This is a genomic window from Pseudomonas sp. B21-051, assembly GCF_024748795.1.
Taxonomy (GTDB): domain Bacteria; phylum Pseudomonadota; class Gammaproteobacteria; order Pseudomonadales; family Pseudomonadaceae; genus Aquipseudomonas; species Aquipseudomonas putida_A.
Map to the genome: position 1 here is coordinate 4,728,256 of NZ_CP087166.1, position 57,671 is coordinate 4,785,926.

Annotated in this window: 45 protein-coding genes and 1 pseudogene (2 of these 46 only partly in view); 25 read left to right on the top strand and 21 right to left on the bottom strand. The window is 60.4% G+C overall.

Annotated features, from left to right (window positions below; translation table 11 throughout):
* Positions 1–198, bottom strand: the 5' portion of a protein-coding gene (locus LOY52_RS21210; RefSeq protein WP_258675871.1) for a hypothetical protein. 93 nt of this gene lie to the left of the window's left edge; only the first 198 of its 291 coding nucleotides appear in the window; its start codon is at positions 196–198; the stop codon falls past the left edge of the window.
* 403 nt (positions 199–601) lie between these two features.
* Here LOY52_RS21210 and argF point away from each other — a divergent pair, with 403 nt between their 5' ends.
* On the top strand, positions 602–1,522 hold the full coding sequence (gene argF, locus LOY52_RS21215; protein WP_095136949.1) for an ornithine carbamoyltransferase: 921 nt from the start codon (positions 602–604) through the stop codon (positions 1,520–1,522).
* A complete protein-coding gene (locus LOY52_RS21220; protein WP_258675872.1) occupies positions 1,519–2,628 on the top strand; it encodes an ABC transporter ATP-binding protein in 1,110 nt (369 codons plus the stop codon). The genes argF and LOY52_RS21220 overlap by 4 nt, the downstream gene beginning before the upstream one ends.
* A gap of 76 nt (positions 2,629–2,704) precedes the next feature.
* Here LOY52_RS21220 and LOY52_RS21225 read toward each other — a convergent pair whose 3' ends face one another.
* Positions 2,705–3,487: a PhzF family phenazine biosynthesis protein gene (locus LOY52_RS21225; RefSeq protein WP_258675873.1), complete on the bottom strand. Its 783-nt coding sequence runs from the start codon at positions 3,485–3,487 to the stop codon at positions 2,705–2,707.
* A gap of 95 nt (positions 3,488–3,582) precedes the next feature.
* Positions 3,583–4,053 (bottom strand): Cys-tRNA(Pro) deacylase, encoded by a 471-nt coding sequence (ybaK, locus tag LOY52_RS21230; RefSeq protein ID WP_258675875.1) that lies wholly within the window; start codon positions 4,051–4,053, stop codon positions 3,583–3,585.
* Positions 4,054–4,415: 362 nt separating this feature from the next.
* Between ybaK and LOY52_RS21235 the strand changes: the two genes are divergently transcribed.
* The 11 genes from LOY52_RS21235 (at position 4,416) to LOY52_RS21285 (ending at position 17,118) form a co-directional block, all read left to right on the top strand.
* A complete protein-coding gene (locus LOY52_RS21235) occupies positions 4,416–5,267 on the top strand; it encodes an MIP/aquaporin family protein (protein WP_027612073.1) in 852 nt (283 codons plus the stop codon).
* A 78-nt stretch (positions 5,268–5,345) separates the two neighbouring features.
* Positions 5,346–6,848, top strand: a complete 1,503-nt coding sequence (gene glpK / locus LOY52_RS21240) for a glycerol kinase GlpK (RefSeq protein WP_202368930.1) — start codon at positions 5,346–5,348, stop codon at positions 6,846–6,848.
* 238 nt (positions 6,849–7,086) lie between these two features.
* Positions 7,087–7,842 (top strand): DeoR/GlpR family transcriptional regulator, encoded by a 756-nt coding sequence (locus LOY52_RS21245; protein WP_007916700.1) that lies wholly within the window; start codon positions 7,087–7,089, stop codon positions 7,840–7,842.
* A 328-nt stretch (positions 7,843–8,170) separates the two neighbouring features.
* Entirely contained in the window at positions 8,171–9,706 is a 1,536-nt protein-coding gene (glpD, locus tag LOY52_RS21250; protein WP_258675876.1) for a glycerol-3-phosphate dehydrogenase, read from the top strand.
* Positions 9,707–10,141: 435 nt separating this feature from the next.
* On the top strand, positions 10,142–11,068 hold the full coding sequence (locus LOY52_RS21255; RefSeq protein ID WP_258675878.1) for a glutamate/aspartate ABC transporter substrate-binding protein: 927 nt from the start codon (positions 10,142–10,144) through the stop codon (positions 11,066–11,068).
* 190 nt (positions 11,069–11,258) lie between these two features.
* A complete protein-coding gene (locus LOY52_RS21260) occupies positions 11,259–12,005 on the top strand; it encodes an amino acid ABC transporter permease (protein WP_027612077.1) in 747 nt (248 codons plus the stop codon).
* A complete protein-coding gene (locus LOY52_RS21265; RefSeq protein ID WP_007963949.1) occupies positions 12,005–12,676 on the top strand; it encodes an amino acid ABC transporter permease in 672 nt (223 codons plus the stop codon). The genes LOY52_RS21260 and LOY52_RS21265 overlap by 1 nt, the downstream gene beginning before the upstream one ends.
* Positions 12,673–13,407, top strand: coding sequence for an amino acid ABC transporter ATP-binding protein (locus tag LOY52_RS21270; protein WP_007963947.1), 735 nt, complete (start codon positions 12,673–12,675; stop codon positions 13,405–13,407). The genes LOY52_RS21265 and LOY52_RS21270 overlap by 4 nt, the downstream gene beginning before the upstream one ends.
* Before the next feature lie 146 nt (positions 13,408–13,553).
* Entirely contained in the window at positions 13,554–15,455 is a 1,902-nt protein-coding gene (locus LOY52_RS21275) for a sensor histidine kinase (RefSeq protein ID WP_258675879.1), read from the top strand.
* Positions 15,456–15,499: 44 nt separating this feature from the next.
* Positions 15,500–16,780 carry a sigma-54-dependent transcriptional regulator gene (locus LOY52_RS21280; RefSeq protein WP_408980446.1) on the top strand — a complete coding sequence of 427 codons (1,281 nt, stop codon included), beginning with the start codon at positions 15,500–15,502 and terminating at the stop codon, positions 16,778–16,780.
* Between the two features lie 8 nt (positions 16,781–16,788).
* Entirely contained in the window at positions 16,789–17,118 is a 330-nt protein-coding gene (locus tag LOY52_RS21285) for a GlpM family protein (protein ID WP_258679962.1), read from the top strand.
* Positions 17,119–17,245: 127 nt separating this feature from the next.
* On the opposite strand, the gene LOY52_RS21290 is transcribed toward LOY52_RS21285, so the two are convergent.
* Both LOY52_RS21290 and LOY52_RS21295 read right to left on the bottom strand, forming a co-directional pair.
* Entirely contained in the window at positions 17,246–17,914 is a 669-nt protein-coding gene (locus LOY52_RS21290) for a DsbA family oxidoreductase (protein ID WP_258675882.1), read from the bottom strand.
* A gap of 190 nt (positions 17,915–18,104) precedes the next feature.
* The gene (locus LOY52_RS21295) at positions 18,105–19,124 is read right to left on the bottom strand and encodes an alpha/beta fold hydrolase (protein WP_258675883.1); all 1,020 of its coding nucleotides are present in this window, start codon (positions 19,122–19,124) and stop codon (positions 18,105–18,107) included.
* A 221-nt stretch (positions 19,125–19,345) separates the two neighbouring features.
* On the opposite strand from LOY52_RS21295, the gene LOY52_RS21300 reads away from it, so the two are divergent.
* From LOY52_RS21300 to metR, 4 genes are all read left to right on the top strand, one after another.
* Positions 19,346–19,537 (top strand): hypothetical protein, encoded by a 192-nt coding sequence (locus LOY52_RS21300; protein WP_258675884.1) that lies wholly within the window; start codon positions 19,346–19,348, stop codon positions 19,535–19,537.
* Between the two features lie 170 nt (positions 19,538–19,707).
* Positions 19,708–20,250: a hypothetical protein gene (locus LOY52_RS21305; protein WP_258675886.1), complete on the top strand. Its 543-nt coding sequence runs from the start codon at positions 19,708–19,710 to the stop codon at positions 20,248–20,250.
* A gap of 165 nt (positions 20,251–20,415) precedes the next feature.
* Positions 20,416–25,512 (top strand): dermonecrotic toxin domain-containing protein, encoded by a 5,097-nt coding sequence (locus LOY52_RS21310; protein ID WP_258675887.1) that lies wholly within the window; start codon positions 20,416–20,418, stop codon positions 25,510–25,512.
* Between the two features lie 120 nt (positions 25,513–25,632).
* Positions 25,633–26,550: a transcriptional regulator MetR gene (metR, locus tag LOY52_RS21315; RefSeq protein WP_007968856.1), complete on the top strand. Its 918-nt coding sequence runs from the start codon at positions 25,633–25,635 to the stop codon at positions 26,548–26,550.
* Here the strand turns inward: metR and LOY52_RS21320 are convergent.
* The 5 genes and pseudogenes from LOY52_RS21320 to LOY52_RS21340 form a co-directional block, all read right to left on the bottom strand.
* Positions 26,534–27,064, bottom strand: coding sequence for a GNAT family N-acetyltransferase (locus LOY52_RS21320; protein WP_258675888.1), 531 nt, complete (start codon positions 27,062–27,064; stop codon positions 26,534–26,536). The genes metR and LOY52_RS21320 overlap by 17 nt on opposite strands.
* A 2-nt stretch (positions 27,065–27,066) precedes the next feature.
* Complete coding sequence (locus LOY52_RS21325) at positions 27,067–27,705, bottom strand: LysE family translocator (protein WP_258675889.1); 639 nt, start codon at positions 27,703–27,705, stop codon at positions 27,067–27,069.
* A 23-nt stretch (positions 27,706–27,728) separates the two neighbouring features.
* Positions 27,729–28,163, bottom strand: coding sequence for an NUDIX domain-containing protein (locus LOY52_RS21330; protein WP_258675890.1), 435 nt, complete (start codon positions 28,161–28,163; stop codon positions 27,729–27,731).
* Positions 28,164–28,236: 73 nt separating this feature from the next.
* A pseudogene (locus tag LOY52_RS21335) lies at positions 28,237–29,561 on the bottom strand (APC family permease).
* 167 nt (positions 29,562–29,728) lie between these two features.
* Positions 29,729–30,550 carry a carbon-nitrogen hydrolase family protein gene (locus LOY52_RS21340; protein ID WP_258675891.1) on the bottom strand — a complete coding sequence of 274 codons (822 nt, stop codon included), beginning with the start codon at positions 30,548–30,550 and terminating at the stop codon, positions 29,729–29,731.
* 124 nt (positions 30,551–30,674) lie between these two features.
* Here LOY52_RS21340 and LOY52_RS21345 point away from each other — a divergent pair, with 124 nt between their 5' ends.
* Positions 30,675–31,475, top strand: a complete 801-nt coding sequence (locus LOY52_RS21345) for a LuxR C-terminal-related transcriptional regulator (protein WP_258675892.1) — start codon at positions 30,675–30,677, stop codon at positions 31,473–31,475.
* A gap of 247 nt (positions 31,476–31,722) precedes the next feature.
* Entirely contained in the window at positions 31,723–33,342 is a 1,620-nt protein-coding gene (locus tag LOY52_RS21350; RefSeq protein WP_258675893.1) for an FMN-binding glutamate synthase family protein, read from the top strand.
* Here the strand turns inward: LOY52_RS21350 and LOY52_RS21355 are convergent.
* The 4 genes from LOY52_RS21355 to LOY52_RS21370 all read right to left on the bottom strand — a co-directional run bounded on the left by LOY52_RS21355 (position 33,276) and on the right by LOY52_RS21370 (position 38,498).
* Positions 33,276–34,919 (bottom strand): glycosyltransferase family 39 protein, encoded by a 1,644-nt coding sequence (locus tag LOY52_RS21355; protein WP_258675894.1) that lies wholly within the window; start codon positions 34,917–34,919, stop codon positions 33,276–33,278. The genes LOY52_RS21350 and LOY52_RS21355 overlap by 67 nt on opposite strands.
* Positions 34,916–35,278, bottom strand: coding sequence for a GtrA family protein (locus LOY52_RS21360; protein ID WP_258675896.1), 363 nt, complete (start codon positions 35,276–35,278; stop codon positions 34,916–34,918). The genes LOY52_RS21355 and LOY52_RS21360 overlap by 4 nt, the downstream gene beginning before the upstream one ends.
* Positions 35,279–35,392: 114 nt before the next feature.
* On the bottom strand, positions 35,393–36,880 hold the full coding sequence (locus tag LOY52_RS21365; RefSeq protein ID WP_258675897.1) for a glucosyltransferase domain-containing protein: 1,488 nt from the start codon (positions 36,878–36,880) through the stop codon (positions 35,393–35,395).
* A 199-nt stretch (positions 36,881–37,079) separates the two neighbouring features.
* Positions 37,080–38,498, bottom strand: coding sequence for an amino acid permease (locus LOY52_RS21370; protein ID WP_258675898.1), 1,419 nt, complete (start codon positions 38,496–38,498; stop codon positions 37,080–37,082).
* Between the two features lie 624 nt (positions 38,499–39,122).
* Between LOY52_RS21370 and LOY52_RS21375 the strand changes: the two genes are divergently transcribed.
* The 3 genes from LOY52_RS21375 (at position 39,123) to LOY52_RS21385 (ending at position 47,809) form a co-directional block, all read left to right on the top strand.
* The gene (locus tag LOY52_RS21375) at positions 39,123–39,581 is read left to right on the top strand and encodes an REP-associated tyrosine transposase (protein WP_258675899.1); all 459 of its coding nucleotides are present in this window, start codon (positions 39,123–39,125) and stop codon (positions 39,579–39,581) included.
* Between the two features lie 266 nt (positions 39,582–39,847).
* Complete coding sequence (locus LOY52_RS21380; RefSeq protein ID WP_258675900.1) at positions 39,848–42,961, top strand: transglycosylase domain-containing protein; 3,114 nt, start codon at positions 39,848–39,850, stop codon at positions 42,959–42,961.
* 165 nt (positions 42,962–43,126) lie between these two features.
* On the top strand, positions 43,127–47,809 hold the full coding sequence (locus tag LOY52_RS21385) for a dermonecrotic toxin domain-containing protein (protein WP_258675901.1): 4,683 nt from the start codon (positions 43,127–43,129) through the stop codon (positions 47,807–47,809).
* A gap of 48 nt (positions 47,810–47,857) precedes the next feature.
* Here the strand turns inward: LOY52_RS21385 and LOY52_RS21390 are convergent, their stop codons facing one another.
* From LOY52_RS21390 to LOY52_RS21410, 5 genes are all read right to left on the bottom strand, one after another.
* Positions 47,858–48,349 carry a fimbrial protein gene (locus LOY52_RS21390; protein ID WP_258675902.1) on the bottom strand — a complete coding sequence of 164 codons (492 nt, stop codon included), beginning with the start codon at positions 48,347–48,349 and terminating at the stop codon, positions 47,858–47,860.
* Complete coding sequence (locus LOY52_RS21395; RefSeq protein WP_258675903.1) at positions 48,346–49,110, bottom strand: molecular chaperone; 765 nt, start codon at positions 49,108–49,110, stop codon at positions 48,346–48,348. Before LOY52_RS21395 ends, LOY52_RS21390 begins: the two co-directional genes overlap by 4 nt.
* 59 nt (positions 49,111–49,169) lie before the next feature.
* The gene (locus tag LOY52_RS21400; protein WP_258675904.1) at positions 49,170–50,426 is read right to left on the bottom strand and encodes a hypothetical protein; all 1,257 of its coding nucleotides are present in this window, start codon (positions 50,424–50,426) and stop codon (positions 49,170–49,172) included.
* Between the two features lie 29 nt (positions 50,427–50,455).
* On the bottom strand, positions 50,456–52,978 hold the full coding sequence (locus tag LOY52_RS21405) for a CS1-pili formation C-terminal domain-containing protein (RefSeq protein WP_258675905.1): 2,523 nt from the start codon (positions 52,976–52,978) through the stop codon (positions 50,456–50,458).
* Positions 52,979–53,083: 105 nt separating this feature from the next.
* A complete protein-coding gene (locus LOY52_RS21410; RefSeq protein ID WP_258675906.1) occupies positions 53,084–53,560 on the bottom strand; it encodes a fimbrial protein in 477 nt (158 codons plus the stop codon).
* A gap of 515 nt (positions 53,561–54,075) precedes the next feature.
* On the opposite strand from LOY52_RS21410, the gene LOY52_RS21415 reads away from it, so the two are divergent.
* Together LOY52_RS21415 and LOY52_RS21420 are read left to right on the top strand one after the other, a co-directional pair.
* Positions 54,076–54,657, top strand: coding sequence for a PadR family transcriptional regulator (locus LOY52_RS21415; RefSeq protein ID WP_027612106.1), 582 nt, complete (start codon positions 54,076–54,078; stop codon positions 54,655–54,657).
* The gene (locus LOY52_RS21420) at positions 54,654–55,439 is read left to right on the top strand and encodes a siderophore-interacting protein (RefSeq protein WP_258675908.1); all 786 of its coding nucleotides are present in this window, start codon (positions 54,654–54,656) and stop codon (positions 55,437–55,439) included. The genes LOY52_RS21415 and LOY52_RS21420 overlap by 4 nt, the downstream gene beginning before the upstream one ends.
* A 99-nt stretch (positions 55,440–55,538) precedes the next feature.
* Here the strand turns inward: LOY52_RS21420 and LOY52_RS21425 are convergent, their stop codons facing one another.
* Positions 55,539–56,177 (bottom strand): Pr6Pr family membrane protein, encoded by a 639-nt coding sequence (locus LOY52_RS21425; protein ID WP_258675909.1) that lies wholly within the window; start codon positions 56,175–56,177, stop codon positions 55,539–55,541.
* A 1-nt stretch (position 56,178) separates the two neighbouring features.
* The gene (locus tag LOY52_RS21430; protein WP_027612109.1) at positions 56,179–56,409 is read right to left on the bottom strand and encodes a VF530 family DNA-binding protein; all 231 of its coding nucleotides are present in this window, start codon (positions 56,407–56,409) and stop codon (positions 56,179–56,181) included.
* A 332-nt stretch (positions 56,410–56,741) separates the two neighbouring features.
* On the opposite strand from LOY52_RS21430, the gene LOY52_RS21435 reads away from it, so the two are divergent.
* Positions 56,742–57,671 carry the 5' portion of a carbohydrate porin gene (locus LOY52_RS21435; protein WP_258675910.1) on the top strand. The gene runs 432 nt beyond the window's last position, so only the first 930 of its 1,362 coding nucleotides appear in the window; it begins with the start codon at positions 56,742–56,744; the stop codon falls past the right edge of the window.

Consider the following 57,671-nt stretch of genomic DNA (forward strand, 5'->3'; position numbering starts at 1 on the left):
GATCAGTCGCCAGTGCTCGTCGAGCCCGGCACTGATGGTCGCCATGCGGTCGATCATCTGCCGACTGGCGGCCTTGACCACGTCATCTTCACTGCGCAGCAGTTCAAAGGACATGGAGGTCATCGAGGCGGTGAGGTGGGTCAATGAGCGTGCCGTGTGGCCCAGCAGTTCCATTAACAGTTTTTCTTTCGATTCCATGCGGAGGCTTCCTGCGTCGCTCGAAACTTATTTATAACCCAGCACTTTGCTTTAGCAAATGTTTCAGTCTGAGCATCCGACCAAGTGATGGCATGGCGCCACGGTCGTAAACCGACCTGGTCGACGTGATCCCCGCCACGCCGCATTGCCAAGCCCCGCGAGGCCAGTGTACAAAGAGAAGCGCTGCTGTCCTGAACCCGGCTTCAAATGCGTACTGCAACATCCCGTGCGCTCCCCGAATCCCGCAATAACCGTAGCCTATTGGAAAAACGCGACATTTAGTGTCAATATCGCGCCTCCCCCTATTTCGTCGCCCCGTGCGGCTTACGCCGCAGGTCTCGCCCGTTGTTCCGTTAAACAAGGCTTTGAGCATCTGCGGTCTGTAGCAAAAAGGTAGTCAATGATGAGCGCAAGGCACTTTCTCTCCCTGATGGATTGCACGCCCGAAGAGCTGGTCAGCGTGATCCGTCGAGGCGTTGAGCTCAAGGACCTGCGTAACCGCGGCGTACTGTTCGAGCCTCTGAAAAACCGCGTCCTGGGGATGATCTTCGAGAAATCATCGACCCGTACCCGGATCTCCTTCGAGGCCGGCATGATCCAGCTCGGTGGCCAGGCGATCTTCCTCTCGCCACGTGACACCCAGCTGGGCCGTGGCGAGCCGATCGGCGACTGCGCCATCGTCATGTCGAGCATGCTCGACGCGGTGATGATCCGTACCTTTGCCCACAGCACCCTGACCGAATTCGCCGCCAACTCGCGCGTGCCGGTGATCAACGGCCTGTCCGATGACCTGCACCCGTGCCAGTTGCTGGCCGACATGCAGACCTTCCTTGAACACCGTGGCTCGATCCAGGGCAAGACCGTGGCGTGGATCGGCGACGGCAACAACATGTGCAACAGCTATATAGAAGCGGCGATCCAGTTCGACTTCCAGTTGCGCGTTGCCTGCCCGCAGGGCTACGAGCCTAATCCTGAATTTGTCGCCCGCGCCGGCGATCGCGTGACCATCGTCCGCGATCCGCAGGATGCCGTGCGCGGTGCGCATCTGGTGAGCACCGATGTCTGGACTTCGATGGGTCAGGAAGAGGAAACTGCCAAGCGCCTGAAACTGTTCGCTCCGTTTCAGGTGAACCGCGCCCTGCTCGATCTGGCGGCCGAAGATGTGCTGTTCATGCACTGCCTGCCGGCGCACCGCGGTGAAGAAATCAGCCTCGACCTGCTTGATGACCCGCGCTCCGTCGCCTGGGATCAGGCAGAAAACCGTCTCCACGCACAGAAGGCCCTGCTCGAGTTCCTCGTCGAACCGGCATATCACCACGCATGAGCCATGAATTACTGCTGAACCTGCGCAACCTCGCTTGCGGCTATCAAGATCAACGCGTGGTGCAGAACCTCAATCTGCACCTCAACGCCGGTGACATCGGCTGCCTGCTGGGCTCGTCCGGCTGCGGCAAGACCACCACCCTGCGCGCGATTGCCGGTTTCGAACCGGTACACGAAGGGGAAATCCAGCTTGGCGGCGAGACCATCTCCAGCGCCGGTTTCACCCTGGCCCCGGAAAAGCGCCGGATCGGCATGGTGTTCCAGGACTACGCGCTGTTCCCGCACCTGAGCGTCGCGGACAACATCGCCTTCGGCATCCGCAAGCACCCGAACAAGGAGCGCGTCACCGAAGAGCTGCTGGAACTGGTCAACCTGAAGAATCTCGGCAAGCGTTTCCCGCACGAACTCTCCGGCGGCCAGCAACAGCGTGTCGCCCTCGCCCGCGCCCTGGCGCCGGAGCCGCAACTGCTGCTGCTCGACGAACCGTTCTCCAACCTCGACGGCGAACTGCGGCGCAAGCTTAGTCACGAAGTACGCGACATCCTCAAGGCCCGTGGCACCAGCGCGATTCTGGTGACCCACGATCAGGAAGAAGCCTTCGCCGTCAGCGATCACGTTGGTGTATTCAAGGAAGGTCGACTGGAGCAGTGGGACACGCCCTACAACCTCTACCACGAGCCGGCCACGCCGTTTGTCGCCAGCTTCATCGGTCAGGGTTATTTCATCCGCGGTCAGCTCGGCAGCCCGGAATCGGTGCAGACCGAGCTCGGTGAACTGCGCGGTAACCGGGCCTACACCTGGCCGGTGGGTGGTGCGGTGGATGTACTGCTGCGTCCGGATGACATCGTTTATGCGCCGGACAGCGGGTTGAAAGCGCGGATCGTCGGCAAGACTTTCCTTGGTGCCTCGACGCTGTATCGCCTGCAACTGCCGACCGGTGCGCAGCTGGAATCGATCTTCCCGAGCCATGCCGACCATCAGGTGGGTGCGGAGGTGGGGATTCGCGTCGCCGCCGAACACCTGGTCCTGTTCCAGGCCAGCGGCAGTACCGCGGCACAAATCCCGGCGGCGGAAAACGGCGTCCGCCGCTACAGCACCGCCCTCTAAGATCAAAAAATCGCAGCCTGCGGCAGCTCCTACATTGATCCCTGTAGGAGCTGCCGCAGGCTGCGATCTTTTGACTCTAAGCTAACAGCAACGTGCCGCTGGCCACCAGCGTCGCATTCCCGCCGATCTTCACCCGCTCCCCCTCCAGCCGACAGAACAACTCCCCACCCCGTGCCGAGCGCTGACACGCGGTCAGACTGGATTTGCCCAGACGTTTCGACCAATACGGAATCAAGCTGCAATGCGTCGAACCGGTGACCGGATCTTCATTGATGCCGATCGCCGGGGCGAAATAACGCGAGACGAAATCGTGCTGATTGCCGCGCGCCGTCACGATGGCGCCGAGCCACGGCAGTTTTGCCAGTGCAATCATGTCCGGCTTGCAGTCGAGCACCGCCTGCTCCGACTCCAGCACCACGAACAACTCGTTGGAACCGAGCACATCCACCGCCTCGACGCCTAGCGCGCGCTCGACATCCAGCGTCACGCCAATTTCTGACGGCACAATCGACGGGAAGTCCAGCCACAGGCGATCGCCCTCGCGGCTGACGCTCAACGGTCCGGACTTGCAGGTGAAGTCCAGCCGCTCGGCGTTTTCCTTGTAGATCTCGAATAACACATAGGCGCTGGCCAGCGTCGCATGCCCGCACAGCGGCACCTCGGTGGTCGGGGTGAACCAGCGGATGTGCCACGCCGCGCCTTCGCGCACTACAAACGCGGTTTCTGCCAGATTGTGTTCGGCAGCGATCTTCTGCATCAAATCGTCCGCGAGCCATGCATCGAGCCGATACACCATCGCCGGGTTGCCACTGAACGGCCGATCACTGAACGCATCAACCTGATGAAATTCGAGCTGCATAACCTTCTCCCTAAGTCTGTGGGCAGAGCATGCAGCGCCGGCCGGATCTGTACCAGTGACAGAACCAGCCAATTTTCTGCATACAGAAATCAGCGTTACGCGCGACCGATCTCGGCGAATTTGGCCTGGGTGTGTTCAGCCAGAACCGCCGGCGCCAATTCGACTTCCAGACCGCGTCGGCCAGCACTGACATAAATAGTCGCAAAGCCCTGGGCCGAGTTATCGATGAAGGTGCGCAGACGCTTCTTCTGCCCCAGCGGACTGATGCCGCCCAACAGGTAACCGGTGGAACGCTGTGCCGCAGCCGGGTCAGCCATTTCGACTTTCTTGACACCCGCCGCGTGTGCCAGGCCCTTGAGGTCAAGGCTTCCGACGACCGGCACCACCGCCACCAGCAATTCACCTTTTTCGCTGACAGCGAGCAGCGTCTTGAACACCTGCGCCGGCTCCAGCGCCAGTTTCTCTGCGGCCTCCAGCCCATAGGACGCGGCCTTGGGGTCATGTTCGTAACTGTGCACGCGATGTTCGGCACGAACTTTTTTCAACAAGTCCAACGCAGGGGTCATGGCAGCTCCAGATTCGGCATCAACAGAAAAATCCTGCGCCGGATTCTAGGCCATCACATCGCAAAAGGCTCTAGCGCAGGCCCCGTTTTCCGGGCATTGCAGGTGAATCGCCGGGCTATCGCCGCCGTCCTCCGCAGGATCATTCAGCAGGCTGATAGTTTAATTGTGACCGACGGTTCACTTTCGACCTTTGACAGGTTTGTTTCTTGTCTATATTTTTTCGAATCTGAATAATGTAAGAATTATCATCATTGCAGCACCCAGCAGTAAACCGGGAACAGGATGGGGATCCTGCCCCGGGGAAAATCGCGCCTTGCCCTGACGGCAAACGCGCCAGACAACAACAAAAATCGAGGTTTTCAATGACAACTGCTTTACAGCAACCATCGCTTTCCGGCCAATGCCTGGCTGAGTTTCTGGGGACTGCACTTCTGATCTTTTTCGGCACTGGCTGTGTCGCCGCGCTCAAAGTCGCGGGCGCCAGCTTCGGCCTGTGGGAAATCAGCATCATCTGGGGCGTTGGCGTGAGCATGGCGATCTACTTGACCGCCGGGGTTTCCGGCGCGCATCTGAACCCCGCCGTCAGCATTGCCCTGAGCATTTTCGCCGACTTCGAAAAGCGCAAACTACCGTTCTATATCCTGTCGCAGATCGCCGGCGCGTTTTGTGGTGCGCTGTTGGTGTACACGCTGTACAGCAATCTATTCTTCGATTACGAACAAACTCATCACATGGTGCGTGGCACCGCCGCCAGCCTTGAATTGGCCTCGGTATTCTCGACCTTCCCCAATCCGGTGCTGTCCACCGCCCAGGCATTTCTGGTCGAGATGATCATCACCGCGATCCTGATGGGCGTGATCATGGCCCTGACCGATGACAACAACGGTCTGCCGAAAGGCCCGATGGCTCCGCTGCTGATCGGTTTGCTGATTGCCGTGATCGGCAGCTCGATGGGCCCGCTGACCGGTTTTGCGATGAACCCGGCGCGTGACTTCGGCCCGAAACTGATGACTTTCTTCGCCGGCTGGGGTGAAATTTCCTTCACTGGCGGCCGCGATATTCCGTACTTCCTGATTCCGATTTTTGCACCGATTGTCGGTGCCTGCCTCGGCGCTGCCGGGTATCGCGGGCTCATCGCCCGTCACCTGACCGGCGCCACACCTGCTACAAAGGATGCAGAACCGGCCATTGACGGCAAACCAAGAACTTCTTGAAACAGTCGGCGCGGGCTCCTGCCCTTTTAGAGCCCGCGCCACGGCCCACTCTCCCTTATTTCGTCCAAGGCAATCGACATGACCGACATTCAGAATAAGAACTACATCATTGCCCTCGATCAGGGTACGACCAGCTCCCGCGCGATCATTTTCGACCGCGACGCGAACGTGGTCTGCACCGCCCAGCGCGAATTCGCCCAGCACTACCCGCAAGCCGGTTGGGTCGAACACGATCCAATGGAAATCTTTGCGACCCAGAGCGCGGTGATGGTCGAAGCACTGGCCCAGGCCGGTCTGCATCACGATCAGGTTGCCGCCATTGGTATCACCAACCAGCGTGAAACCACCGTGGTCTGGGACAAGACCACCGGTCGTCCGGTGTACAACGCCATCGTCTGGCAGTGCCGCCGCAGCACCGAGATCTGCCAGCAGCTCAAGCGCGATGGCCACGAAGAGTACATCCGCGACAACACCGGTCTGGTTACCGACCCGTACTTCTCCGGCACCAAGCTGAAGTGGATCCTCGACAACGTCGAAGGCAGCCGCGAGCGTGCGCGCAACGGCGAACTGCTGTTCGGCACCATCGATAGCTGGCTGATCTGGAAATTCACCGGCGGCAAGGTACACGTCACCGACTACACCAACGCCTCGCGCACCATGCTCTTCAACATCCATTCGCTGGAGTGGGATTCGAAGATGCTGGAGATCCTCGATATCCCGCGCGAAATGCTCCCGGAAGTCAAAGCCTCTTCGGAAATCTACGGTCGCACCAAGAGCGGCATCGCCATCGGCGGTATCGCCGGTGACCAGCAAGCGGCACTGTTCGGCCAGATGTGCGTCGAGCCGGGCCAGGCGAAAAACACCTACGGCACCGGCTGCTTCCTGCTGATGAACACCGGCGACAAAGCGGTGAAATCGCAGCACGGCATGCTCACCACCATCGCTTGCGGCCCGCGTGGCGAAGTGGCTTACGCCCTTGAAGGCGCGGTGTTCAACGGTGGCTCGACCGTGCAGTGGCTGCGTGATGAACTGAAGATCGTCAACGACGCTCACGACACCGAATACTTCGCCAATAAAGTGAAGGACAGCAACGGCGTGTACCTGGTACCGGCCTTTACCGGCCTGGGCGCTCCGTACTGGGACCCGTATGCCCGGGGCGCACTGTTCGGCCTGACGCGCGGCGTGCGCGTGGACCACATCATCCGCGCCGCGCTGGAATCGATCGCCTACCAGACCCGCGACGTACTCGACGCCATGCAACAGGACTCCGGCGAACGCCTCAAGGCCCTGCGCGTGGACGGCGGCGCGGTCGCGAACAACTTCCTCATGCAGTTCCAGGCCGACATCCTCGGCACCCAGGTCGAGCGTCCGCAAATGCGTGAAACCACTGCACTCGGCGCGGCGTACCTGGCCGGTCTGGCGTGCGGTTTCTGGGGCAGCCTGGACGAACTGCGCGGCAAGGCCGTGATCGAGCGCGAGTTCGAACCGAGCCTGGAAGAAGTCGAGAAAGAGAAACTGTACAAAGGCTGGAAAAAAGCCGTCAGCCGCACCCGTGACTGGGCGCGTGAAGACGCTGAATAAGCCAACCTGAGGACTGACTAAAGCTGTCCAAACAGCGTGAAAGCGTAGCGAGCGAAGGCAAGACAAGGCAAAAACAGGCGAGGACGCGGAGTTTACGGGTTTGTAAATGAGCAGTCCGAGCCTGTTTTTAACGCAGGATTGCCGAGCGCAGTAGCTTTCACGTTGTTTGGAAACTGGTAGGGAGTGGATTCCTGCGTCATCATGGGCAAATTTTGCACGGCAGCCCAAAGGAAGCCCCATGAATCTGCCTCCCCGTCAGCAGCAAATCCTCGAGCTGGTCCGCGAACGCGGCTATGTGAGCATCGAGGAAATGGCCACGCTGTTCGTTGTTACCCCGCAAACCATCCGCCGCGACATCAATCAGCTCGCGGAAGCCAATCTGTTGCGTCGCTACCATGGCGGCGCGGCTTATGATTCCAGCGTCGAAAACACCGCTTATGCGATGCGCGCCGACCAGATGCGCGACGAAAAACAACGCATCGGCGAAGCCATCGCCGCGCAGATCCCCGATCACGCCTCGCTGTTCATCAACATCGGCACCACCACCGAATCGATTGCCCGCGCCCTGCTCAACCACAACCATCTGAAGATCATCACCAATAACCTGCACGTCGCCTCGATGCTCAGTGCCAAGGATGATTTCGATGTGCTGCTGACTGGCGGCAACGTGCGCCGTGACGGTGGCGTGGTCGGTCAGGCGAGCGTGGACTTCATCAACCAGTTCAAGGTCGATTTCGCGCTGGTGGGTATCAGCGGCATCGACGAAGACGGTAGCCTGCTCGACTTCGATTATCAGGAAGTGCGCGTGTCGCAGGCGATCATCGCCAATGCGCGGCAGGTGATTCTGGCGGCGGACTCGAGCAAATTCGGGCGTAACGCGATGATCCGCCTCGGTCCGATCAGCCTGATCGATTGCCTGGTGACCGATCAGCAGCCGGTGCCGGCACTGGCGCAACTGCTGAGCCAGCACAAGATTCGTCTGGAAGTCGTTTAATCCCCACTTGGCGCAGCTCCCCTGTGGCGAGGGAGCTTGCTCCCGCTGGGCTGCGAAGCGGCCCCAAAACCATATAATCCAGCGCCTCCAGCCACGCCTTGCGCATCGGATGTACGACGGCTCTGCCGCCGAGCGGGAGCAAGCTCCCTCGCCACAAAGATCATCTGCGCCTCAATAATGTTCGAATATTTTCTTTTTCCCGTCCTTCGATGAGTTTTTTCAATCGAACGCGACTGGCTGCGCGCGTCTTTATGGGCTACCATTTTCGCAAATGAACATTTATGTTCGATTTCCAAGACAGAAAATCAAAAGAGCCCGAGGCCAGCCGATGTCCACATCTACCTTGCGTACGCCCCCTATCTCCGAGATCTACGACGTTGCCGTGATTGGCGGCGGGATCAATGGCGTGGGGATCGCAGCGGATGCCGCCGGTCGCGGTCTCTCGGTGTTCCTTTGCGAAAAGGACGACCTGGCCAGCCACACCTCATCAGCCAGCAGCAAGCTGATCCACGGTGGCCTGCGCTACCTGGAACATTACGAATTCCGTCTGGTGCGCGAAGCGCTGGCCGAGCGCGAAGTGTTGCTGGCCAAGGCGCCGCACATCGTCAAGCCAATGCGCTTCGTATTGCCGCACCGCCCGCACCTGCGTCCGGCCTGGATGATCCGCGCCGGTCTGTTCCTCTATGACAACCTCGGCAAGCGTGAAAAGCTGCCAGGTTCGAAAAGCCTGAAGTTCGGTGCCGACAGCGCACTGAAAAGCGAAATCACCAAGGGTTTCGAATATTCCGATTGCTGGGTCGATGACGCCCGTCTCGTCGTCCTGAATGCCATGGCCGCCCGGGAAAAAGGCGCTCACGTGCACACGCAGACCCGTTGCGTCAGCGCCCGCCGCGCCAAGGGCCTGTGGCACCTGAATCTGGAACGCGCTGACGGCAGCCTGTTTTCGATCACCGCCAAAGCACTGGTGAACGCCGCAGGCCCGTGGGTCGCCAAGTTCATCCGTGACGACCTGAAAATGGAGTCGCCATACGGCATCCGCCTGATTCAGGGCAGCCACATCATCGTGCCGAAGCTGTACGAAGGTGATCACGCGCACATCCTGCAAAACGAAGATCAGCGCATCGTCTTCACCATTCCATACCTGAACCACTTCACCCTGATCGGCACCACCGACCGCGAATACACCGGCGATCCGGCGAAAGTGGCAATCACCGACGGCGAAACCGATTACCTGCTGAAAGTGGTCAACGCTCACTTCAAGCAGCAGATCAGCCGCGACGACATCCAGCACAGCTACTCGGGCGTCCGTCCGCTGTGCAACGACGAATCCGACAACCCGTCCGCCGTGACCCGCGATTACACCCTGGCATTGTCTGGCGAGGGCGAAGAAGCACCGCTGCTGTCGGTGTTTGGCGGCAAGCTGACCACTTACCGCAAACTCGCCGAGTCGGCGATGGCCCAACTGATGCCGTACTTCACTCAGATGCGCCCGAGCTGGACCGCCACCGCGACACTGCCCGGCGGTGAAGATATGACTACGCCGCAAGCCTTGAGCGCGCAGATCCGCGACAAGTTCGACTTCGTCCCGACCGAGATCGCCCGCCGCTGGGCCACCACCTACGGCAGCCGCACCTGGCGCATGCTCGAAGGCGTAGAGTCGCTGAACGACATGGGCGAACATCTTGGCGGCGGGCTCTACACCCGTGAAGTCGATTACCTGTGCAGCGAAGAATGGGCGACCACCGCCCACGACATCCTGTGGCGCCGCAGCAAACTGGGCCTGTTCACCACCCCGGCCGAGCAAGAGAAACTGGCGGCGTACCTGGGCAAAGTCGAGCAGAACCGCAAGATTGAAGCGGCGTGATTTGAACATCGCTTAAAACGGAAGCCCCTGAATTGAAAGATTCAGGGGCTTTTTTGTTTATCCGCACCGGACACTGAACCTGTGGCGAGGGAGCTTGCTCCCGCTGGGTCGCGTAGCGGCCCTTTCATATAAGCGGGCCTGCTGTGCAGTCCAGCAGGAGCAACCTCCCTCGCCACAACAGCGTTCGGTTTTCCGAACGCGACCTTCCGGTCAATTCGGATAACCGGATCAGTTCCAGCCAAAAACACCGACACAAAACTTTAATCACCTTATTAATCAAGCCATTAGCCACTATCGACTGCTCTGGCACGACTCATGCTCTACACTCTCTCGACGAATGCCTGGCGTGCCAACACTTCAGGAGCCGTCAGGCATTCGAAGCACAAAAGGGCCGACGAACTGGCTCCATAAAAAAAACAATTCGAGGAAAATTTGATGCGCATCGTTCCCCATATCCTGGGCGCAGCCATTGCTGCCGCTCTGATCAGCACACCAGTTTTCGCCGCCGAACTCACCGGCACCCTGAAGAAAATCAACGATTCCGGCACCATCACCCTCGCTCACCGCGACAGCTCTATCCCGTTTTCCTACATCGCGGATGCTTCCGGCAAGCCAGTGGGCTACTCCCACGACATTCAAGTGGCCATCGTTGAAGCCCTGAAAAAAGACCTGAACAAGCCAGATCTGCAGGTCAAGTACAACCTGGTGACCTCGCAAACCCGTATCCCGCTGATCCAGAACGGCACCGCGGATATCGAGTGCGGTTCGACCACCAACAACGCCGAGCGCGCCCAGCAAGTCGACTTCACCGTCAACATCTTCGAAATCGGCACCCGTCTGCTGGTCAAGAAAGACAAGGATGGCAAGCCGTCCTACGCTGACTTTGCCGACCTCAAAGGCAAAAACGTCGTGACCACCGCCGGTACCACGTCCGAGCGCATCATCAAAGCGATGAACGCCGACAAGCAGATGGGCATGAACATCATCTCCGCCAAAGACCACGGCGAATCCTTCAACATGCTGGAAAGCGGCCGCGCCGTTGCCTTCATGATGGACGACGCCCTGCTGGCCGGCGAAGAAGCCAAGGCCAAGAAGCCGGACGACTGGGTCATCACCGGTACTCCGCAATCCTTCGAAGCCTACGCGTGCATGGTTCGCAAAGACGACCCGGCCTTCAAGAAGGCTGTGGATGACGCCATTGTCGGCCTGTACAAATCCGGCAAGATCAACGAGATCTACAAGAAGTGGTTCGAAACCGCGATTCCGCCAAAGGGCCTGAACCTCAACTTCCCGATGAGCGACAAGGTCAAGGAACTGATCGCCAACCCGAGCGACAAGCCGGCGCCTGACGTAAAAATCTGATTCCTGACTAACCTTATCCCCTGAGGGAGCCACCCTCCCTCAGGCGTCTGTTACCTGCTGGTTTTACAGTGGAACACTCGACCTGGCGGTTTTCGAGCCGATCGTGTGTGCCCGGCGTTCAACGTCGGACGGGAAAGGATCTTCCCCAAGCGGGTGCTTGTACATCGATCGATTTCGAGGGGAGACCCTAATGAATTACAACTGGGACTGGGGCGTGTTCTTCAAGTCCACCGGCGTGGGCAGCGAGACTTATCTCGACTGGTACATCGCCGGCCTGGGCTGGACCATTGCCATCGCCATCGTGGCATGGATCATCGCCTTGCTGCTGGGCTCCATTCTGGGGGTCATGCGCACGGTGCCGAACCGCCTCGTATCGGGCATCGCCACCTGCTACGTCGAACTGTTTCGCAACGTGCCGCTGCTGGTGCAGTTGTTCATCTGGTACTTCCTGGTGCCCGATCTGCTGCCGCAAAACCTGCAGGACTGGTACAAGCAGGATCTGAACCCGACCACCTCGGCCTACCTGAGCGTGGTCGTGTGCCTGGGTCTGTTCACCGCCGCCCGGGTCTGCGAGCAAGTGCGCACCGGCATCCAGGCGCTGCCACGCGGCCAGGAATCCGCCGCCCGCGCCATGGGTTTCAAGCTGCCGCAGATCTACTGGAACGTGCTGCTGCCCCAGGCCTACCGCATCATCATTCCACCGCTGACCTCGGAATTCCTCAACGTGTTCAAGAACTCCTCCGTGGCGTCCTTGATCGGCCTGATGGAACTGCTGGCGCAAACCAAACAGACCGCCGAGTTCTCGGCCAACCTGTTTGAAGCCTTCACCCTGGCCACGCTGATCTACTTCACCCTGAACATGAGCCTGATGTTGCTGATGCGCATGGTCGAGAAGAAAGTCGCAGTGCCCGGCCTGATCTCCGTGGGGGGTAAATAATGGACTTCGATTTCAGCGGCATCATCCCCGCGATCCCTGGCCTGTGGAACGGCATGGTCATGACCTTGCAGCTGATGGTCATGGGCGTAATCGGCGGCATCGTGCTGGGGACCATCCTCGCGTTGATGCGCCTGTCGTCGAGCAAACTGCTGTCGCGCGTCGCCGGCGCCTACGTGAACTACTTCCGCTCGATCCCGCTGCTGCTGGTGATCACCTGGTTTTACCTGGCGGTGCCGTTCGTGCTGCGCTGGATCACCGGCGAAGACACCCCGATCGGCGCGTTCACCTCCTGCGTCGTGGCTTTCATGATGTTCGAAGCCGCGTACTTCTGTGAGATCGTCCGGGCCGGCGTGCAGTCGATCCCCAAAGGCCAGATGGCCGCGGCCCAGGCGATGGGCATGACCTATGGCCAGACCATGCGTCTGATCATCCTGCCCCAGGCGTTCCGCAAGATGACCCCGTTGCTGCTGCAACAGTCGATCATCCTGTTCCAGGACACCTCGCTGGTCTACACCGTGGGCCTGGTGGACTTCCTCAATTCCGCCCGTTCCAGCGGCGACATCATCGGTCGCTCCAACGAGTTCCTGATCTTTGCCGGTGTCGTCTACTTCATCATCAGCTTTTCCGCCTCGCTGCTGGTCAAGCGTCTGCAAAAAAGGTTTGCCGTATGATCTCCATCAAGAACATCAACAAGTGGTATGGCGACTTCCAGGTGCTGACTGATTGCAGCACCGAGGTCAAAAAAGGCGAAGTGATCGTGGTCTGTGGCCCGTCGGGTTCGGGCAAGTCGACCCTGATCAAGTGCGTCAACGCGCTGGAGCCGTTCCAGAAAGGCGACATCGTCGTCGACGGCACCTCGATTGCCGACTCCAAGACCAACCTGCCGAAACTGCGCTCGCGCGTCGGCATGGTGTTCCAGCATTTCGAACTGTTCCCGCACCTGACCATCACTGAAAACCTGACCATCGCGCAGATCAAGGTGCTGGGCCGCAGCAAGGAAGAGGCGACCAAGAAAGGCCTGCAACTGCTGGAACGCGTCGGTCTGTCGGCACACGCCCACAAGCACCCGGGGCAATTGTCCGGCGGTCAGCAGCAGCGTGTGGCGATTGCCCGTGCGCTGGCCATGGACCCGATCGTCATGCTGTTCGACGAACCGACCTCGGCGCTCGACCCGGAAATGGTCAACGAAGTGCTCGACGTGATGGTGCAACTGGCCCACGAAGGCATGACCATGATGTGCGTGACCCACGAAATGGGCTTCGCGCGCAAAGTGGCTGATCGCGTGATCTTCATGGACGCCGGCAAGATCATCGAAGACTGCCCGAAAGAGGAATTCTTCGGCGACATCAGCGCCCGCTCCGAACGCGCGCAGCACTTCCTCGAGAAAATCCTGCAGCACTAAAAGCAACACCGCCGCTCTCTCTGTAGGAGCTGCCGCAGGCTGCGATCTTTTGCCTTTACAAAGCAACAGCAAAAGATCGCAGCCTGCGGCAGCTCCTACAGGAGATTGGTGAGGTTTGTGGTGGTGGTTGACCCAAGGCAACTGTGATGAAATGCGACCCCAATCTCTATCGCGCAGCGCCGCCATCACTTGCCGTGAAGCCCCGTCTGATTCGCCATCTGTTCCTGCCGCCGCTGATCATCATCCTGATGATCGGACTGGGTTACATGGGCTTCTGGACCAGTGAACATTTCGGCATCCGCAGCCTCAGCGAAAACGGCCAGCGTCAGCTCGAACTGCACGCGCGCACGGTCGAAAGCGAGATCAGCAAATACACCTACCTGCCCAGCCTGCTGGAACTGGAAACCAGTGTCCCGCAACTGCTGGCCGACCCGACCCCGGAACACCGGCAAACGGTCAATGCCTACCTTGAAGGTCTGAACCGGCGCAGCCGCAGTCGGGCCATCTACGTCATGGACACCACCGGCCGCGTCATGGCTACCAGCAACTGGCGCGACGTCGACAGTTATCTGGGTGAAGACCTGTCCTTTCGCGCCTATTTCCAGAACGCCGTGCGCGGCGAGCCCGGACGTTTCTACGGGATCGGCAGCACCAGCGGCGAACCCGGTTACTACCTGGCCCATGGCCTGGAAGAACACGGCAAGATCATCGGCGTCGCCGTGGTCAAGGTGCGCCTCGAAGCGCTGGAAGAGCGCTGGCAACGCGCCCGCCTGGAAGCCTTCGTCAGCGACGAGAACGGCATCATCATTCTTTCCAGCGATCCGGCGCGGCGCCTGAAATCGGTGGTGCCGTTGAGCGATGAAACCAAAGAGAAGCTCGCGCGCAGCCTGCAGTATTACTGGTTCCCGCTCAACGAACTGCAACCGCTGGCCCGAGAAACCCTGGCCGACGGTGTGGAGAAACTGACCTTCCCGGCCAACAGCGAACTGAGCGCCGATGACGACAGCATCAGCTATCTGGCGCAGACCCGGCCGCTGAGCGACACGCCATGGAACTTCACCCTGCTCACGCCGTTGCAGGACTTGCGTCGTGAAGCGATCAATCAGGGCATCCTGGTGGCCGTGGCCTTCGCCCTGGTGGCGTTCCTGCTGATCGCCTGGAACGAACGGCGCAAGGTCATCGCCACCCGCCTCGCCGCCCGCGAAGCCTTGCAGGAAGCCAACAATCAGCTGGAGCGTCGGATTACCGAACGCACCGGCGACCTGCGCGCCAGCAACGAACGTCTGAAGAGCCAAATCCGCGAGCGCCGCCAGGCCGAAGAAACCCTGCGCCGCGCCCAGGACGAACTGGTACAGGCCGGCAAACTCGCGGCCATCGGCCAGATGTCGACCAGCATCGCCCACGAACTGAACCAGCCGCTGGCGGCGATGCGCACCCTGTCCGGCAACACCATTCGTTTTCTGGAACGCGGCCAGCTCGACGTCGCCAGCACCAACCTCAAGACCATCAACGACCTGATCGACCGCATGGGCCGGATCACCGCCAGCCTGCGTTCGTTCGCCCGGCGCGGGGATGACAAGGGCCAGGCCAGTCTCGGCAAAGCGGTGGACGCGGCCCTGCAACTGCTCGGCGCGCGGGTCGAGGGCATGGCGCTGCAACTGCACCGGCAGTTCAGCGACGTACAGGTGCAGATCGACCAGACCCGCCTCGAACAGATTCTGGTCAACCTGATCGGCAACGCCCTCGATGCAATGCAGGCGCAACCGTCACCGCAGCTGTGGCTGGAAGGCGAAGAGTTCAACGGCAAATATCGCCTGCGGGTGCGCGACAACGGCCACGGTGTCGACGCCGAAGCACGCAAGCATCTGTTCGAGCCGTTCTTCACCACCAAACCCGGCGAACAGGGTCTGGGCCTCGGCCTGACCCTCTCCGCCAGCCTCGCCGCCGCCACCGGCGGGCACCTGGGTGTCGAACACCCGGCCAGCGGTGGCACCACCTTCGTCCTCAGTTTACCGTTGGTAAGCCCTACTCCTGCCGAGCCAATATGAACCACGACCTTAGTGTGCTGATCGTCGAAGACGACCCCCATGTGCTGCTCGGCTGCCAGCAGGCGCTGACCCTGGAAGACATTCCCTGCATCGGCGTCGGCAGTGCCGAAGAAGCGCTGGAGCGGGTCGGCGACAACTTTGCCGGGATCGTCATCAGCGACATTCGCCTGCCCGGCATCGATGGCCTGGAACTGCTGACCCGCCTCAAGCAACGCGACCGCAGTCTGCCGGTGGTGCTGATCACCGGTCATGGCGATATCTCCATGGCGGTCGGCGCGATGCAGAAAGGCGCCTACGATTTCATGGAGAAACCGTTCTCGCCGGAGCGTCTGGTGGATGTCGCCCGTCGCGCACTGGAGCAACGCAGCCTGGCCCGGGAAGTGTCTTCGCTGCGTCGGCAACTGGCCGAACGCGATTCCCTCGAAGGCCGGATCATCGGGCGCTCGCCAGCCATGCAGAACCTGCGCGAGCTGATCGCCAACGTCGCCGACACCTCGGCCAACGTGCTGATCGAGGGCGAGACCGGCACCGGTAAGGAACTGGTCGCCCGCTGCCTGCACGACTTCAGTCGCCGGCATGCCAAGCAGTTCGTTGCGCTGAACTGCGGCGGCCTGCCGGAAAACCTCTTCGAAAGCGAGATCTTCGGTCACGAGGCCAACGCCTTCACCGGTGCCGGCAAACGGCGCATCGGCAAGATCGAACACGCCGACGGCGGCACGCTGTTCCTCGATGAAGTGGAAAGCATGCCCCTGCCGTTGCAGATCAAACTGCTGCGGGTGTTGCAGGAACGCACCCTCGAACGCCTCGGCTCGAACCAGAGCGTGGCGGTGGATTGCCGAGTGATTGCCGCAACCAAATCCGACCTCGACGAAGCGAGCAAGGCCGGCGAGTTTCGCAGCGACTTGTACTACCGCCTCAACGTGGTGACGCTGGAACTGCCGCCGCTGCGCGAGCGCCGTGAAGATATCCTGCAACTGTTCGAACACTTCACTCAGCAGTCGGCGCTGCGTTTCGACCGGGTGTTGCCGGAGCTGGACAACCAGACCCTGTCGAACCTGATGAGCCACGACTGGCCGGGCAACGTGCGTGAGCTGCGTAACGTTGCCGAGCGCTTTGCCCTCGGCCTGCCGGCGTTCAAGAAGTCCGGCGCCAGCGGCGGCGGTCAGGGGCTGGCATTTGCCGAAGCGGTGGAAGCGTTCGAACGCAACCTGCTCAATGACGCCTTGCAACGCAGTGGCGGCAACCTGACCCAGGCCAGCCTGGAATTGGGCATGGCCAAGACCACGCTGTTCGACAAAGTGAAAAAGTACGGGTTGAGCCACTGATGGATCTGATTCTCAAAGCCGCCCTTGGCGCCGCAGTGGTGGTGATTCTCGCGGCGCTGTCGAAGACCAAAAACTATTACATCGCCGGGCTGGTGCCACTGTTTCCGACCTTCGCGCTGATCGCCCATTACATCGTCGGCAACAGCCGTTCGATCGATGATCTGAAGGCGACCATCGTCTTTGGCATGTGGTCGATCATTCCGTACTTCATCTACCTGGCGACGCTGTACGTGATGGTTGACCGGATGCGCCTGGAGGCATCACTCGCCGTGGCCGTTGTCGCGTGGTTGATCGCCGCCAGCGTACTGGTTTCGGTGTGGGTGCGCCTGCACACTTGATCGTTGTAGGAGCTGCCGCAGGCTGCGATCTTTTGCCTTTAAAGAGCAGGATCAAAAGATCGCAGCCTGCGGCAGCTCCTACAGGGTTGGCATTCAGTTGTTGACGGCGCCGCCCCGGGGTTGGCATTCAGTTGTTGACGGTGCCGCCGCGAGCTTCACTGATGATCTGCCGGATCGCTCCGACAAAGGTGTCCACCGGTTGCCCGCCCGTCACCGCGTACTGACCGTTGAACACCACGGTCGGTACGGAACTCACGCCGCGTTGCAGCCACTGCTGCTCTTGTGCACGCACTTCATCGGCAAACTTGTCAGAGGCCAGAATCGCTTCGGCACGTTGCCGATCCAGACCCACGCTTTGGGCAATCTGCGCCAATTGCGCATGATCGGACGGATTGCCGCCATCGGTGAAATAGGCCTTGAACAGCGCTTGCTTCAACGGCAACTGCAACCCCTCAATGCCGGCCCAATGCAACAGACGATGGGCATCGAAGGTGTTGTAGATACGGCTGTTGCCATCGGTGCGAAAGGCAAATCCGACCTCGGCGCCACGGGCACGAATCGCCTCGCGGTTTTTCTGTGACTGCTCCGGGGTCGAGCCGTATTTTTCACTGATGTGTTCGGTGATGTTCTGCCCGTCCGGGCCCATCTTCGGGTTCAGTTCGAACGGCTGGAAATGAATCTCGGCCTGAACTTCATCGCGCAGAATCTCCAGCGCCTGCAGCAGGCCATTCAGGCCGACGACGCACCAGGGGCAGGAAACGTCGCTGACAAAATCGATTTTCAAAGCGGAATTCATCACACACCTCGCGGACAGATCGCACATCGCAAAGTCCGAAAGATACACCTGTAGGAGCTGCCGAAGGCTGCGATCTTTTGATCTTCAAAAGCAAAAGATCGAAGCCTTCGGCAGCTCCTACAGAGAATGCCTGCCAATGTGGGAGAGGGCTTGCTCGCGAAGGCCCGAATCACCACCGTCAAAACCTCGCCTACAGCAGGTTACCGCTCGCCGCCGGCTCGATCTGCGCCCAGTGCGAGGTGTCTTCACGGTGCTCTTGCAAATACGGCAACACCGCCGCCAGCAACGGCGCCTTGAACGCCTCTTGAAAACGGTGGGCCAGCCCCGGAATCAGCTTCAGCTGACTGCCACGGATGTGCGCCGCCAGGTGCACGCCATGCATCACTGGCAACAGCGGATCGGCCGTGCCGTGTACCACCAGGGTCGGCACACGCAGTTGATTGAGCAAGGTGACCCGGCTAGGCTCGGCGAGGATCGCCATGATCTGGCGCTTCACGCCTTCAGGGTTGAACGCCCGGTCGTAGGCCACCGCTGCCTGATGCAGCAACGCCTGCCGATCATCAGCTACTGCCGGGCTACCGAGCGCCGCCAACAGATCAGCCTGCTGCTCCAGTGCCACCTCGCGATTCGGTGCGCCGCGCCGTGCCAGCAATTGCACCAGCGCCGCACTCGGCGCCGGCAAACCTTCGGCGCCGGAACTGGTCATGATCAGCGTCAGACTCTCCACCCGTTGCGGAGCCATCGCCGCCAGATGCTGGGCGATCATTCCGCCCATGCTCGCGCCCAGTACGTGAAACTGGTCGACGTGCAGCGCGTCCATCAAACCCAGCGCATCGTCGGCCATGTCGGTCAGCGAGTACGGCGCCGACACCGGCAAGCCGAGCTTGTAGCGCAGCACTTCAAACGTCAGGTTGGCGTCGGCCGGGGCCTGCCGCCAGGTCGACAAGCCGACATCGCGGTTGTCATAGCGGATCACTCGAAAACCCTGCTGACACAGCGCAACCACCACCTCGTCCGGCCAGTGGATCAACTGGCCACCCAGGCCCATGACCAGCAACAGCGCCGGATCCGAAGCACGGCCGATGCTCTGGTACGCCAGGCTCACCTGTGCCAGATCGACCCGTTCGGTCGGTACATTGACGTCGCAACGCGAAGCCGCCATCGACGGCAGGCCGAACAACAGCGCGGCCAACAGAAAAAATAAACGCATGAAAAAACACCGAAACGCAGAACCCCAGTAGAGCGCGAGTCTGATGAAGTTTGTTCAAGCGCGCTGCCACAGTTGCATGACAGTTTGATGAAGTTTGCCGAGCGGTCATTTGTTGGCAGCCGCAACCGTTCGTTGCAACTGTCATTTCTGTCAGTAGTGCGCACGCGTGCTTTTCGTTGCACTGCGACCGGGACAACACAATCTGTCCTGGAGGAAAGTTGATGAGAATCCGGTTCGTTGCACTCGCACTGTTGCTCTCTGCTTGCAGCACGCCACCGATGGAGGTCACCCAGGTACTGCAGACGCCTTCAGGGAGCGGCATCGAGGTCGCTGCCGAACTGCAAAAACGCTATGACGAAACCATCAGAATGTGTAACGGCGCGCCCAGCCAGCCTTTCTCTGCTCCGGCCTGATGTTGCGCGCCACCGACACCCCGAACGGTTTCCATGTCTGGGATCCGAGTCCCGATGCCACTAAGCTGGGCGGAATGTCGTTCTCGTTTTTCCGCAAAGACGCCAGTTTCAGGCACCTGCCCTGAGACCGGAACAATGGCTACATCATTTACCCGGTATTGAAACGCCCGGTGGGCACTTTGCAGACCATGGTGCTGTGCGTGTTTCCCATCGACGGCGCAACAATGGAAAGGGATAAACCAGGCTGTGGTGCATCCAACTCTTACCCTGTCGTCAGTAAACGCTGCCAGTCCCAGGACATCACCACGGCCGAACAGTGGGTCGCCCACACCTTAACCCACAACGTCGATTATTTCCGCTATCAGTGCAGCTTCGATGTGCGCGACCAAATGAATGAGCTTGCCGCCGACTCGTTTTATCAAGCCATCCGCGCGATCGCGCGCAAGCCCGTCGGGCGTCCGGGGTTCAATGAATTCAGCGAACTCATCATCGCGACCTGGAAGAGAGGCATCCCGGAGCAACTGCCCATCGAAGCGTTTTTCTACGTGGATAGCGGACTGGCCGTGGCGAGGCATAACCAATGCGACTTCTACAAAGAATCAAAGGGCAAAATCGTCCCGATCATCAAACTGACGATGCCGACCTCTGCTAAAAATGCGCGGTTTGCATTCCGCGAGACAGATCAGAACGTTGGTGAGTCCTGCCGGCTTTGATCATTTGAGGTATTGGTTGATCGCCCATGACCTGAGGTGGACACCCACTGAAACGAATGCGCGAGCAAGCGATAACTATGTACCGCAGGGCCCTGTGACGGCTCGCCTCTAATGGCATGTATGCCCGGAAATTCCCGGCCTGCATGCCTTTTGGAGCCTTGTCGCATGTCCCACGCACTGCCCCCTGCAACGGCCGATTTCGGCCTTGATCATCGGCTACAGCCATACGTCGATCAAACGCTTTACCTGTCGGCGACGGCTCGTTTGAACGACTGTCACCAGCAATGGCTGGATCTCATGGCCCACCATCCCCAACAGCCCGAAAGCGCCTGGTGGGGAGCCCGCGCGCCCGGCACTGCGGTGTCGCGGCGCGAGCATGCCCTGAGTCTCTATCACCTGCATTTCGAGGCCGCGCTTCAATGGGCGGAGGTCGAAGGCAAGCTCGACGCCTCACAACGACACAGGCTGGCGCAGCTCCTCACTCCTTCGAGGAAGGTCGGGGCGGACCTGCGGGTCGCGCAACCGGTACTCAACCGCGTCGATAACAGCCGTCTGCGCGTGTACGGCACGTTGCTGATCCAACTTGAGAAAACCCTGCTGCTTTATCTGCCCACTTTCCCGCAACCGTTGATGCGTTTCGAACAGCAGACCGCTCTTGAACGCTGGCTGATTGACCAGCTCCCGGGTCCGCTACGCACCACCTCGCTGGACTTCATCGAGTTCGGTAACGATCCGCTCAAACGCGGAATTGAACCACTGATGTCCACCTCGACAAGCACTGGTGCCAATTGGGCCGTGCTCGACAAATTTTTCCCGGTAGCATCCGCTCCGCCGCAGGATGCCGGGCCAACCGTCGATGAGGTCGCACCCTTCGGCTTGCTGGTTGCCGACATTCCCCTGGATCTGCGCCGACAGACGCTGGCGCTTGAACAACGTGCGCTTGAACGCTTGTTTGGCGACGCCGATCCGGACAGTCCGCAACGCCAACAACTGGCGCAACGATTCGATGCTTTGAGCGACGCGCAGCAAGCCAGTCATGACGCGGCATCCGCCCTGCTCGACAGCCAGCATCCACTGACGATGCTCGAACTGCGCCAGGCCAGCAACGTGCACTACCATGCCCTGCTGCAGGCGCGTATCGCGGGACTGCGCGCCGAGGTCGAACTGCAACGGGCGCTGGACCATCTGACCGTCGAAGAGCATCGACGCGTCATCGCGTTACTCGACGCACCGGGGCACAACCTGCCGACAGCGGACGGGGTTATCGCCCGCGTATCGTTGGCGGCGGCAGATCAGGACATTACTGCCGTCGAGGATCTTCGAGGCGTACTGATCATCGCGACGACGGCGGCGCTGGCGTCCGACTCAAGCGACAGCCTGCTGCTTTACTGGCCCGGCCAGTTCGGCGGGCTGACCCTGTATCTCACACCTCTCACTAATGACCCGCTCGCCTGGTCCCTCGATCAACAGCTTTATCAATGCGAACAGCAGGCCGCGCAGATCCTGCGCGACAACCCGCTGCCCGACCGTGCCGACGAACGCCGGGCCGAGATGGAAATGCTGCGCGAACAACACCTGCCACGCCTGACCGTACCGGTCGCACAGGCCCGTGAACGGGCATTTACCGAACGTCAGGCGCAAGACCGCAGCGCGGCGCTGGCCGGCAACCTGCCTGCATGGTTTGAAAAGCTGGACCACGCGCCACGTGCACGGATCAAAACGCTGATCAGCCAGTACCTGGGCGCCATGCAACGCGCCCACACCTTGCTAGAACGGGAATTACCGCCGCGTCAGGCCTTCGCCGAACAGCGCATCGACGCCCGCTTGCGTACAGACTTCGCACTCAGACAAAGCGTGAGCGTGAGCCTCGATCTGCCCGATTCGACCTCCTGGCAAAAAACCGTGATGGAAGGCGCCGCGCCTGGCACACCGCAACGCAATGTCCTGACCGCGAGCGACAAGCGCGGCGACCTCAGCCTTGAACAACTGGCACAGGAAAATATCGATCAGGACATGTGGCTGCGCCTCTCGTTCATGCGCGCCAGAATCAGCGCCGAGAATCCCACTGATCGACAGAGCCTCGAAGCCGGGATCACTCCGGCCTATTTAAGCAAACTGGTGACAGAGCTGGATCTGCCCGGACGTTACGAAGAACTGATTCGCCAGGCGTTTTTCGGCGCGCCGGCAGAACCGGCGTTTCAGCAGGCCTGGCGCCGTGAATGCCTGAGCGAACCGTGGCGGCTGATGCTCCGGTTGCAAGGTGAATTCGCCCTGCTGCAACGGCACATCGACAGTGCCGGCCATGCCGTGCTGAAGGTCGCCATTGAGGCGACTACACCTCAGGCGTATGCCGTTAATGGACAACGTATCGCGCTGCTGCCGGTGCACCTGACCGTCGGTGGTGAAGACACCGCGCATCAGGGACCGAGCACGCTCGCGGGTGTCACGTTCATTGTCGAGCAAACCAGTGGCCTGACCCTGCTGTACCTGCCCGACAGCACCGACGCGATCTTCCTGCGTCAATACGAAACACTGGAACAGGCGCGAGTGGATCTGTTCAGGCGTTGTGTGGACAGCAACGTGGTCAGCTACCTGGCCGGACGCGCCGTGAGCGGCGATTTTGCCAGCCATGTCAGCCGGATCAACCAGGCACAACTGCGCAATTTCGATGCGTTGATCGGCATCGGGATGGCCTGGCCGGCGACCACCTCGCTGGCCTTTCATCTATTGAACGTGCACATGGGCCGGTTGCTGGAGGCCCATCGCAGCAGTTCGCGGTCCAACGATGCGTTGTATCTGGAACGCTGTGCACTGAAGTCCGGGGCGTTGTTCAACTATCTGAAAATGGCCATCGGCATGTTGCCGTTCGTGGGCACGGCGGTGGCCCTGTATGACGCCTGGAACAGTACCAATCTGGCGGTCGCGGCGTTCTTGCGCGGCGAGCTCGGACATGGTCTGGCGGAGGTGGAAGCGGTGCTGCTGTCGCTGATCGACGCGGCAATGGATGTGCTTCCCGGAACAGTCTCGGCACCCGCAGCCGCACGTCTGGCCAGCCGCCAGCGGCAACGCGCGGTACTGGGCAGATCCGCCGCGATGTCGACGTCCTGGCAATGGGCACGGCAGTCGCTCGAGCGCTTCAAGGGTTACGAGTACGAATTCGAAATCTCCCTCGCCGGCCTGCACCCGGCCACCCACGGTGTCTATCGCAACGTCTACCGCCACGCCGATGGCGACTTCATCCTTCGTCAGGGCCGCATCTATCGGGTTCAGCTCAGCGATGCGCCGCGTGGCTGGAGGCTTTATGGCTCACGGATGCGCAGCTACAAACAACCAATCGCCCTCGACGAAAACGGCCAGTGGAACACCCATTACGCGGTGTACGGCACCGTTATGGACGGTGGCGGTGCCGGCGGCGGCGCGGTGCTCGGACATCTGGCCGACGGCATGGACCCTCTTTGGCCCGCGCCAATTCGCCAGTGGTTGCCGCGCTGGTGGACCGATCGGCAGTTGCGCAGGCAATTGACCCTGACCAACACCGCCGACGCCTATACCCGGCGCCTCGACACCCAGACACGCGCTTCCAACCAGTTACTGGAGAACTACCAGAAACTCGACGTTGCCCTGCGCAAGCCACTACAGGCAGCGGTCGACACAGCGTGCCTCAACGACATCGACATCGCGATCGCCCAATATGACAACCTTGCCGAACTGTTGCCCCTGAGCCACGGCCGCAAGCGTCTGCAAATCGAAGACATCCAGAGCCGCTGTGCCTGGATCGTGGTCGACCGCGCCGTACAGCGCGTCACCGTCGCCCGCGATCGCCTGCTGGAACACCTGAACCGGATCGACGCACTGGTTGCCGAGTCCGATGCCACCCCTTTCGGCAATACAGCGGCCCATATAAAACTCATGGCCCGGCGCAAGCTGGTACGCAAGGATTTCCTCAAGGAGTTCGATCAACTGCACGCAATCACCGGGCAGGCCAACCTGTGGAACAACCGCATCAGCAATCGCGCGCAGAAAGCCCGAATGGCGACAGACATGAGCAATCTCAACCGCAACCTTGGCGACAACACGCACCACTACCTGAGAACTGCACATCTGCTGGAAATCATTACTCGCTACGATGCGGTCAGCGACCTGTCCTGGGTGTATTTTCATACCCAGCTCAAAGACGCCCGGGTCAAGGTCGGGCGCGCGCTGCTGACTCAGCATCACCTGCCAGAGGTCAGCGCCAGCGTGGCCCAGCGCAATCGGGTGATCGAGGATTGTCTGCAGATTTATGCCGGTTTCCGCCGTCAGCTCAACGCCTGGGCGCTGGGTTATGCGCAGCATCTGGATCTGGAACAGGTCGGGCCGTTTCTCGACGGTCTGAGCAAGGTTGAAGAACACGCGCGGCATGCGATCAAACAGCGTCCGCCAATCAAGCCGAAAGAGCCCGGCGGCAGGCAACTGTTCGAAACCGAGGACAACCAGTTGTTGATCGGCACGGAAACTATCGACGCCGGCACCCGGGAAAAACGCTTCACTGTCGAAGGCATCGACGGGTTCCGCGAAACCTGGCTGCCGCGCTCCACTGGCAAGTACCACTTGCAAGCCCAACCCGCGCCAGCCGCTGCACCACTGCCGACCGATGTTCAGCCGTTGCTGGCCGAGGCGCGAAAACGTCTCGCGGCGGTTCCGGCCTACAGCAACCGGGTTCAGGCCTACGCTCCCCAGGACATGCTGCCGGTGGATCTGGAACACATGCTCGTCAGCGAAGCAACAGAGCTGAGCACCCGCGCGCAGACTATCGAGCGATTGTCACCGACTGAACCTGTGGTGCGACAACTGCACGACACGGCCGCAGAACTTCAGCGTACCGGCCGCACGCTGCGCATCGATCAATCACTGCGCAGCAAGACGCCTACCGAAGGCTATCTGGATTATTTGCTGCAACAGCAGGTGGTAGAGATTCGCAAGGAAGGATCGCTGCGGGCACTGGGCAAACGCGCTGACGGGCGCAAGGACTTTCTTCAGGAATACGAGGTGCGCGACCTCACCAGCACGCCGCCGCGCACGCTGTGGTATGCGCACTTTCACTACACCTCGGACAAGGTGCCGTTCGCCGACTTCGTCAAAGCCCATCTGAAATTGCCGGAACAACGCAATCTTGGCCTGCAATGGCAGCAGGCCCAAGCCGCCGGCGGTGCGCAGGTCGAGGCGATCTGGCGTGGCGATATCGGCAAACCGCTGGGAATCCGGCATTTCGCTGATCTCTAGCGCAAAACCAGCGGGGCACTGACTGTGCCCCGCTGCTGCTTGAGCGGTCGACAGCGCCGTCAACATGAGACAAACTCACCGTTTTCGTCATGATCACAAATTTTCTTCATGGGGCCAGCAGTGCTTGAAATCCGTCATCTGAAAACCCTGCACGCCCTGCGCGAGGCCGACAGCCTGGTCGATGCCGCCGACCGTCTGCACCTGACCCAATCGGCGCTGTCGCACCAGTTCAAGGAACTGGAGGAACGCCTGGGCATGCCGTTGTTCGTGCGCAAGACCAAACCGGTGCGTTTCACCAGCGCCGGCCTGCGCCTGCTGCAACTGGCTGACGCGACCCTGCCGCTGCTACGCGCCGCCGAACGCGACATCAGTCGTCTGGCCGGTGGCACCGCCGGGCGCCTGCACATGGCGATCGAATGCCACAGCTGTTTCCAGTGGCTGATGCCGACCATCGATCAGTTCCGCGACGCCTGGCCGGAAGTCGAACTCGACCTCGCCTCGGGCTTCGCCTTCGCCCCGTTGCCGGCACTGGCCCGCGGCGATCTGGATCTGGTGGTGACCTCCGATCCGCTGGACATCGCCGGCATCACTTACGTGCCGCTGTTCACCTACGAAGCGATGCTCGCGGTGGCCAACCAGCACCCACTGGCGAGCAAACCGTACATCGTCCCCGAAGACCTGCTGACTGAAACGCTGATCACCTACCCGGTAGAACGCGATCGGCTGGACATCTTCACCCGCTTCCTCGAACCGGCCGACATCGAACCGGCGCAAGTGCGTACCTCGGAGCTGTCGGTGATGATGATGCAACTGGTCGCCAGCGGCCGTGGCGTCTGCGGCATGCCGCACTGGGCGCTGCACGAATACAGCTCGCGCGGTTACGTGAAGGCCAAGCGCCTGGGCGAGAAGGGTCTGTTTGCCACGCTGTACGCGGCGATCCGCGCCGACATGCTCGATGCGCCGTACATGCGCGATTTCCTGCTGACGGCCAAGGACACTTCGTTCTCGACGCTGGATGGGGTCAGCGCGGTTCGTTGAGGCTGGCGGTTGGCACGAAAGGCGCGGACCACATGTGGATCTTGTCGAAGTAGTCCTCGCCGACCCGCACTGCCATCGGCTCGAGGCCGAACTGGATGAAGCCGCAGCGCTGGTACAGATGAAATGCTGCGTCGTTGCCAGCGGTGACGGTCAATTGAATGACTTTCAGCGCCGGATGCTGCTGCGCTTCGCCCAGCACGGCCTCCATCAATTTCAGCCCCAGCCCGCGCTGACGAAATTCCGCCGACACGTACATGCCGAATACCGTTGCCTTGTGCCGGGCCTTTTCCCGAGGTTCGAACGCCAGGCCGACGATGCCCACCAGCCGACCGTCTTCGAACGCGCCGAACACCGCGTCGAGCTTGCTGGTCAGCCGCGCTTCCCACCAGCTCAGCGGCATCACCGCGCGCTCGCGCACGCTGGAGGTGAAGGCCTGCGGATGGCGGTCGTAGGCTTCGAGCATCAGCTCGCGGTAAGCCAGCGCATGACTGGCGTCGAGGCGTTCGATCCACATGTTCAGGCCGTCCTGCGTTGTTCAAGCATCAGGCGCACCGCCAGACCGGCGAGTACAAATCCCATGAAATAACGCTGCAGCGCCAGCCATGTCGGGTTGCGCACGAACCACGAAGCGATGCCCGCCGCGAACAGCGCGATCAGCAGATTGACGCTGAAACTGACGCTGATCTGGGTCAGGCCAAGAATGATGCTCTGAGTGAACACCGAACCGTGTTCAGGGCTGATGAATTGCGGAAACACCGAGAGGTAGAACACGGCGATTTTCGGGTTCAGTGCGCTGGTAAGAAAGCCCATGGTGATCAGTTTGCGTGACGAATCCGCCGGCAGTTGCTGCGCTTCGAACGGCGAGCGCGCACCGGATCTGACCGCTTGCCAGGCCAGCCACAGCAGGTACAGCGCACCGGCCCACTTCAACACTTCATAAGCCATCGGCACCGCCAGAAACACTGCTGTCAAACCGGCAGCCGCGGCAAACATATGCACGAAAAATCCCGCCACCACACCGAGCAACGAGGTGACTCCGGCCTTGCGTCCCTGACAGATCGAACGCGAGATCAGGTAGATCATGTTCGGCCCCGGCGTCAGTACCATCAACAGCGCGGCGGCGGCGAAGATCAGCAGGTCTTGAAGCGGGATCATGGCGATATCCTTTGCGTGAATGATCAGGCGAGCGCCGTCAGTGATCTGCGATAAAACGGCAGGATCAGGTCGCGTGTCAATGGCGCCAGAACCAGACCCGTTTCAGTCGCCGGATCGATCCAGATCACTTCCTCGATTTCGGCAGCGGGCGTCACATCGGCGTCGATGGTCAGCTGAAAAATCTCCGCTTGCACGACGAATCCCGGCTCATTGGCCGCCGGCGCCGAGAACTGGCCAAGGAAGGATGCCTGCGCCGGGTCGATCTGCAGGCCCAGCTCTTCCTCCAGCTCGCGGGCCAGTGCGTGCACCGGCAACTCATGGGCTTCGATCTTGCCGCCCGGCTGCATGAACGCCGTGGTGCCGCGTTTGCGCACCAGCAGAGTCTGGCCTTCGGTGTTGAGCAACAGCGCAGCGGCGATACGGATGAGGCCGGAAGGTGGAGCGGAAAAAGTCGACATGTCAGACAAAGCCTTCACAAAAACGGCAAGCATCACATGCTTGCCGGTGTGCAGCAAAGCCGCTGCCGAGATCTTACGTGGCTTCCTGAAAATCCATCTCCGGAGGCTGACGACGAAAGCCGCCCGTGAGCACCGCCAGATACACCACGCCAATCGCCAGCCAGCTCAGGCCCAGATACACCGCCAGGTGATCCAGGCTGACCATCAGCCACAAGTCCGCCACCAGCCCGATGAACGGGAAGATCAGAAACAGCACCAGCTCACGCGGGCCTTTTTTCTCGCCGCCGATCCAGTAGTGAAAAATCACCGACAGGTTGACCAGACTGAACGCCAGGAACGCGCCGAAGTTGATGAACGAGGTCGAGGTGGTCACGTCGAGTTTCAGTGCCAGCAACGCCACCGCTGCACACAGCAGGATGCTGTTGACCGGTGTGCCGAAGCGCGCATGCAAGGTGCCGAAAAATGACTTGGGCAACACGCCGTCGCGGCCCATCGCAAACAGCAGGCGCGAACCACTGGCCTGAGCGGACAGCCCCGAGGCGAACTGGCCGACGATCAAGCCAATGAGGAAGATCGAGACGAACAGGTCGCCGCCGATGTTGCGCGCAATTTCATAGGCCGCCGAGTCGACGCTGTCGAACTGGACCGACGGGTGGGCGATCTGTACGAAGTACGACACGCCGACGAAGATCAGCCCGCCAATCAGGGTGATCAACATGATCGCCCGTGGAATGGTGCGGCGTGGGTCGCGGGTCTCTTCGGTCAGAGTGCTGACCGCGTCGAAACCGAGGAACGAGTAACAGGCGATGGCCGCGCCACTCATGATCAGCGGCATCTGCATGTCGCCGTTGAAGAACGGTTTGAGCGACCACAACGGCGTGCGCGCATCGCCACCGACGTAGTGCACGCACAGCGCGACGAAAGCGATCAGCACCAGAAATTGCACCAGCATCAGCAAGGCGTTGATGCCGTTGGCCAGTTTCAGGCCGATGATGTTGATCGCGCTGGTGATGCCGATGAACGCCAGTACCCAGATCCACTGCGGGATCGACGGGAACGCCGACGCCAGAACGCCGCGCCGATCAGCCAGATGGCCATCGGCAAAAACAGGTAATCGAGCAGCACCGCCCAACCGGCGATGAAGCCGAGCTTGGGGCTGATCGCCTTGCGCACGTAGCTGTAGGCGGAACCGGCGACCGGGAACGCAGCGGCCATGCGCCCGTAGCTCAGGGCGGTGAAGAACATCGCCACCAGTGCTGCCAGATACGCGGCCGGAACCATGCCGGCAGTGGATTGCGCGAGGATGCCAAAGGTGCCGAGGACAATGATCGGCGTCATGTAGGCGATGCCGAACAGCACCACCGAGCCTAATGACAGGGTGCGTTGCAAATGGGCCATGGGCGACTTACTCCGGATTTTATTGGATTTATGGCAGAGCCGAGTTCGGCGAATGTTTCGGGTGTGGCTTTGTTGTTTTGAGTGAGTCAGATGAATCGATAAAAGATCGCAGCCTTCGGCAGCTCCTACAGGAGTACGCATTGCAATAGGCTGCGATCTTTTGATCTTCAGCGCGCAGGAATCAGCAACTCACGCAATCCGCACGTGTGCTCCACCACCTCCCCCGGCAGCTTCAAGCGCTGATCATCCAGATAGCGATAATCCTTGCGCGCAATCTCCAACCGGTCGAAATCCAGCTCGACGCTGAACTGCCCCTCCTCACGCCCCGCCTCGAACAACAGCGTTCCCAGCGGATCGACCAGCGCACTGCCGCCGGCAAACATCAAACCGTCATCCCCGGCCTCGACGCGGTTGACCATCAGCGCAAACGCCTGGTTTTCCTGGGCGCGGGCCATGATCGCGGTGCGGTGGGTCGGGGCGTAGGGGTCCATGTTGCCGTTGGTCACGATCAGTAACTCGGCGCCCAGTTGCGCCAGGGCGCGGGCGGATTCGGGGAACTCGATGTCGTAGCAGATCAGCAGGCCGACGCGCACGCCGTTCCACTCGCAAGTGGCATAGCGGTCGCCGGGTTCGAACACGCCGCGATCCGACGCCCAGAGGTGGGTCTTGCGGTACTTGAGGGCGATGCCTTCCGGGGTGATCAGCAGCGTGGTGTTGTAGAAGCGCCCGTTGTCGCTTTCGGCCATGCCGATCACCACAGCGATGTTGCGCTCGCGGGCGGCGGCCAGCACCGCGCTGACGGTCGGGCCATCCAGCGGCTCGGCGATCTGCGCCACGGTGTCGGCGCTCGGGAAGCCCATCAGGTGGGTTTCCGGGAACACGATCAGTTGCGTGTCGGCCGCGCACGCGGCAATCGCCGCGAGGGCACGTTCGAGGTTATACGCCGTGTCTTTGTCACGGCCCGCCAGTTGGGCGAGTTCGACTTTCATCGCGAGTCCTTGTGGTCATGGCCGGGCGCTGAAAGATTGCCCGGTGGCTGTCTGTGGGCCAGTATGCGCAGCAAGCAACCGGCCAGGGAATCACGCGGCCGGGGTAACCCGATAGGGGTAGTCCATGTCCGTTTCGTTTGATGACATCACCTGGCACCGCGCCGTCGGCCAACTGATCGACGCGCTCGACAAGCCGAATTTCTGGGCGCAACTGGTGCGCCTGCTCGACCAGTACGTGGCGTTCGATAGCTGGGTGGTGCTGCTGTTCAGCGCCGATCAGCACCCGCAGGTATTCGCCGAATGCCCCGGCGCGGACGGCAGTCCCGACCCGTTGTTTCAGGATTATCTGCGCGGGTTGTACCTGCTCGACCCGTTCTACATCGCCTGTCGCGAGCAGTCGCGCACCGGGTTGTACCGCCTGTCCGAGGTGGCGCCGGAGCATTTCGAGCTGACCGAGTATTACCAGCGATACTTTCGTCTGAATGTGGTCGCCGACGAAATCCAGTTCAATTGCCAGCTCGAAGGCGAACGCACGTTGTGCCTGTCGCTGGGCAGTGAAAAACGTTTCACTGGCGAACAGATTGCCTTGCTGTCATTGATCCAGCCTTGGGTGCTGGGCCTGTTGCGTCAGCGCCTGCCGTACGAGATCAACCAGACCGTGGCCCTCGCTGCCGCGCCTGCATCGGCGGACTGGCGGGTGCAGCTGGAGGCGTCGGTGCAACAACTCAAGGGCGCGCAACTGACCGCCCGGGAGCTGGATGTCGGGCGTTTGATGCTCAGCGGTTGCTCCAGTAAAGAAATCGCCCGTAAGCTGGAAATCTCCGTAGAAACCGTGAAAGTCCATAAGAAACACATGTACAGCAAGCTGGGGATCAAATCCCAGTCGGAGCTGTTTTCGATTTTTCTCCAGGCGCAGAACGCCTGAAAAGCCTTGGCACGCAGGAGATCTCTGAAGCTTGGAATCCCCTGTGGCGAGGGAGCTTGTCGAATCGTCGCACCGTCCCGCTCGACTGCGCAGCAGTCGCAAAATCTGGACACGCGATGCAGCAGACAGACCGTGATGCCAGGTTTGGGGCTGCTGCGCAACCCAGCGGGAGCAAGCTCCCTCGCCACAAGAGCAAGCCAGTCTGCGCGCCACGGGTAAACCATTGAGTCCGAACCAAGGAAACCGTATGAGCCTGTCACTCCTCAGCCGCTACGCCTTCTTTGCCGTCTGCGTGATTTTCACCCTCGCCAGCCTGCCCTTTCTCGAACACGACTGGCTGTGGCCGATCACCGCCGTCACCGGCGTACTGAGCCTGCTTGGTCTGTTCGACCTGCTGCAGAGCCCGCACGCGGTGCGCCGCAACTACCCGATCCTGGGCAACATCCGCTATCTGGTCGAAGGCATCCGCCCGGAGATCCGCCAGTACCTGCTGGAATCCGACAGCGACGCCCTGCCCTTCTCCCGCGCCCAGCGTTCGCTGGTGTATTCGCGGGCGAAAAATGAAAGCGCCGACAAACCCTTCGGCACGCTGATCGACGTCTATCAATCGGGCTTCGAATTCATCGGCCACTCGATGCGCCCGGCGCCGTTGAGCGACCCGAGCAGTTTCCGCGTCACCGTCGGCGGCCCGCAGTGCACCCAGCCGTATTCAGCCTCGGTGTTCAACATCTCGGCGATGAGCTTCGGCTCGCTCAGCGCCAACGCCATCCGCGCCCTGAATCAGGGCGCCAAACTCGGCAACTTCGCCCACGACACCGGCGAAGGCAGCATCAGCCCGTATCACCGCGAACACGGCGGCGACCTGACCTGGGAACTGGGCAGCGGCTACTTTGGCTGCCGCACCAGCGACGGCCGTTTCGACCCGGAACGCTTCGCCGCCCAGGCGCAGAATCCACAAGTGCGGATGATCGAAATCAAGATGAGCCAGGGCGCCAAACCCGGCCACGGCGGGATCCTGCCCAAGCACAAGGTCACCCAGGAAATCGCTGACACCCGCGGCATCATGATGGGCGAAGACTGCATCTCGCCGTCACGCCACAGCGCGTTTTCCACGCCGATCGAAATGATGCATTTCATCAAGCAACTGCGCGAACTGTCCGGCGGCAAACCGGTGGGCTTCAAGTTCTGCCTCGGGCATCCGTGGGAGTTCATGGGCATCGCCAAGGCCATGCTGGAAACCGGAATTCTGCCGGACTTCATCGTGGTTGATGGCAAGGAAGGCGGGACCGGCGCTGCGCCCGTGGAGTTCACCGACCACATCGGCGTGCCGATGCGCGAAGGTCTGCTGTTTGTGCACAACACCCTGGTCGGCCTGAATCTGCGCGACAAGATCAAACTCGGCGCCAGCGGCAAGATCGTCAGCGCCTTCGACATCGCCAGCGTGCTGGCCATCGGTGCCGACTGGGCCAACTCCGCGCGCGGTTTCATGTTCGCCATCGGCTGCATCCAGTCACAAAGTTGCCACACCAACAAATGCCCGACCGGTGTCGCCACGCAAGACGCCCTGCGCCAACGCGCCCTCGTCGTCCCGGACAAGGCCCAGCGCGTCTACAACTTCCACCGCAACACGCTCAAGGCACTGGCGGAAATGTTGGCGGCGGCCGGTCTTGAGCATCCATCACAACTGTCGGCCAAGCACCTGGTACGACGCATGTCGGCGACCGAAATCAAACTGTTCTCGCAGCTGCATGTGTTTCTGAAACCGGGGGAATTGCTCACGGGTGAGGTGAATGGCGAGTTCTATTCGCGGATGTGGCAGATGGCGCGGGCGGACAGTTTTGAGCCGCAGGAGATAGCGGCGGCATAACTTGTTGCAGACGTGCTGGCCTGCACGATGGCTGGCGCGTCTGGCGTGAACAAGTAAAGGGAAAAACTTACACCATCAAACACGAGTGAGGGTGTTCGCCTCTGCTTAAAAAGAGGCCAGCCATCGGGCAGGCTTGAATAGGTAATCCACCAAACTCTTCGGCTATGAAAATCGACGTTCGTTACACCATCGATAAAGACTCGCGCAGCCGGATCGTCTATCAGACTCAATGCGCCACGACTCGTAAGTTTTAGAAAGCTGTCGATCGATAACTTGGTAGCAATTTTGGGCTTAATGCCTGTCGTGTTGTAGTAATCGACCGATATGATCCAGAACTCCGTGCTGACAATAATTTCGTCCCCCGGACGGGCGTTATGACTCATTTGAGTCATCAAGGTGCTGAACTCACTCTCTCTTCGAGCTCCAGTCCCCTCAAGGCCATCGGTTTGTCGGTAAACCATAGTCAGCCCATGTAATTGCGCAACAACACAAATTAATAACACTGTTTTGGACAACAAAGCGCGACGCGAACCCCATCTATCCAGCGCGACCGCTGTCATCATTGCCAAGGCTGGCGCCGAAAACTGCAGGTATCGAGTTACAAATAGTGCATGAGTCAAGGCAATCAGATAAAGGGCTGTTAATGGCACAAAAAAATAATTGACCAGAAGCCAGCCAATAGGCCGCTCACTGGTCTTGCTTGAAGTGATTGTTACCGCGAACAGCAGCATTAACACCAGTGGAACCAACTTCCACACCGGCGACTGGAGGGTGTCATCGCCCATCACTGTGAACTGCCAAACAAGCGCCAAAGCTTTCTGCAAAGTCACGGGCTCTATCCAATTCAAGAGTTCCGTATCAGCTAATTGGTAAAGGAGATGAGGAATCCAGGGCAAGTACCAGAACACGATGGCAATATTGGCCAGAAACCAATACTCGATCGCGATTGCCGTCCCGGCGTGGATACCGCGGCTCTGCCACCAGAACAGCCAATGCACCAGCACACACAATCCTGCGAAGTAGTGGGTATAAAACGCGGCAGTCATCAGCAAAACGTAGATCAACGCAAAGCGTTTTTGCTCAGGCTGTCTTGCCCAACATAGCAATGCCACGGTTGCAGCAATCAGCCAGAATCCAAGCAATGTGTACATCCGTACTTCTTGACTGTAACGCACTGAAATCGGTAGTAGCGCCAGCAGTACCGCAGCAATCCAGGTAGCCCTGCGTGTCGAGATCAGACTCATCAGCTTGATGCAAAGCAGCAACGTGCCGATATCGGCCAACACACTGAATGCACGAGCCGCCAAAGGAGACTCTCCCCACACTGCCACCCAATAATGCAGCAGCACATAATAAAGCGGCGGATGCACATCCAGAGCGGTCAACGCCCAGATGCGCGCCGGCGTTTCTCGAGCCAGCAGCAGACTGTAGGCCTCGTCATTCCAGATCGCGGGGACTGTAATGGAGTAGAACCGCACGCACAGCGCAATAATCAGAACGGCCGCCAGAGCCAGCAGATCAGCCCGCACTGAAACATTTGCATCTTTGAAAAAAGGTACGGCCACCAAAGCTTTCATGTCCGTTGTCCGCGAAACAGCGCAAACCGGAAAAAGCCGTAAGCCAACGTCAGGTTCAGCGCGGTGAACACCGTGACCGTCAGCAGACCACTCCAGTCACGCGCATCGGCAATCGCACCGATGCCGAAACTGGCTCCGCCCATCAGCCCGATAAACAGCAAATAGCCGAATACCGGCGTTTTGCTGTCGAAGGTGTAGAGCATATTCACGTAAAACGAGAACGCCGCTGCCACGCAGAACGCGGCGAAGTTACTGGCTGCCTGGGTCAATCCGATGGCGCTGCACAGGACGAAAAAAATCTGCCAGTGGATAAATGCATCAGCGATTCCAATCACTGTCAGCGCAGGAAATCCTTTCATTACGGTTCCTTGTCATGACTTGGTCCGGCTGACTTTCGAAGCTAAGGCAAGGCGCTTGAGTGGTCTACTGTCAGAAATTACAGGTGCGGGGTGGATTGCGACGGACGGTCAGGGTTACCACTGCAGCAATCTGCCGTGAGAGGGCTCTTTCATGACAATGAAGCCGTAATCGCCAATCAGGTAAATCCGGTAATACAGGCTGTCCACCAGCGCTGGAAAACCCTGATAACCGACGTGGGTGGCGTTGCGCCGTTCGCGTTCGGCGACCACGTTGGTGATGCCCGCTGACGGCAGGCTTTCCGCGAGGATGAAGTAGTCGACGTTGAGCAGGTAGTGCAGCACCGGCAGCTGTTTGAATGAACCGGTCGCACTGGCCAGCCAGCGATCGGAGTAGCTCACCGAGAGGTAAATCCGCTTGGCTTCACGCAGCTCGCGATGGGCGGCGATGTCGTGGCTCAGGCTGTACAGCGCGCTGCTGGCGAAGGTTTTCTGCAGGCTCAGTACCCGGCCATACGCGAAGGACAGCGAGAGTGTCGCCAGCAGCGGGATGATCAGCAGCAAGGGCCAGCGGCGGTGCCAGGATGCCAGCGCAACGTGCGCCAGATAGAACAACCCCAGCAACAACACGCCGAAGCCCATCAGGGTGCGCGCGCCCTCATTGAAGTCACGGAACAGCAGCGTGATCCCCGGCACCAGCAAGACCAGCACTGGCAGCGTCAGCAAGCACAGCAACAGGGTTGGCCAACGGCGTTGGCGGCACTGAATCAGCCGCACGCAGCCCGCAATCGCACACAACACCAGTGCAGCGAAAACCCACGGGTAGCCGCCGTGAAACAACAGCGCAACTTTATCCAGGACCCGAGCGAAATTGATGCCGATCTGCAGCAGCGGGTTGGTGTCCAGGTTCAACAGATCCGTTTTTCGCAACGGTTCCATGAACGGGTAAGCCGTGACGCTGTAGATCAGGATCCCCAGGCCTGCTTGTGCGAGCTTCCAGCCCACCATCCGCAGGATCTCCGGCCACGGCGTTCGCCGCTGAACAGCCCTGATCAACTCGACACAACACAGACCGAGAAACACATTGAAGCTGATCTGATACAGCCCGATCGCCAATCCCAGCAACGCCGCCGGCACCAGCCAGCGCTGCACCCGCGATGAACCTTCGAACGTGATGGCGAAGATTACCGCGACCATGCTCAGGGCCATGATCGGGCCGTCGTATTGATAGGACAGGTTCTGCAACAGGAAGGGGTTGTACCAGAGCGGCAACGGCACCAGACAGCAGGCCAGCGTCGGTTCGGCGAAGTAGTGAAAGGTCAGTCGCGTCAGGGCCAGGCTCATCGCTAAGACGGCGAGCAACAGCGGCAACGGAAAGATGTTCGGCGCGGCGCCCGTGAAGGTCAGCGCCTGAAAAAACCAGTCGGCAAACAACCGCCCCTGCCCGGCCCAGGCATTGCCGGCGGCCAGCGTGCGCCAGTTGTCGTCGATGTAGGGGAAGTCGGCGAGGATCAGGGGCAGGACGTACAACGAGGTGGCAAGCAGGAAGAACAGCACGGCCTGCCGGTGACTGAGCTCTCGTTGGAGAAATGCGCTCGCCTTCATGTCTGCGCCCCGGTTCACTGCCGCGCGGGATTGCAAAGTGATACAGGTTTGAGCCTTGCTTGCGGGTTTGTATCGCTCTTTCAGACCGGTGGTAAAACGGCAAAAGATCGCAGCCAGCGGCAGCTCCTAAACGGGAAATCTATTCACCCTGTAGGAGCTGCCGCAGGCTGCGATCTTTTGCTTTTGCTATCGCGCTACATCAAGTGGCCGAACGCACCGCACCCTGCGTTTCACCGGTCGGCTGCAGTTTGAACACGTAGAACAACACCGTCAGCAACACCAGAAACACCGGCCCCACATACAACGCCACGCGGGTGTCCGGGAAGTACGCCATCAGGCCGACCACCAGCACCAGGAACGCCAGCGCGAAATACGAGCTGACCGGGTACAGCCACATCTTGTATTTCAGGCCGGCACGTTCGCTGGCGCTCAGGCCTTTGCGGAATTTCAGTTGCGCCAGCAGGATCATCACCCAGGTCCAGATCGCGCCGAAGGTGGCGATCGAGGTCACCCAGACGAAGACTTTCTCCGGCACCAGGTAGTTGAGTAGCACGCCGATCAGCAGCGCGAAAATCGACAGCAGCAGCGCGCGGCGTGGCACGCCGTTGGAGGTTTTGGCAAACCCGGCCGGGGCCTGGCCGTTCTGCGCCAGGCTGTAGAGCATGCGCCCGGTGCTGAAGATGCCGCCGTTGCACGACGACAGCGCCGCAGTGATCACCACGAAGTTGATGATGCCGGCGGCGGTCTTGATGCCCAGACGCTCGAAGGTCATCACGAACGGGCTGCCCTGAGTGCCGATTTCGTTCCACGGGTAGATCGACAGGATCACGAACAACGCGCCCACGTAGAACAGCAGAATGCGCCAGAACACCGAGCCGATCGCGTTCGGAATGGTCTTTTGCGGATTCCGCGCCTCACCGGCGGTCAGGCCGATCATCTCGACACCGAGGTAGGCGAACATGACCATTTGCAGGGACATCAGCACACCGGTTACGCCATTGGGCATGAAACCGCCGTGGGCCCACAGGTTGGAAATCCCCAGCGCCACACCATCGTTGCCGAAACCGAAGGCGATAATGCCGACGCCGCCGATCACCATGGCAATAATGGTGACGATCTTGATCAGGGCGAACCAGAACTCGAATTCACCGAAGGCCTTTACCGCGATCAGGTTGATCGAGCCCATGCTGATCAGCGCCGCGAGGGCCCAGATCCAGCGGGGCACATCGGGGAACCAGATGCCCATGTACACGGCGACGGCGGTGATTTCCGCGACGCAGGTCACCAGCCACAGGAACCAGTAGTTCCAGCCGGTGAGAAAGCCCGCCAGCGGACCGAGGTAATCCTGGGCATAGCGGCTGAACGAGCCGGCCACCGGATTGTGCACGGCCATTTCACCGAGGGCGCGCATGATCACCAGGATCGCCAGGCCGCCGAGAATGTAGGAAAGCATGATCGCCGGGCCGGCCATTTCGATGGCCTTGGCCGAACCCAGGAACAGGCCGACGCCAATACAGGCGCCGAGCGCCATCAGGCGGATATGCCGTTCACCGAGTTCGCGTTTGAGCGGGCCGCCGTGAGCGGTCTCGCCATGGGGCAGGTGATTGCCGACTGGCATAGGGATACAACCTCGTCTTGTTATTGGATATGACCACCGAGTGGCGAAGCGTCGACCGATAGGCCTGGCTTGCCGAAACCGCGCCTGCCTCGTGGGCAAACGCGCCTTGCAGGTCCCGACCTGCAAGATCAGCGGGGCGTGCAGTATAAAAAGCTTGTGACAGGGCTTTTCACTCTATAAACCACAACATTCAGCGGGAACTCTCGGCAGAAAGCCGGTTTACGGAGAGGCATTAACTGCTTTACGTAGGAATAGTCGCCACCAAAAAGGCCGCCGAGTATTGCACAGCGTTGGTGCATCGTCATGTACCTGCGTTGGTGGTATTGCACAGGGGATGCCTCTATTCAGGCTGTTTCGATGAACTTGACGGTCTAGACCCCTGTGGCGAGGGAGCTTGCTCCCGCTCGGCTGCGAAGCAGTCGTAAAACCTCGTACGCGGTGTTTCAGACAGATCGCGATTAGTGGGATTGGGGCTGCTGCGCAACCCAGCGGGAGCAAGCTCCCTCGCCACAGAGGATCCGAAATCTGGAAATTTTCGGAAATTTCGTACAGTCATCGCAGACCCAATTATTGAATGCTGCGACTAGCGTGAATAAGGATTGAACTCGCGAAGGACGCAACGGAATGCGTAAACATCTACATTCACACAGGCTACGCCGAGGGCGCTATTCGGAATCGGGTCGTGCCTATCTGATAACTGCAGTGGTGTATCAGCGCCGCAGGATATTCAGCGATTGGCAGGTGGGTCGTTTATTGGTAGCGGAACTCAGGCGAGCTCATGATCAGCGATGGATCGATTCGATAGCCTGGGTGGTGATGCCTGACCACTTCCATTGGTTGGTCCAGCTGGAAGAAATGCATATTGAACGTCTGATGCAAGCGGTGAAATCCCGCAGCACATTGTCGATTAATCGCGCCCTGAACCGAAAAGGCGCGTTCTGGCAAACCGGCTATCACGACCGCGCCATCCGTGATGGCGAAGACTTGAAACCGTTCGCCCGTTACATCATCGCCAATCCGCTACGGGCCGGATTGGTGGAGCGGATTGGCGATTACCCGCTTTGGGACGCCTGCTGGCTCTAAAGCTCCTACTCTCCCTGTGGCGAGGGAGCTTGCTCCCGCTTGGCGGCGAAGCCGTCGTAATACCCGCGCACGCGGTGTTTCAGACAGATCGCGATTAAAGAGATTGGGACTGCTACGCAGTCCAGCGGGAGCAAGCTCCCTCGCCACAGGTGCAGTTTTCTTCAGAAACCACCCCACTCAAACCCCGCACTTTTTTTCCCCCATCCGCCACCACCGTCTAAGCTTCAGTCAAGTCCGATCAATCTGCGTGAATGGATCAATCGACTATGGGCGCTTTGTGGCAAACCGATTCGAGTAAAGCCGTGGTTCCGACTGAACGTGTGGATGAAGCGCCTGTTCCCCCCCAAAAAAGCCGCAGCCGACATGGCTGGAAGGCGTTCTGGTTATTGCTGCTGATTATTGCCGTCGTGGTGGGTCTGGCCGCGAGCAAGGAAATGCGCACCTCGCGTTTCCAGTCCCGGGAGTTGAGCCAGTACGCCGCTTCGCTCAAATACCAGCTGGAACCCGGCCCCAGCGAAGCGATCCGCTATCCGGGCAACGGGCCGTTCGATTTGCGTCTGGGCTACAGCTCTCTCGATGAATTCCTGCCACGCCTGCTCAAGCGCAATTATGTGATCACCGAGCAGACGCGATTTTCACCCGCGCTGCTGAGCTACACCGACAAGGGCCTGTTCGTGCCCTATTCGGAAAAGATCCAGGCCGGGCTGTCGATTACCGATTGCCGCGCTGCGCCGTTGTATCAGTACAAGTATCCGCAGCAGCTGTATTCGAGTTTTGCGGCGATTCCGCCGGTGGTGGTCAGCAGTCTGCTGTTCATCGAAAACCGCTTTCTGCTCGATCCCAAGCAACCACTGGCCAACCCGGCGGTGGACTGGCCGCGTTTCGGCATGGCCGCGTGGTCGCAAGTGGCGAAGTTGCTCCATCTGCCGGGGCAATCGGCGGGCGGCAGCACCCTGGCAACGCAACTGGAGAAGTACCGGCATTCGCCTGATGGCCTGACGGTGTCGGGCGCCGAGAAGATCCGCCAGATGCTGTCCGCCAGCGTGCGCGCCTACCAGCCCGGCCCGGAAACCCTCGGCGCGCGCCAGAACATCATCCGCGACTACCTCAACAGCGTGCCGCTCTCCGCCGTGCCGGGGCATGGTGAAGTACACGGCATGGCCGAAGGTTTGCGGGTCTGGTACGGCAGCGATTTCAACCAGGCCAATGCGCAGCTGAACAGCCCGGCCACCGATCCGAAAACCATGGCCGAGAAAGGCCTGGCCCTGCGCGAAATGCTCTCGCTGATGATCGCCCAGCGCCGCCCTTCGCATTACCTGACCAAAGGCCGCGAAGAACTCGCCGACCTCACCGACAGCCACCTGCGCCTGCTCAAACAGGGCGGCGTGATCGACAGCGCCCTGGCCGATGCCGCACTGGCGAGCAAGGTCACTTACCGCGACTGGCAGACCCAGCCGACCCTCCAGCCGATCGAAACCAACAAAGGCATCAGCGTCGCCCGCAGCCGTCTGGCGAGTATGCTCAATCGTCCGCTGTACGACCTCGATCGCCTCGACCTGTCGGCCACCAGCACCTTGCAGGGCGAGTTGCAGACCCAGGCCACCGAGTACCTGAAAAAACTCGCCGATCCCGCGTTTGCCGGGCAGATCGGCCTGATTGGCGAACGCCTGCTCACCCCGACCAGCACCACCCAGGTGCGTTACAGCTTCACCCTGTTCGAGCTGACCCCGGACGGCTCGCGGGTACGCGTGCAGACTGACAGCACCGACCAGCCGTTCGACATCAACGAGGGCAGCAAGCTGGAGCTCGGCTCGACGGCGAAGATGCGCGTGCTCACCACTTATCTGCAGATCATCTCCGAACTGCACGACAAGTACGGCGCCATGAGCGTGCCGGAACTGAAGAAGGTCGAAGTGCCGGATCAGGATCGCTTGAGCCAGTGGGTAATCGATTACCTGATTCAGAACAAGGACCATGATCTGTCGAAAATGCTCGGCGCCGCGCTCGACCGCAAATATTCGGCCAGCCCCGGCGAGGCGTTCTTCACCGGTGGCGGCCTGCATGTGTTCCACAACTTTCGCAAGGAAGACAACGGCCGCCTGCCGACCCTGCGCGATGCGCTGCGCGAGTCGATCAACCTGCCGTTCATTCGCCTGATGCGCGACGTGGTGCGCTACGTCACCTACTCCGGCCCCAACAGCAGCGCCGAACTGCTCAAGGACGACCGCGACCCGCGACGTCAGGAATACCTGGCCAATTTCGCTGACCGCGAAGGCACCTCGTTCCTGCTCAAGTTCTGGAAGAAGTACAAGAACAAGGACACCCAGGCGCGCCTCGATACCTTCCTCGACAGCATGCGCCCGACCCCGATCCGCATGGCCGCCGTGCACCGCTACCTGCTGCCCAATGCCAGTCAGGAAGATTTCAACAGTTTCGTGCGCGCCCACCTCAAAGGCGCCAAGCTCACCGAAAAACTCACCGACGATCGTTTGATCCGGCTTTACGACGCTTACGGCCCGGGCACCTACGATTTGCCGGATCAGGGCTTCATTGCCAAAGTGCACCCGCTGGATCTGTGGTTGATGGGCTACCTGCTGCACAACCCGGACGCCACCTTCAGTCAGGTGGTCAAGGCCAGCCAGTTCGAGCGTCAGGAAGTCTATAGCTGGCTGTTCAAGAGCAAGCACAAGGGCGCCCGCGACAGCCGCATCCGCACCATGCTCGAGATCGAAGCGTTCCTGGAAATCCACCAGCGCTGGCAGAAGGTCGGCTATCCGTTCGACCATCTGGTGCCGTCGCTGGCCACCGCCATCGGCAGTTCCGGCGACCGCCCGGCGGCACTTGCCGAACTGATCGGCACCATCCTCAACGACGGCGTGCGCATGCCAACCCTGCGCATCGACAGCCTGCACTTTGCTGCAGACACCCCGTATGAAACGCGTCTGACCAACGACCCGCATGTGGGCAAACGGGTGATGCCATCGGAAGTTGCCACGGCGATGCGCGAGGCGCTCTCGCAAGTGGTGGACTCGGGTACGGCGAAACGCGTTTCCGGCAGTTTCAAAACGGCTGACGGCACCCCGCTGGTGATGGGCGGCAAGACCGGCACCGGCGACAACCGCATCGAAGCCATCGGCTCCGGCGGGCGGATCCTCAGTTCGAAGTCGATCAACCGTACTGCGACCTTTGTGTTCTACATCGGCAACAACCACTTCGGCACGCTCACCGCATTCGTCCCCGGGCGCTCGGCGGAGAACTTCAAGTTCACCTCGGCACTGCCGGTGCAGGTGCTCAAGGGTATGGCACCGATCCTCTCGCCGTACCTGCAACCGGGCACGCACACGATGTGCCAGGCACCGGAGGTCACCGCCGCCCGCTAAGCCACGAAAGCACTGCGACGTGGTGGTAACTGGGTATTTTTCACTCCGTGTTTTTCGAAGCCTCCGTGCGCAACCCCGGCGCTTTCAACCGGGTATTTGCGCTTTTTTCACCCTCGGTCGTTGCCTAGGCTGATCGCTCCATTTTTGATCAAGGACGATCCAGCAATGCCCACCCTTTCCCCGCAGGGGCAACCGCCACGCACGGCGCACCTCGTCTCACCGGATGTCAGTGTTCATTATCAGACGATCGAAAAAGCCATCCCGGCCTGGCTGCGCGCAAGCTCAGCAAAGCGGGTCAATGAATTGCAGCTGCACCGACTGAAACTGCCGGCCTGGTATCAAGAGGTATCGGACGCCGAACATCGGCGTCTGCAACAGCAGATGCAGAATGCCTGGAAAGCACAAAACGAAGTGGACAAGGCCTTGAGCCGTCTGCAAGACGTCTACGCCTTCGCCAAGCCGTTATTACAGCAGGCGTTGCGACAGCGCTTCGGCGTCGAAGACGATGTCGAGAACACCTGGCTGCGCCTGTACGCCCCCGTCAACAGCGCGTGGTGGGCCCATGACTTTGCCGGTGCAACCACCAGCCGCACCGTCTCGCTGCTCGACGCTGCATTGCATAATTTTTCCCGTGATGAAGCGTTCAGCCCGGACTCGGAGTTCATCACCCGCCCCGATGCCAACGGCCACTTCACGGTCAGGCCGCTCAAGCACAAACTGAGTATCGAGCAGTTCAAGTCACTGTGCCGCGAGCTGAATATCGGCGCCCGATACGAGCAGCATCTGAACGAGTTTCTGCGCTCGGGCAACCGTGTGGCCCGCCAGGTTTTGCAGTACCGGATCATCTTCAGTCAGAAAAGCACATTGAGCGTCTGTGCCCAGCTGGCCCTGGCGAAAAAGGACATTGACCGCGACGCCTACGAGGTCATCCAGGGCATGCTCGATGATCGGCGCAACCTGCGCTGGCGCGGGCGTGCGATCAACTACTACAACCTCGCCATGATGGATACGGCGCTGACCGGTATCACCCTCATCGCCCCTGACGTGGACTCCGCCAACGCCCCGGTTCCGGTGATTGCCTATGTGCCCCACGACCCGGAACATCCGCTCAAGCAATACCCCTCTGCGCTGGAGTTCATGACGGAACTGACGCGGCAACTGCGCGACCACGATTCTGCCGGCAGCTATCAGCGGTTTTTCAGCCAGTTCGTCAACCATCAGCAGCGCGGGCATTTTTTTGCAGGCTTGAACGCCCGCCTGAGCACCGTGAAATGGCACGCCGTACCGCCGGGAACCCACCTGCCCAGTTGGCGCGAAACCCCTGTGGATCACCCCGACCTGCGCTTTCGCCTGACGAAAATCCAGGACGACCGCGATACCCGTTACACCGGCAGTCTCTGGGCTTACTTCCATCAGCAAAAGCTCAACAAGATTTTCAATGACGCCCGGGAGATCGCCATTTCCACCGAGTATGCCGACCGCATGGCCCGCTGGGCCTGGTGGGACAACCTGGGAAAAATCCTCTCGGATATCTTCAACGTGGCGCTGCTGGTGGTGACCCCGCTGGTGCCGGGGCTTGGCGAATTGATGCTGGCCTACACCACGTACCAACTGCTCGACGGGGTCTTTGAAGGCATCGTCGACATGGCCGAAGGGCACTTGGCAGAAGCGGGTGAGCAAGCCATCGGCGTGTTGCAAAGCATCGTCCAGCTCGGTGCCTTCGCCGCTGGCGCCAGCCTGGGACGTGTCGCACGGGCCAAGCTGTCGTCGTTTGTCGAAGGCCTGAAACCGGTGCAGTTGGCCGATGGCCAGACCCGCCTGTGGCACCCGGATCTGGCGCCCTATCGCCTGCCGGAACAGACACTGCCGAGCCCGGCCCGTCCCGATGCGCACGGCGTTCATACGCTGGGGGACAAACAATTGCTGCGCCTGGATCAACACGTCTTCGAGGTGACCAAGGATCCGGTTTCCGGAAAACACCGCCTGCGCCATCCGCGACGTCCCCGGGCCTACGCACCGACGCTTGCGCACAACGCCGACGGAGCCTGGGTCTGTGAAACGGAAAACCCGCGTCTGTGGGACAGGCGAAAACTGCTGCGGCGCATCGGCCATCGCACCGATGGTTTCAGCGATGCGCAACTGGAGCATCTGCGCCTGCTGACCGGCACCGACGAGGGCATGCTGCGCCGCATGCATGTCGACAACACCCCGCCGCCGCCATTGCTCAGCGATACGCTGGATCGTCTCGGCCCGGCGCGCCCGCTGCAGCCCGCCGCGCAACCGTCGCCGGCGGCCAGCCAGGTGCTGGTGGATTGTCCACAGTTGACGCCGGTTCTCGCCGAACGGGTGGTTACCCATGCCAGACCGATGGAACAGCAGCAAGCCACGACGCAACGCCGTTTGCCCTTGCGTCTGCGCACGACCGCCCGCGAGGTGCAGTTTGAATTGCAGTCCGTGCGCGCCGCCCAGGGTCTGCAGCAGGAGGCCCTGAGCAATATCGACAGCGAACGGCTGATCCTCGGCGCGCTGCGGCATTACAGCGATACCTTCGGGGCGCTGCGCATTGAAATCCGTGAAGGCACGTTCGACGGCGCGTTGCGTTGCGAGGCCGGTGCGGCGGTCGCCGAGCGTGTCCGGGTGCTGGTGCGGGTCGCTGCCGACCGCTATCAAGTGCGCGATGGCGCGGACCAGCCGATCCATCCCGCCAGTGGTTTGTACGAGGCAATCCTGCAGGCGACCAATCACGATGGCCGCAGTGCCCTGGGGTATCGCACCGACGACATCGAACCGTTCAAGCAATGGATCCTCGCCAGAACCCAGGCCCCCAGCGAGCGGCGCACGCTACTCGCCAGCCCGCCGATCCGCCCGATCGCTGAATACAACACCCTGTTTCTGGTGCGCGGCCCGGGCCTGAGCCGCAATGCCGCCACGCTGGAGCAACGTATCCAGGATCTGCATCCGCATTTCAGCCCGAGCGAGGTCGAAGCGTTTGCCAATGCCCTGACCGCACGCGGCGAGCCACTCAAGGCCATCGAGGCACATGAAGACGAACTCGATGAGCTGCGGGTCATTGTCCATCGCTGGCGCTATCAACAACCGCAGACCTGGGGGCCGGGCAGTCAGGGATTCCGGGACGGTGGCGGGCTGCATATTTATGAAAGACTGCTCGACTGTTTCGAGCGTAAGAACGAGTACCTGGGCAACCGCGCCGATCCGTCGACTTATGCGCTAGACCTGTCGCGGGAACTGCTGTCCACGGATCTGGAAACCTGGTGGGCGAAACGTCCGCCGCTGAAGAAGTTTCTCGACAAGGTCACGGTGCTCAATGTCGACAATGCGCGCTTCTCCCCCGACGCCAACGGCCTGCTCAAAGACTTTCCGAACGTGGTCGAGCTCAGTGCCAAATTCTGCGAGCTGACGCGCTTGCCGGACCGCATCGGAACCACCATGCGCCGCCTTGAACGCCTGCGTCTGAACAACAACCACATTGTGCTGGATCGCGCCGCCGTCGAACGGCTGGGTAGCCTGACCTACCTCGAAGTGCTGAGAATGGACGACAACCCGCTGGGGCTGTCGCCTGATCTGTCGCGCATGCCGCGCCTGAAGGTGGTGACGCTGAAGAACACCGGGCTGACCACCTGGCCGGACGGCATTCTGGCCAAGCCACGGCCACGCGGTTTGCTGCTCGATCTGCGCGGCAACCCGCTGACCGTGATACCCGAAGTGCCGAGCGGTTCCGATGGGCAATGGCTGGTGGCGCGCACTCGTCTGGACGTCGCGGCCCTGTCGGACCTCAACCAGCTGCGCTATCAGGACAGTCGCCGTTCGATGGGATTGCCACCGGAACCGATCATGCCAGTTGTTTCCGCGGGTACCTCGATCATCTCCAATTTTGGTGCCGACTATTGGGCCGAGGTGCCGGGCTGGGGCGTTGATCGCGAAACACCGTGGACAGAGCTGGTGGAAGACCCCATGGCCGCACCGTTCATGGCGACCTTGCTCAGCGTGCGTGAGTTTGCCGATTTCCGCGCCGGCGGAACGGCGCGCGAGCAGTTGATGCAACGCGTCTGGCGCATGCTCGACGCCGTGCATGTCGACAGCCGCTTGCGTGAAAAACTGTTCACCATGGTGGTGGCGCCGGTGGATTGCGCCGATGCCGGTGCGCAGCTGTTCAATCACATGGGGGTGAACGTGCTGGCCTACGAGGCGCATGCCTATTCGGTCGAGCCGAAGGAACTGGAACTGAAACTGGTGACGCTGGCCAAAGGCGCGGCGCGCCTGGAACAGGTCAACGAAATCGCCCGGGCCGATGTCGCCAGCCGGGGCGGCAACCCCGACGACGTGGAGGTTTATCTGGCCTACCAGACCGGCCTGGCCAAACGTCTCGGCTTGCCCTGGCAGTCCGAGGGCATGCTGTACCGGCCGGTGTCCGGCGTCACTGACGCGATGATCGATCAGGCCTACGACACGGTACTGGCGCTGGGAGAAGGCGACGGCCTGGTCAACCAGATGCTTGAGCTCGACTTCTGGAAAGAGTACCTGAGCGAGCGCTATCCCGTGCGCCTGGAAAGCAACAAGCGTCTGTTCCAGCGCCGCTATGAAGCACTTGAATCGCTGCGCGAAATCCAGCGCCAGTGGGTGCAATCGACCCAAGCCGAGGAACGCGCAGCCCTGCGCGAACAGCTCAAGACATTGATGAACGATCTGCCAGTGCCGGCAACGGTGGTGTTCAATGACGAGCCGATCAGCGACACGCTGTTCGAGCGGCTGCTGGTCGATCTGGCAGATGACGAGAAAGAACTCGCACGTCGCCTGACCCGTGAAGCCCTGACCCGCGCCGGGCTTTGATAACGGCGCGCCGGTCTGCCCGTTGCACTTCGGGCAGGCCGGGCAACCTCAGGGTGCCGCCGCATTGAAGATCAGGTGCACGTTGCCGTAATAATTCCCCGGCTTGTAGCCGCTGGCGGGCGTTATCGGCTGGATCTCCAGCGCGTAACGCCCGCCGGCCCTAGCCTGCTCCGCCGAGACCACCTGACGCGGCGTCTCGTGAGTCAGCACGGTATCGGCGAAGCTGACGCGCAGATAAATGTTCTGCTCGTCGCGACCATTGGACAGAAACGCTGCGCTCTCCAGCCGGGCCTCGATGGCACTGGTGTCGTGCCGGACATCGAAGTGTTTGCGTAAACCGTCGAGGCGCTTGGTGCTGATATTCCACGGCAGAATCTGCGCACGATGAATCCAGTCCGTTTCGGCCGGTATCACATAAAACCCCAGCGTCGGAATATCCACCGACACCTCGAACCGATGTTCTTCGCGCGCCGCAAACGATTCCGCGCTGAACAGCGTCAGCACGCTCGCGCACAGGATCATCAACGATTGTTTGATCATTTCGGGCCATCCCCTGATGAGTGGCCGGCTACGCGCAGGGACTTCTTGCTGTCGCCTTCCACCAGATTGAAGCGGTATTCGCGTCCGGCCTGCTTGTCGAACTCGAAACTGCTGCCTGCGCGAATGTGGTGTTTGGTGGTCGGCTCACAAGCGGTTTCGTCCTTTAGCGCACAATTGCGAAACTCGTCGATCAGCACCACGGTGTTGCCGTTATTGCGCACCCGATACGACGCTGGGGTGTCTTCGATCACGCTGTCGAAACGGCTGTCTTTCGGGCGCACAAAGAACACCGTGCCGAAACCGGTCATGACGTTGACCCCGGCCGACAAGGTGGTTTTGTATTGCTCACGCTCCTCGGCGGACACAGCGAATTCGTCTTCCTTTTCCGGAACCACCGGAATGAACCGCACGCGGAAATAGCGCTCCCGATCACGCTCGCCCATCATCAACAGACGCGTACCCTGCATGCCGTTGGCCGGCACGATCAGCCGCGCGGGGCTGGCCATCAGGCCGTCTCGACTGCTCATGTCGGCCTGGCTCCTGACCTCGATTTCCCGCGAGGTGCCGTCGGCGTCGTAGATGATTTCGAGAATGTTGACCTTGACGAATGCCGTGCTGTCGCCACTGTTGAATACCCGTTTCAGGTACGTGCTCTTGTCGCCGTCGAGGTAGTCGTAGACCGTCCCGACATTGATTTGTGGGCCGGCTTGCAGAGCGAAGGAAAACCCGCTCAAAACCATTGATAACACCAGACGCTTCATCACCTTGCTTCCTTGGTCGTTGAATACAATGCCGACTCGACTCATCGCTGAATGGCCCATCAGATATCCGAGTCCCAGATCACCACGACAATGCCGGAATAGCTGTCGCTCACCCCGGGCTGCAGCATGCTGGCCATCGAATGTGGCGGCACCTCGAAATGCAGGGTTCCCGGGGCTCGATCCACATAAAAACCCGGTTTGAAATACAGCGCACTCCCAGCGCCGGGCTTCAACGGCATGCGCCGCACCGGCTGGCCGGCCAGATCGGTTATGCCATTGGGCATGCTGACGCTGATGTGCAGCTCGACTCGACGGCGCCCCGAACTGTCCTGCAATCCGCATTCGCCATTGAATCCGGGGCCGCAACTGATCAGCATCTTGAAACGTGAAGACGCCGAGATATTGAAGGTCTGGTCACGGAACAGACCCACCGGCCGCCGGCCGGCCTGCAGCCAGCTCTGCCAGCCACCAATGGGGACCAGGCGGACTTTCTCGCCACCAGGTGGGATGTCGACCTTGAGGGTGTGCTGTACATTCAGATTGAAATTCAAGGTCAGAGACGAACTCGACGGCAACATCACATCGCCAAAATCGAAATCCGCATTGGGCCCGACGCTGTAGGTCAGCGAACCGCTGTAGTCCCCCGACGACATCCCAAGCGGGTCGGGGGTGACCAGTTCATAGGCAAAATCGAGATATTCCAGACGCAACCACGGCACATCGAACTTCGCCTGTTTGGTGCAGGCAGCGGCCGCTGGAGTTTTCCAGAAAAACGAGTATGCATTGGGGGAGTACCAACCCACACCACTGTACTGACAGGGCGCCGGAGCATAGACCCAACTTTGTCCCCACAACAGGTTGTGGGCGATGCGATCGTCTTCGGCGCCCTCCACCAGTTTCATCACATTCTCGGTCACATAGCGCGAACCGATACCGACGATCCGCACCTTGACGATTTTTGGTTCGTGGGTGGTCTCGTGATAGACCGTCAGCTCACGCCACTGCACGGGTACCTGAAACGTTGCCCCTTGCCGCGGCGAAGGGTGATTCGCCGCAATCGGCGCACGGGCGTTGAACTGGATCGGCACCTGCAAGCTGAATATCTCGTTCTGCTCGCACTGCGCCGGGTCGTAGGTGCAGTAACCACTGGAGGGCGTGGTGTTCTGGAACTTGTTGCGGTGTGGATAAGACGAGTCCGGTTTGAACTCGGCGGTGATCGACACCTGTTCGGCGTGAGCCGCAGATAGCGTGCCAGCGACCAGCACAACAGCGGCCAGCCAGCCCCGCAGGGATGTAGCCAAGGGTGAGACGTTCATGTCTGCAAAATCTCCTGAAGCAGGCCGTATCAACCCGCGGTGTGGGCCTTTTGGGTGACGTCGGCCAACGTGTCCGGCGAGCAGCGCAAATCGCCGATCATCAGCACGTTGTTTTCGCTACGGTGTTGGTCGGGGTCGAGCCGGAACTGGCACAGCAGTTGATCGGCGTAGCGCACTTCGAGGGTCGGTGAGCCGGCGTGCATTTCCATCGAGAAAAACCCGTCGACTTCGCTGACCCCACGGCTGGCGTGATTGATTACGTGATGGCCCTTGAGCGGCTGGCCCTGCGGGTCGAGCAGGCGTCCGAGTACGGTGACGGTTTTCATCACCCGCACCTTGTGGTACGCCACGCCGCCCTTGTTCAGGTGATAGCGGGCGCGAGACGGTTCGATGTTGGCGGCCGGAACGTGATTGCCTTCGAAATCGAAGCCCACCGAACTGTTGCGGTACGCCGTGAGCGGGATGAAATTACGCCCCGGCCGCAGCGCTGAACTGCCGCCGCTGAGGTCGTCGGCGCGCAGGGTGACGTCGGCGATATCCGACTCGACATCGACGATCATTCCGGCGCCACGGCCCTGATGCTGGCTGGTCATGACCAGTCGCTGACCGCCGACGATCACGCTGCTGTCGAGGTTCACGCCACCGGTGAAGTTGCCGTTGTAGGACGAGCGCTGCACAAAGCCATCGCCATTGACCCAATCAGTACGGAAGTTGGCCAGGCTCGCCAGGCCGACGCCATAGGTGTCGGTCAGCGCCGTGACGGAAACGCTTTGCAGAATGTGATCCTGCAGATCCTTGCGATAGCCGATCGAGCCATTGTTGTCGCGCCCGCCATCGCGAGCGGTGCGGCTGCCGATGCTGCCGGAAATCTGCTGGCCCGGCCCGCCCAGCGCCATGTTGATGCTCAGGTCGATTCCGCGATTACGCGCCTCGCCGCTGCTGTAGCTGCCCGGTCGGTCGAACAGCGACAAGCGCCAGTTGGCATCACTGCCAAACAGCTCGGTGCGCTGCGTCCAGCCCAGGTCCATGCCCACGCCTTCGACGTTGCCTTCGCTGTGCGAGACCCGCGCACTCAGCGAGTTCTTGCGACTGATGCGATGGTTGAGCGCCAGCGACGAGTTACTGGTTTCGCCGGTGAACACATTGCGTTGGCGTACGCGAGTCCCGTCGGGCAGCGTGTCGTAAGTGTTTCGGGTGTCGAGCCAGCTGCGGTTGTGGCTGACCATCAGGCTACCGGCGCCGTAGTTGTACAGGCCCTGCACATCGGCGCCGGTGCCATGGTCTTCGGTCTGATAGAGGTTGGCGAAGAGGCTGATGCTGTCGGCCAGGCTCCAGTCGATCGAAGTGCCGTACTGCAAGGTGTCGCGCACCTGACGCGCCGACAGGCCGAGGATCACGCGCGGGTGCAGCAGGTAGTTGAGCGCGGCGCCGGCGGTGAGATCACCGCTCTGCTGTTCCTCCCAATTGCTCAGCAGTTTGCTTTCCTGACCGGCAAACACGTTGTAGCGCCAGCGCTGGTCGAGGTTTTGCCAGTTCACCGGTTTGTAGACCAACTCCTGAGTGGTCGCGGTGGTCTGGCCATCCTCGATCAGACGGACTTCAACTTCGTAGATGCCACCGGGCAAGGGCCGGGTGTCCAGTGTCTGCAACCCGGCCGGCACCGCTTGCGTGTTGATCAGCAGGCCATCGCGATAGATCTCCACCGACGCCTGGCGATTGGCCGTGACGAAAATCGGGTAGACGCTGGGCCGTGGGCTGTCGACCGCCAGGCTGTCGGAGCTGCCATACATCACACCCACCGCCGTATCGGGGCTGGTGCCGAAAGATCGGGGCTGGCGGGTCAGGCCTTCGGAATTGGGGGTGAAATAGCCCAGGCGGAAAAAACTGCCCTGCAGTTCGCGCTGGGTGTAGAGCTCGTGTACCGCATGATAGGTCTTGGTGTCCGGCCCGCCGAGGCGCGCCAGTTGCATATTGAAGGACTGGCTCCAGTTGCCGAGACTGGCACTGGCTTCCAGACCGAAACGCCCGCCCAGATCCTGATTCTGGCCGCCATTGAGGTTCAGCTGATTGCGCAGCATCAGACCGCTGCTGCCACCCTCGGGCTGTTCATGGAAGCGTTGCGTCTGCAGATCGCGCTCGGCGTTTTCGGTGGCGATCGACAGCAGTGAATTTTCCAGGTTGTAATGCACCGCCAGCAGTTGCTCAGGGCATTGCCCGCTGCAGCTGCCCAGGGCTACGCCGGATTTGAGGATGCTGGCCCAGGTTTCGCGCTCGACGGCACTGATACGGCTGTCACTGGTGTCGGTGAAGTCGAGCAAGGTAATGCGGTCATCGCGCGACAATATAATCATCGCCTCGCCCAGCGGTTGTTGATCAAGTTCGACACGAACCGCCAAAGGCACATCAAAGAAATGCTCTTCAAAGTCCGCCGGAAGACCTTTCGCCTGAGCCAGCAAACTTCGCGGGGTATTATCGACTGGAGGCGGCGCCGCCAGTACGCTGCTGCTCAAAAGCAACGCAAGCGCAGCCGCGATGGGCGTCATCGGATACATGAATTAATACTCTGATTACCGGAAGTAAAAGCCCGGCCGGGCAACTTCAAAGTTGCCGGCCGGTTACGTTACTGGACAAGTAACGTCAGGTATTGCCGTTATGACTCAAACCGAAGGTTCGACGACCAGCATGACCACACCGGTGTAGTCGCCCGCGGCCGGTTTGGCACCGGTGGCGCTGATCTTGAAGGGCGCGCGATAACGCGTATTGGACTCGGTATCGCCCACGACTTCCTGCGAAGTGGTGGTCAGCGTCTTGCCGTTGAGTTCGACTTTCAAGTCGATGGTGTTGTTACCGCCAATCAGCTTCGGCACCCCTTCCAGACGTGCATGAACCTTGCCGGCAGTGTGCAGCACATCGAAGTGCCCGTTGACTTCGCGCATCGAATTGGTGGCCGGGTTAAAGCTCATGTCCTGATCCTTGTTGACCAGATCGGCATCCACCGGCACCGCATAGAAGTCGTCAGCCGGTACGTGCGCCACGATACTGATGGAGTGCTTGGCTTCAGTGGCGGCAAACGCCATCGAGGCGCTCATGGCCAGGACAGTCAGAGGGGCGGCAAAGGCGAGTTTCTTGAGCATCATTGAATACCTGTCTTATATAAATTAGTTGAGTCGTCGAGCAGTCAAGGCGAACTGAACAGTCACGAGCAGTCAGTGCTCACCGTTAACTTTCAACGCCGAAGAATGTTCAACCAATTTATCTTTAAAGTAAGCAGGCAACGTCCTGCGACCTTGTAGCCTGGACGCCATTAGATGGGAAAGAAAAAACCGTGAAATTCAGGAAAGTTCCTGTCCAACTGTAAGATACAGACTACAGTGCGCCAGCCGAATGACTGTACGCGCCACAACTTATTAGCAACTTCCGTAAGACATGTACCACACTTTCCCGGAAATAAAGGGCGAAACGGAATATTAGAGAGTCAGCACTAATCTGCACCTTTGCCGGAGGATTTAATACTGCGTTTTCTTGATCATTTTCCGGGTTTTGCCGCCGCAGATTCGATCGGTCAGGTGCGCGCCGTTGGTCAGGAACCCTTGCACGGCCTTAAAGATATATCTTAAGTTGTATCTAAACACGACGAGAGAGCAGGCAAATGAGAGACCATCATTCCCCCCATCACCACCGCGAACACGGCGACGGCCGTGACGGCTTCGAAAAACGCCCCGGGCGTGAACGCGGCGGACGCGGCCCACGGGTCTTCGCCCCCGGTGATCTGAAATTGTTGCTGCTGGCGCTGATCGCCGAGCAGCCATGCCACGGTTATGACCTGATCCGCCAGATCGAAGGCATGTTCGACGGCGCCTATAGCCCCAGCCCCGGCGTGATCTACCCGACCCTGACCTTCCTTGAAGAAAGCGACCTGATCAGCGGCGACGCCGAGGCCGGCAAAAAACGCTACAGCGTGACCGACGCCGGCCGTTTGTCCTTAAGCGAGCAAGCAGTAGCGCTGGATGGCGTGCGCATGCGCATCGACGTCAGCAAACGTTCACTGCGCGGCCATGACCGGCCGCCGGAAATCCACGAGGCGGTGCACAACCTGCGTCACGCCCTGCAACTGCACCATGGACGCTGGAGCGCGGAAGAAATCCAGCGGGTTGCCGCGCTGCTCAACGACACCGCCAAAGCCATCGTCGACGGCCCTGCCGTTCAATCTGCCCCGGAGAAAGCCGAATGACTGCAGTCGATACCCAAACCATTCACCGCGTGATGCACGAAATCAAACGCCGCAAACTCGAAGTCCTGCGCGTGGTCGACCTGACCCCGCGCATGCGCCGCATCACCCTCGGCGGGCCGGAACTGGCCGGGTTCATCAGCCTGGGCACCGACGATCACGTGAAATTGCTGTTCCCGCAGAATGCCGAACAAACCGCTGCGCTGGAGACCATGGTGCTCGGCGCCGGCAAGGACAACGGCCCGCTGCCCGAGATGCGCGACTACACCCCGCGTCGCTATGACCTGGAAAAACTCGAGCTGGACATCGACTTCGTCCTGCACGGCGACGGCCCTGCATCGACCTGGGCCGAACAGGCCCAGCCTGGGCAATTCCTGCACATCGGCGGGCCACGCGGCTCGATGATCGTGCCGGACATCTTCGACAGCTACCTGCTGATCGGCGATGAAACCGCCCTCCCCGCCATCGCCCGCCGCCTCGAAGGTCTGGCGAGCAACCGCAAGGCGCTGGTAGTGATCGAAGTGGAAAACGGTGCGGAGCAACAGGTGCTGGAAAGTGCGGCGCAGGTCAATGTGATCTGGGTCCTGCGCGAAGGTGGCCAGGACAACCTGCTTACCACCGTCAAACAACTGCAGGTGCCCAAGGGCAATCTGTATGCGTGGGTGGCGACCGAGACCAAGGTCTCGCGGCAGATCCGTCGGGTGCTGCTGGATGAGCATGGGCTTAATGAACAGTTCGTCAAAGCCGTCGGCTACTGGCGGGCCGAAGGTTCCACAGAAGAGTGATATCCCTTGTAGGAGCTGCCGCAGGCCGCGATCTTTTGATCTTGTTTTTGAACAATCAACGTCAAAAGATCGCAGCCTGCGGCAGCTCCTACAGGTGCTCTAACTTCGAGCAAATCTCCAGCGATCCAGGCCGATGACCAACAACCCAATCACCACAAACCCCACCAATATCCCCCCGGCATTGATGAACACCTGTGCATAACCGAGCATTGCCACATCAATGAACGGATACGCGTAGGCGCCAAGCAGATGCCCGCGCAGCAAGGCGTAAACGAAGTACACCAGCGGATAGATCAGCCACAACGCCAAGTGCTTCAGGCGCAACGTCCCCTTGGGCACGCAGCACCACCAATAGCCAAGAAACAGCAGCGGCATCACGTCATGCAGCAATTCATCGGCGACAAACTGCCAGCCTTCGGGGTGCCACAAATGCCGCAGCAAAATGCTGTAGGCCAGCCCCACCACAGCAATGCTCACTGCCACCCCGCTACTGACCCACGGTTGCAGAAACCAGCGCTGCGCAGCGGATTCACGCCGGGTGACCGCGCAGGTCAGCACCGTTGCCACCAGCGTGTTGGTCAACACCGTGAAGTAACTGAAGAAACTCACCAGCCCGCCCAGCAGGCTGGCGTCGACACTCAGCCGCGCAAGGAAAATCAGGTACAGCTGGATACTCAGCCCGGCCCAACCGAGCGTGGCGATGAGCGTGATCAGGCGTCGCCGCGTAACGGCGTCCATATCAGACCGGTCGCTTGGTGCGCATCAGTTTCACGTACAAGCGCTCGACCTTCTCCCGCGCCCACGGGGTTTTGCGCAGGAAGGTCAGGCTCGACTTGATGCTCGGGTCGCTCTTGAAGCAGCGGATATCGATGCGCTCGGCCAACCCCGACCACTCGTAATGCGCCACCAGCGCATTGAGGATCTGTTCGAGGGTTACGCCATGCAGCGGATCGGGAGTGTGGTCGTTCATGCCAGGCCTTTGGACGGAGTGAAAATGCACAAGCCGCGCACCTTAGCCGAGGGGCTGGCGCGGTGGAAGGGCTTCCTTCAAATGTAGGTCAAGGTCAAAAGATCGCAGCGTTCCGCAGCTCCTACAGATGTAGGCATTTCAATGCAGGAGCTGCCAAGGGCTGCGATCTTTTGCCACTGTTACAGATTGCGAAAAGCTGCATGTCCACAAAACCCCTTTGTCTTTTCGTTACAGATCATTATCCTGCCGCCCTTCAGCTGAATCGCTTCACTGCCTGCGTCAAATTGAAGCGCTCGGTTTACCCCCGTAAAACACCAAAAAAAGACTGACCCATGCCTGATTTTTCCTTCTCCCGAGACAGCGCTATCTCAGCCCTGCGCCTGCTCGGTGGCTGCACCGCGCTCGGCTTCGCCACCTACGCCCAGGCGACCCCCGCCTTCGACAGCGATTCACCGTGGATGCTCGGTGACTGGAACGGCACGCGTACCGAACTGGCGGAAAAAGGCTACGACTTCAAACTCGATTACACCGGCGAAATGGGCAGCAACCTGCACGGCGGCTATGACCACGATCGCACCGCGCGCTACAGCGATCAGTTCGGTCTGGGCACGCACCTGGACCTGCAAAAAATCCTCGGCTGGGACGATGCCGAATTTCAGCTGACCATCACCAAGCGCAGCGGCAACAACATCAGCAACGACCGGATCAACGATCCACGCGTGGGCGGCTTCACTTCGGCCCAGGAAGTCTGGGGCCGTGGCCAGACCACGCGCCTGACGCAGATGTGGTACCAGCAGAAATTCTTCGACCAGAAGCTCGACATCAAGGTCGGCCGCTTCGGTGAAGGCGAAGACTTCAACAGCTTCCCGTGCGACTTCCAGAACCTGGCGTTCTGCGGCTCGCAAGTCGGCAACTGGGTCGGTGGCATCTGGTACAACTGGCCGGTCAGCCAATGGGCACTGCGGGTCAAATATCACCTGAGCCCAGAGCTGTACGCGCAGGTCGGCGCCTACGAGCAGAACCCGTCGAACCTCGATCGTGGCAACGGCTTCAAACTCAGCGGCAGCGGCACCCAAGGCGCCGTACTACCGGTGGAGCTGGTGTGGACGCCGAAACTCAACGGCCTGCCGGGCGAATACCGCGCCGGTTACTACTACAGCAGCGCCAAGGCCTCTGACGTCTATAAAGACCAGAACGGCCAGCCTGCCGCCCTCAGCGGTGAAGCCTACCGCAGCGCGTCTAGCAAACACGGCGTGTGGTTC

Excerpts from the sequence above, each read along its gene's own strand:
- LOY52_RS21370 (WP_258675898.1), bottom strand. The coding sequence starts at position 38,498 with ATGCCAGTCGGCAATCACCTGCCCCATGGCGAGACCGCTCACGGCGGC.
- ybaK (WP_258675875.1), bottom strand. The coding sequence starts at position 4,053 with ATGACCCCTGCGTTGGACTTGTTGAAAAAAGTTCGTGCCGAACATCGC.
- LOY52_RS21270 (WP_007963947.1), top strand. The coding sequence starts at position 12,673 with ATGATCTCCATCAAGAACATCAACAAGTGGTATGGCGACTTCCAGGTG.
- LOY52_RS21380 (WP_258675900.1), top strand. The coding sequence starts at position 39,848 with ATGGGCGCTTTGTGGCAAACCGATTCGAGTAAAGCCGTGGTTCCGACT.
- LOY52_RS21400 (WP_258675904.1), bottom strand. The coding sequence starts at position 50,426 with ATGAACGTCTCACCCTTGGCTACATCCCTGCGGGGCTGGCTGGCCGCT.
- LOY52_RS21420 (WP_258675908.1), top strand. The coding sequence starts at position 54,654 with ATGACTGCAGTCGATACCCAAACCATTCACCGCGTGATGCACGAAATC.
- LOY52_RS21275 (WP_258675879.1), top strand. The coding sequence starts at position 13,554 with ATGAAATGCGACCCCAATCTCTATCGCGCAGCGCCGCCATCACTTGCC.
- LOY52_RS21295 (WP_258675883.1), bottom strand. The coding sequence starts at position 19,124 with ATGCGTTTATTTTTTCTGTTGGCCGCGCTGTTGTTCGGCCTGCCGTCG.
- LOY52_RS21300 (WP_258675884.1), top strand. The coding sequence starts at position 19,346 with ATGAGAATCCGGTTCGTTGCACTCGCACTGTTGCTCTCTGCTTGCAGC.
- LOY52_RS21395 (WP_258675903.1), bottom strand. The coding sequence starts at position 49,110 with ATGAAGCGTCTGGTGTTATCAATGGTTTTGAGCGGGTTTTCCTTCGCT.
- LOY52_RS21245 (WP_007916700.1), top strand. The coding sequence starts at position 7,087 with ATGAATCTGCCTCCCCGTCAGCAGCAAATCCTCGAGCTGGTCCGCGAA.
- LOY52_RS21310 (WP_258675887.1), top strand. The coding sequence starts at position 20,416 with ATGTCCCACGCACTGCCCCCTGCAACGGCCGATTTCGGCCTTGATCAT.
- argF (WP_095136949.1), top strand. The coding sequence starts at position 602 with ATGAGCGCAAGGCACTTTCTCTCCCTGATGGATTGCACGCCCGAAGAG.
- LOY52_RS21345 (WP_258675892.1), top strand. The coding sequence starts at position 30,675 with ATGTCCGTTTCGTTTGATGACATCACCTGGCACCGCGCCGTCGGCCAA.
- LOY52_RS21340 (WP_258675891.1), bottom strand. The coding sequence starts at position 30,550 with ATGAAAGTCGAACTCGCCCAACTGGCGGGCCGTGACAAAGACACGGCG.
- LOY52_RS21385 (WP_258675901.1), top strand. The coding sequence starts at position 43,127 with ATGCCCACCCTTTCCCCGCAGGGGCAACCGCCACGCACGGCGCACCTC.
- LOY52_RS21415 (WP_027612106.1), top strand. The coding sequence starts at position 54,076 with ATGAGAGACCATCATTCCCCCCATCACCACCGCGAACACGGCGACGGC.
- LOY52_RS21425 (WP_258675909.1), bottom strand. The coding sequence starts at position 56,177 with ATGGACGCCGTTACGCGGCGACGCCTGATCACGCTCATCGCCACGCTC.
- LOY52_RS21350 (WP_258675893.1), top strand. The coding sequence starts at position 31,723 with ATGAGCCTGTCACTCCTCAGCCGCTACGCCTTCTTTGCCGTCTGCGTG.
- LOY52_RS21265 (WP_007963949.1), top strand. The coding sequence starts at position 12,005 with ATGGACTTCGATTTCAGCGGCATCATCCCCGCGATCCCTGGCCTGTGG.
- LOY52_RS21325 (WP_258675889.1), bottom strand. The coding sequence starts at position 27,705 with ATGATCCCGCTTCAAGACCTGCTGATCTTCGCCGCCGCCGCGCTGTTG.
- LOY52_RS21220 (WP_258675872.1), top strand. The coding sequence starts at position 1,519 with ATGAGCCATGAATTACTGCTGAACCTGCGCAACCTCGCTTGCGGCTAT.
- LOY52_RS21260 (WP_027612077.1), top strand. The coding sequence starts at position 11,259 with ATGAATTACAACTGGGACTGGGGCGTGTTCTTCAAGTCCACCGGCGTG.
- LOY52_RS21235 (WP_027612073.1), top strand. The coding sequence starts at position 4,416 with ATGACAACTGCTTTACAGCAACCATCGCTTTCCGGCCAATGCCTGGCT.
- glpD (WP_258675876.1), top strand. The coding sequence starts at position 8,171 with ATGTCCACATCTACCTTGCGTACGCCCCCTATCTCCGAGATCTACGAC.
- LOY52_RS21365 (WP_258675897.1), bottom strand. The coding sequence starts at position 36,880 with ATGAAGGCGAGCGCATTTCTCCAACGAGAGCTCAGTCACCGGCAGGCC.
- LOY52_RS21290 (WP_258675882.1), bottom strand. The coding sequence starts at position 17,914 with ATGAATTCCGCTTTGAAAATCGATTTTGTCAGCGACGTTTCCTGCCCC.
- LOY52_RS21255 (WP_258675878.1), top strand. The coding sequence starts at position 10,142 with ATGCGCATCGTTCCCCATATCCTGGGCGCAGCCATTGCTGCCGCTCTG.
- LOY52_RS21405 (WP_258675905.1), bottom strand. The coding sequence starts at position 52,978 with ATGTATCCGATGACGCCCATCGCGGCTGCGCTTGCGTTGCTTTTGAGC.
- LOY52_RS21330 (WP_258675890.1), bottom strand. The coding sequence starts at position 28,163 with ATGTCGACTTTTTCCGCTCCACCTTCCGGCCTCATCCGTATCGCCGCT.
- LOY52_RS21390 (WP_258675902.1), bottom strand. The coding sequence starts at position 48,349 with ATGATCAAACAATCGTTGATGATCCTGTGCGCGAGCGTGCTGACGCTG.
- LOY52_RS21225 (WP_258675873.1), bottom strand. The coding sequence starts at position 3,487 with ATGCAGCTCGAATTTCATCAGGTTGATGCGTTCAGTGATCGGCCGTTC.
- LOY52_RS21410 (WP_258675906.1), bottom strand. The coding sequence starts at position 53,560 with ATGCTCAAGAAACTCGCCTTTGCCGCCCCTCTGACTGTCCTGGCCATG.
- LOY52_RS21360 (WP_258675896.1), bottom strand. The coding sequence starts at position 35,278 with ATGAAAGGATTTCCTGCGCTGACAGTGATTGGAATCGCTGATGCATTT.
- glpK (WP_202368930.1), top strand. The coding sequence starts at position 5,346 with ATGACCGACATTCAGAATAAGAACTACATCATTGCCCTCGATCAGGGT.
- LOY52_RS21430 (WP_027612109.1), bottom strand. The coding sequence starts at position 56,409 with ATGAACGACCACACTCCCGATCCGCTGCATGGCGTAACCCTCGAACAG.
- LOY52_RS21320 (WP_258675888.1), bottom strand. The coding sequence starts at position 27,064 with ATGTGGATCGAACGCCTCGACGCCAGTCATGCGCTGGCTTACCGCGAG.
- LOY52_RS21355 (WP_258675894.1), bottom strand. The coding sequence starts at position 34,919 with ATGAAAGCTTTGGTGGCCGTACCTTTTTTCAAAGATGCAAATGTTTCA.
- LOY52_RS21375 (WP_258675899.1), top strand. The coding sequence starts at position 39,123 with ATGCGTAAACATCTACATTCACACAGGCTACGCCGAGGGCGCTATTCG.